This window comes from Nodosilinea sp. P-1105 (genome assembly GCF_012911975.1).
Classification (GTDB): domain Bacteria; phylum Cyanobacteriota; class Cyanobacteriia; order Phormidesmidales; family Phormidesmidaceae; genus Nodosilinea.
In genome coordinates, this window is the sequence record NZ_SMDQ01000022.1 from 1 (window position 1) to 57,671 (window position 57,671).

A 57,671-nucleotide genomic window follows, 5' to 3' on the forward strand; every position below is an offset into this window, starting at 1 on the left:
TCTGCTGGTCGCGATCCGATGGGCAAAATGAGGGAGGCTCTTGTTCTACCGTGCAAGCTCTAAAGGGCTTTAGGGTGCATCCAGAGTCACTCCTAGGTCTATTTTGGGCCAACCCTTACATACAAGGGTGCATTAGCGGTCGGGGGCTGGGCCTTGGTGATCAACCGGGGGCCGCAATGCACCGGTCGAGGATGGGTGGATGGGTAATGGGGGTGACGTAGGGGCGGACCGAGGTGTCCGCCCTGGCAGGGGAATGGCACAGTGGGTGGGTGTTAGAAGAAATAACGTAGGGGCGGACCGAGGTGTCCGCCCTGGCAGGGGAATGGTACGGTGGGCGGGGAAGGGGCGAGGAGACCTGAATCATGACTTGAAATCATGGGTTTTCCTGAAACCATTGGCCGGGGAATGAAGTGTAATAGAAAAAGGGCATAACTAAGATAAAGACTGCCGACTCTGCCTGCCCCCGCCCTGCATCTTATCCACCATGACCGTTGCTGTGCATCTGGATTCCCAAACCTTCTTGGGCCATAACCAAGAAACCTACCAAGAGCTGAGGTTGGCCCTGCAGCTGAATTTGCGTCGCCAGTTGCTGATTGCGGTCTGTGACAATGGGGCCTTACAAGCCCAACTGGCCGAGCAGTTAGAAGCTCACTTTAGTCCCTATCCCGAGACGGTGCCCCTGGCAGATACGGTGCGATCGCGGTTGTCCCCCATCGTTACCCTACGGCTGGATGCGCAGCATCCTGACCTGGTGCGGGAGGTGCTGGTTTGGTTAAAGCAGCAGCGATTACTGCAAGCCAGTAGTCCTATCATTCCGGTGTTTCAAATTGTGGGGGTCGATCAACTTACCCGCCAGTCCCCTACCCTGCAAAACCGGTTTCTGGCCTCCCTGATTCGGGTCGATGCCTTGCTGACCCAGCTGGACTGCCGTCTACTGGTGTGGGTGCCTCGGCCCTGGCTGACCAAAATTCGCCAGTCGGTACCTACCTTTTGGCGATCGCGCAGTGGTCTGTTTGAATTTGCCGGTGAACCGATGTCCCCGGATCCTTTCCCCAGCCGTGCTCCGACGGCCCCTGGCCCTGCTACTGGCCCTGCTACTGTCTCTGCCCCACCGGAAGCCGATGAGTGCGACGATCTGGCCGATTCAGATGACCCTGTTGATCAACCAAATCTGTGGACTGTCTTGCGGCAAGACTTAGCCACCTTGGAGCCAGATACCTCTGGGAAAAGCACCGCTGCCACCTCGGCTACCGCTGAACCTGACCCTGCTGGGACTGAGCTTCAGGGGGCGACATCCACCTCATCCCTGGGGGCTGTGCCGCCGAACCAGACGGCCTCAACCGTCCCAGTCACGTTTGCAGCCACGGACCATGAGGCATTTTCGGCCATGGTCATGCCCCCGTTGGGCACGGTCCCCCAGGACGTACTGGAGGAGTTGCGCCAGGCCGAGGCAGAAGCGGCAGCGGCAACACAGCCTCCCCATCCTCCTGCGGCAGCGACTGGGGCCAATACCTCTGTTTTGCCGCCCTTGCCCTCAGAGTTGGCAGCTAGCGACGACATTAACCGTCTGTGGCAGTACATTCACACCTTGATTCGTCAGCAGGCTGGACCCTTGACCATTGCTCGGGCCTATCTGGCGTTGGGGCAAATGAGTCGCAATGTTATTGATCAGACTCCGGCGTCCCCAGCTCTGCTGGACTTTACTGTGACCGCCTATGAGCGGGCTAGCACCGGGCTGCTGGCGGGGGAGACCGACTGGTGTGACACGCTGAATGACCTGGCCAGTCTCTACTGGTTGCGATCGCAGCAGGAGACTGGATCGGCCGCCGTCCCCTGGCTACACCGCAGCATTGACACTTACCAAACGGCCTTGGACAACTGTCAGCACACCGCTCCGGCAGATACCCTGGGGCGGCTCTATAGCAACCTGGCCACGGTGTATGGTTTACTGGCTAATCACGATGACCCACTCCCTTGGTTGGAAAAGTCACTGCATGCCTATGATCAAGCGCTGGCTTGTGATCCAGGGGCGCGATCGCCCCAAGACTATGGCAACCTGCAAAACGGTCTGGGCACAGTCCACTGGGAGTTGGCCAAATACCAGAATCCCCAGCACCATCTGGCCAGCGCCATCAAGGCCTATGAAGCCGCCCTGGACCAGCAATCGCCCCAGGCGGATCCTCAGACCTACGCCATGATCCAGAATAATCTGGGGATTGCTTACTGGAGTTTGGCCCAGCATGAGCGGCCGGTTTTGCTGTTAGAGCGGGCCATTGCCGCCTATACGGCGGCCCTGTCCTACCGCACCATGGCTACAACCCCAACCGGCTGTGCCTCTACCCACAACAACCTGGGCACGGCCTGGTTTGATTTAGCCGAGCATGTACCCAACCGGCTACAGGCCCTCCAGCATGCCGCCAGGGCCTATGAGACGGCCCTCAAAGCGGCCGATAACGCTCTCCGGTCCTCTAACCCGCAGCCTCTGGGCTTTGACCTGTGGGCCACCTTCCACAGCTTTGGGGTGGTGCACGCTTACATCGCCCAGGCACTGCCCGAAGGTGAGTTACCGCAGCGCCAGAGTCACTTGCAGGTGTCTCTACAACACTGTCTGCTCGCCTACGAAGGCTGGCGTGACAGCCCTGAACAATTAGATACGTTGGTGACGGCCCTGGTCTACACCGTGCACCTTCATTTTGAAATTGTGGGCATTGCTGGGCAGCAAGCGGCCCTGTCCCAGGTGCCTGGGGAATTGTTGCCTCAGGTGCTGCGACGGTTATAGAAACATGCGTCCAGGGCTAGGTTCAGGTGATTCAAACACAACTCCTGACCACTTTCTCAGGTATGCCCCTCAGATGCCATGGTTTTCAGCATTCCCCTCCGCCTGGCCAACCGCCTTGGTCAAGGTTATGGGCAGCGCCCCAAACATTAAGAACCGTCGCGCTTACCTTTTCAAGGCCAAACCCTTGCATAACAATGAAAAGCGTACTTAACGGTTTGAAACATCCCCCAGCGTTTAACCCTCGGGATTTAAGGAAACACTATGGCGTATTACTGGTTTAAAGCGTTTCATATTATCGGCGTAGTGGTATGGTTTGCCGGCCTGTTCTACCTGGTGCGGTTGTTCATCTACCATGTGGAAGCCGAGGCTGAGCCAGAACCGGCCCAGAGTATTCTCAAAAACCAGTACGAGCTAATGGAAAAACGCTTGTACAGCATCATTACCACCCCTGGCATGGTGGTAACAGTGGCCATGGCCATTGGCTTGCTGGTACAAATGCCCGAGTACCTCAAAGATGGCTGGATGCACATTAAGCTCGGCCTGGTGGCCATACTGTTGGGCTACCACTTTTACTGCGGCCGTTTAATGCGTCAGCTCCATCGGGGAGAATGCCAGTGGTCGAGTCAGCAGTTACGAGCGTTGAATGAGGCCCCTACTCTGCTGTTGGTGGCGATCGTGATGCTGGTGATCTTTAAAAATAATTTCCCGACCGGGGCAACCACTTGGCTGATGGTTGGGCTGGTGGTGTTCATGGCGGCAACGATTCAACTCTATGCCCGCAAGCGTCGGTTGGATAAAGAGAAGGCGTTGGCCAATGCCGAGGCTCCGGAAGCTCAGGCTCTGTGATAGTTACCCGGCGGTAAGCTTGGCGACTGTGGGCTACAGCTGTGCTTTGGGCATAAATCAGTCAGGAGCCAGAAGGTGGTTTGCCCTTGGCTCCTGACTTTAGGCAGCTGATAGCTGCCTAAAGATAGTAAGCTTTCAGGTCTCAGCGGTATGGGCGCAGGTGCTCACGCAGGGGGTCTAGTCACCTTTCACTGGAGAGCCCCCTAGCTTCACCTAGTTGGCAGCACAGGGGTCAGCGGCACAAGGATCGGCCGCACAGGGGTCAGCGGCACAGGGGTCAGCGGCACAGGGATCCCCTTGCTGCTCGGTAACCCCAGCACAGGGGTTGACCCCATCACAAGCAACGGTACCAGTGGCTAACAGACCGGCGATCGCGATCGCGCCTAAGTAATGAGTTTTCATGGATGAATCCCTTTTTAGAATGACCAGTCAGCATCAGTGGTGCCAACAGTAGGACAATATTGGCGGCAATGATAGCCAGTTTCCTGAGAGTTTCCTGAGAATTTGGCCTCATTTGCGGTAGATTGCCGCAAATGAGGGCTTGGCCAGACCTCCCTGGGCTGGGTGGGCGACAAAACCAGGGCCGCTCCCAGCTGTATCTACGCCGCTTCCAGGGGGTTGGTACTCGCTCCTAACGACTGCTGTTTCACCATCGGCGCTGTCAGCGGCTAGGTGATGAAAAAGCAAATACAGTACACTGCTGATGTTGTTGGCTATGGCAAATTCATGGATGCAAGGGAGCTGTTGGCGCGCTACCGGGCGGGCGATCGCATTTTCTCCGGCCTGAGGTTGCTGGAAGTTGAGCTCCTGCAAGTGGACCTGAGTGGGGCCGACTTTAGCGGTAGTGATTTGCGCCAGTCGCGGCTGGGCCGCACCCACTTTGTCAAAAGTAACTTTACCCAGGCTGACCTCAGTGAGGCGCTGCTGTGGGGGGCCAACTTTACCGCCGCTGACTGTACCCAGGTGCAATTGCGCGATGCCGATTTGAGTGGGGCCGTGTTTGTGCAGGCCCAACTTCCCCAGGCCAACCTGATTAAAGCGATCCTCTGCGGTGTTAATTTTCAAGGCGCTAACCTGGCCCAGGCCTGGTTGATAGACACTGACTGTCGCCCTACCTCTGACCAGCAAACCAACCTGCGGCGAGCCAACCTGCAAGGGGCTAACCTTAGCTATGCCGACCTCAGCGGCGCTCAACTGGCCCAGGCTGACCTCAGGGGAGCCAAGTTCTGCCGTGCTCACCTGGGTCAAAGTTTTCGCCCCGACTCCCTTAAAACCGACTTGACCGAGGCTAACCTAGAGGGGGCTGATCTCAGCTATGCCGATCTCACAGGGGCTATTTTGCGAGGGGCCAATTTAAAGGGGGCTGACCTCACAGGGTCCACCCTCCGCAATACTGATTTTACAGGGGCGATACTGCCCGATGGTAGCCACCCCTAGTCCGGGAGGCGGTGCATTACGGCTCAACGGCTGAGTCTGTGATAGTAGGCTCTAGGCTAAGGAGCCGCCAATGCACGACCTCTAGTGCTGCAAGCTTAACCCAGCAAAATTTGCCCCGCAGCGCTGACCCCAGCCCCAGGGGTGAACTGGCTATAGCCCAACTTGGTCAGGGTGGCTTCGAGAGCACTTACCGCCGTCAGGATATCGCGATCGCCCACAAAGCCCAGGTGACCAATCCGAAAGATCTTGCCCTTCAGGTGGTCTTGACCGCCGGCTAAAGCAATATCAAACTGCTTTTTCATCACCGAGCGAATTTGCTCCGCCTCCACCTGTTGGGGCATGACGGCAGTAATCGCTGGGCTAGCACAGTCGTCTGCCCCAAACAGCGGCAGGTTGAGGGCCTGCATGGCGGCTCGGGTAGCGCGTCGCTGGCGATCGTGACGGGCAAAAATAGCCGCTAGCCCTTCTCTTTGCATCATTTGCAGGGCGGCGTGCAGGCCAAAGAAAAGATTCACCGGTGGGGTAAACGGCGTCGTGTTTTTAGCCGCCCCCTGGCTATAGGGCTTTAGATCCAGATAGAACTTGGGCAAGGTGGCCGTTTCATAGGCATCCCAGGCTTTAGGGCTGACGCTGACGAAGGCAAGCCCTGGGGGAAGCATATAGCCTTTTTGGGAGCCAGAGGCCACCACATCTAAGCCCCACTCGTCCACAGGCACGGAGCAGGCTCCCAGGCTGGTGACGGCATCTACCATGATCAGGGCCCCATGGGCTTTAACATGGCGGTTAATAGTCTCGAGATCGTTGAGTACCCCAGTGGAGGTTTCGCTATGGGTAACAATCACCGCCTTAATCGCTTTGGCGGTATCAGCTTCCAGGGCCGCTTTAAAGTCATCGGGGTTCAGCGGCTTACCCCATTCAGCGGTAATTTCCTGGGTGTCCAGGCCATAGGCGCGGGCCACTTTGCCCCAGCGCTCACCAAATTTGCCGTTATTGCCCACCAGCACTTTATCGCCTGCACTCAAAAAGTTGATCATGCCTGCTTCCATCGCCCCGGTGCCGCTAGCCGCCAGCACCAGTACATCATTCGTGGTTTGGTGCAGCCACTTTAGACCTGCGGTCACCTCGCCCATCAGGGCGCTAAACTCACCACTGCGATGTCCCATAGGGTGCTTGGCCATGGCCAGCAACACCGGTTCGGGAACCGGGGTTGGCCCCGGAATCATTAGCATTAATTTGTTTTCCATGCCTTGCCACCCAACTCTGCAATCAAAGAACAAACCTTCAGCTTACCAAGCAAAATTCCACTTCTGGACTTGGATAAGGTTTAATACAAAGACAGAACGATGTAGTCCTATAGGCAATGTCTGGCTATGATGCTCAAGTCTACAACCCGTCATGTTCATATCTATACCGCTACGGTGGAGAACAACGAGTTGGTCCCCAGTGACGATCTGCTGACCCTTGATGTAGACCCTGACAACGAGTTTAACTGGTCCGATCAGGCTCTCCAAGAGGTTTACGGCGAATTTGACCGGCTCGTGGATGCCGCTGAAGGGGAAGATCTAACCGACTACAATCTGCGGCGCATTGGCTCTGATTTAGAGCACTTCATCAGGCAACAGTTACAGGCCGGGAAAATTAGCTATAACCTCAAAACCCGGGCTCTGAACTACAGTATGGGTTTGCCCCAAGTGGTAACGGCTGAGTCCTCAGACGCCGCTGACAGCGAGTAATCTATCCCCAGTCCAGAGCCAGAGCTTTCCCATAGGCAGAACTCCATGGCTGGTCGTGGGTTGGATTTATGACTTATTTAGACAACAGTGCCAGGTGTTAGGCCAACCCAAAACCCAAAATCTGCATCTGCCACGTTGCACATACGTTAGATAGACTTGTATCTCTAGCCCTTTAGTCATGCCTGAGGGATTGTGATTCAGTGCTTTAACCCGACCTGCCAGGCGGTGGCCACTGGTTTGACCAGTCGTTGTCACGTCTGTGGAACTCCGCTGCTATACCGGTTTTTGCTGGCGGTGGGGGCCGATGTGACGCGGGCGAAACTCGGTAGCCTGATAGCTGGTCGCTACCAAGTTTTATCTGACCAGATTTGGCTCGATATCCAACCCTATGGGTCAGTCCCTACTCTCGATCAAATTCCGCCATTTCTACTGCCCTATTTGCGGCTTTCGGAATTAGCTCAGCACATGCCTCGGCCTTATGCTTATCTCGCCTCTGACGAGAGTGGCATGCCCAATCCAGTGTTGCTGCTGGATGCGGCACCCCTGGGGGTAGCGGTAGACGATCGCGACCAGATCAAGCCTTACCTGCTGCCTTCCCTGGCGGAGCGGTGGTCTCAAGGGACCGCCCTGCAACAACTGCATTGGCTGCGCCAAGTGGCGGCCCTATGGACGCCCCTCAACCAGGAACAGGTGGCGGCGACGCTGCTGGATCTAGACCAACTACGGGTGGATCAGGCGGTGTTGCGATTAACCACGCTCACCGCTGACAGCGATCGCCCCAAGGCCGCAACCCTAACCCAACTAGGGCAACGGTGGCAGGCCTTGGTCCCCACTGCCCAACCCGAATCGAGGGCTTATTTAGACTGGGTCACCCAGGCCTTGATCCAGGGGGCTATTTCCGCTGGCACCGAACTAGCAGCTGAGGTCGATCAAGCGATTCAAACCTTGGGGCAGGGGTTGAAGGTGGCCATAGACTGGGTGGCCTACACTGACCAAGGCCCAGCCCGCGATCGCAACGAAGATGCCTGTTACCCCGAGGCCCAAGTCCAGCAGCAGGTGCTCGCGGGCACGTCCGGCTCCCATGCCCTACCCCTGTTACTCGTCTGTGATGGCATTGGCGGCCATGAGCAGGGCAAGGTAGCCTCAGAAATGGCCATTCAACGCCTGAGGGAAGAGCTCCTGCCCCTAGGGGAACAGCCCAACCTCAGTCCAGATATGGTCAGCCAACGGTTCAAGCAGGCGTTGGCCTCAGTCAATGATGCGATCGTCAACCGCAACAATCATGAGCAGCGATCGGCCCGGGCTCGCATGGGGACAACCGTCGTTGCGGCTCTGGTGCATTTTCCCTATGTCTCCATTGCCCATTTGGGCGATAGTCGAGCTTATCGCATCAGCCCTGATACCTGTACCCAAATCACCCTGGATGATGATGTGGCCTCCCGAGAAGCCCATCTTGGTTATGCCCTTTACTCTGAAGCGGTACACATGCCTGGGGGCGGTGCATTGATCCAGGCTCTGGGGATTAGCGACTCAGGCTATCTTTACCCCACCGTGCAACACTTGCTGATTGACGATCCCAGCGTCCTGCTACTGTGCTCAGACGGGCTATGCGATTACGATCGCGTCGACGCGCTATGGCGCCATACCATCCAGCCTTTGACCAGGGGCCATGGTCCGATTCAGTCCGTCGCCCAAACCTTAATTCATGACGCTAACCGACTGAATGGCCACGATAATGTCACCGTCGGGCTGATGCGTTTTATCCCCCAATCTGCCCCACTGCCCACCTTGCCAGGGGCCAGATTGCGAGCTGCTGGGGCAGGCCGAACCGCCAACTCAGCGATCGCAGTAACGGCCCAGCCCACCGCTGTGCCCACCGCAATTGGAGACCCTACGCCCCCCCCTCCTAAGCGCTTGCCCTGGGTTACCCTGGGACTAGTCAGCCTTGCCGCTTTACTGACCGCCGGAAGTGCGGCCTGGTTCTACCACCAGCGACAACCCGCACCAGCCGCTCTCCGACCTGTAACCCTGTCTTGGCCGTTGGCCAGCCTTGCCGGGGATGAGCTACCGGCAAACGCTATGGCCATCACCGCTGACGTGGCAGTGGGCTCATTTTGGCAGATTGGATCAGGCCTTGCCCCAGCGGATACCAGCAACCCTCTGCGGTTGACAGCAGCGGTGAATCAGGCCGAAATGGATAACGGGCGGGTGGTAGCTACCGGCAGTATTGTCAACGTTACCAGTCGGCAAACCACCGCTGACGGCCGCCGCTGGGTGCGGCTACAGGTGTGTTCCATTCCATCTGGGGCATCTTTAGACCGAGTCCCTACCGAATCTGGTTTACCTCCGGCGGCGGATCTATCTCCGGCTGCTACAGACTTGGAACAGCAGTTGGCGTCACCAGGGCAACAGGGCTGGGCTAGGGTTAGCCACCTCTACCGCACCGCTTCTGCCCTGGAATCCGTTACTCTGGCCCAGGGGGAAGCCTGTAGGTTTTAGCCAATCTGCCTCCCTTGCTAGGCTTAGTCTTGATCACTGTCTTATGTTTTCGTCTAACTCCCTGACCTTATGCCTAGCTGTGGAACGCCTTTCGGGGTCGAGTGCTAATCACTACGCCATTTGGGTATTAGACAGCCCTTTTCCCGGTGGGGCGGCCCACCACGATCGCCTCTGGGACGAGACAATGGCCCAGCTTTGGAGTAGTTGGCAGCAGTTTTTCTCCCTGCGGGAACTGCCCTGCGTCCCCCATGTACCTTCCGCCTTTGTGCCCCAGTTTCACCTAGATGATCTGCTGAACCAGGTGTCTCCGCCCTCCTCTCAAGCGGGGGGCTACACGGGGCGGTTGATGCAGGGACTGGGCATTAGCCTATGGGAATGGCTATTTGATGGCCCGATTCGTCACACCCTCGATCGCAGTCAAGGGATTGCCATTGGTCAAAATCGGCCGTTGAAGCTGCGGTTAGACATTCGCGCCCCAGAGCTGATTAGCTTGCCCTGGGAAATTATGCAGCCCCAGCCTGGACGCCCGGCCCTGGCCCTGGGACCGCAGATTTTGTTAAGTCGCACCACTGATGCTGTGGATCCTCTACCCCTGAGCGAATTGGATACATCCCTACGGATTTTGCTGGTGTTGGGGCAAGATAGCAGTAGCACCGGGCCTGGGGGTGAGCTCCAGTTAGCCCAAGAGGCGGCAGTACTCAAAGACTTACTAGAACTGAGTGCCTCTCGCCTGACCCCTCGGCTGGGTAGCCCAGCCCCCTGCCAAGTGCAAACCTTAGTGGAACCAGATCCCAAAACCCTGGTCACCACCTTGGAAACGGGGGGATTTAACGTCTTTTTTTACAGCGGGCACGGGGTGCCAGCCCCCGATGGCGGTCTACTGTTTTTGCAATCAGGGGTAACCCTCAGCGGCATTGAACTGGCCCAGGCACTCTCCCGTAATGGCATTCGTTTAGCTGTTTTTAACACGTGCTGGGGGGCTCAACCTGACCAACAGGGACAAGGGGTGATTCCTCGCAGTAGCTTAGCTGAGGTGTTGCTCCACCACGGGGTGCCAGCGGTACTCGCCATGCGTGACTCGATTGCTGACGAAGAGGCCCTGAGCTTCATTCAGGTCTTGGCCCAGGGATTAGCCGAACGGCAGCCCATCGACCAAGCAATGGCTCGGACCCGGCAGCACCTGCTGACAGTGTATCGGTTTAACCATGCCGCCTGGACGTTGCCCGTGCTTTATCTGCATCCTCAGTTTAATGGGCACTTGTTGCGTCTACCGGCCCAGGAGGTGACCCAGATTCCAGGGCATGACCTGCCCCCAGCGGAAGTGGCGGTGTTGCGATCGGTAGAGCCCCCCCACCGATTAGGCCGCTTGTGTGGTGGCCTAATGCGGGTCGGGCGGCTGCCCGACAATGACTTGGTTATTTTGGAACCTTGGGTCTCGGGGCAGCATGCCGAAATCTTTTGCCGAAATCTGACTGGCCCTGATGGTCACGAGCCCTGCTATTACCTGCGGGATATTTCCCGCAATGGGTCCCATTATTTTGATGGCCACACGTGGCAGCATATCCATCGTCAGGAGGTGCCCCTGGCCCTGGGGACTTTGGTACGATTCGGAAGTCTGGAAGGTCAGTTGATGGAATTTACCCTGGAGGGTAATGCTTAGTTGCCAAGGCTGTGCTACGTAATTGTACTGAATCGTGCCTGGCTTACGGAATTGTAGCAAGTTATGCTGTAGCGTCTATTATCAACCTGATTACCATCCAGTGCATCGTTCATAGATAATCCCATGACTCAGCCATCCTCGCCTTCTAACCTCCCCTCTACCCCTGCGAATCGTCCTATGGCCGCTGATCACGATTTTGTCTCCCATCTGTTCACCCCTGATGCGCCTTACCCTTGGGATCACGATAGTCCCGAGGCCGAGGCGTATCTCGCATCCCTCGATACCGCCGCCGATGAGTTGCTGAATCATCCCACCATTGATGCCACCCTCCGGGCTGGATGGTCCACCTGGTCTGAGCAGGTCGAAGCTCAATGGCATGCTGATGCAACCTCGTCATCTACGCCACTGCTGGCTCGCCTTAACCAGCAGTTCCAAGAGCGGGTGCCCGCCACCCTGCTGCAAACGATCGCCACAACAGCCAGTCACCTCGCCCGCAGTGGTCGTCCCTTGATTGAGCAATTGGTTGGCTGTGTGAACGAGGCCTTACCGGGGTGGGAAAGCGATGACCTGGCGGTGTTAGCCCGTCCGCTGGCCTATTCTTTGCGGGATGGTCGCAGTGAAATTCTGGCCCTCAACCTCCGCTCCATTTCCCAGGCCGACTGGAATGCCCTTTCCGACATTGAGCAAGCCCGATTAAGCTTAGCGATCGCCTCTGTTGCCCTGAAGGCGGCTGAACAGGAGAATTAACCAAGATCGGCATGTTTAACCATAATCAATCTATTCTAGCCAAGGTCTTGAGTAGGGGTCTAGCTGGTCTGGCCATGGCTCTTTTCTAACCCCCCTGACTCAGTCTGTTGCCAGCGCAAACCTCTACAATTCGCTGTGTCGTTGGCTACACAGAACCAGCTTTTCTATAAAGATCTGATCATGCCCCCCTGACATCCCCTGGATGGCACAGCAATGATGGATAGTAATGTCCCTTTTTGATCACGCCTATGGCCTCTTCTATGCCCGTTTGGTTTTATCGGCAGCAGGCTCGCTACGACTATCGGCGGGCCTTGGTCCAACTGAGAAAAGGTAACTTGGATCAGGCCCTAGACTCCTTGTCCAGAGCCCTGGACCACTATCCCTACCCGGCTCAGATTCATGTTGAATTAGGGATTGTCCATTGGCAGAGAGGACAGATTGAAGCGGCGATCGCGGCCTTTAGTGAGGCGATCGCCCTTGACCCCACCCAGGTTAGAGCCTACGGTAACCGAGGGCTGCTGCACTCACTGCAGGGGCAAGTGGCCGCCGCCCTAGCCGATTGGCAGCAAGCCCTAGAGCATCAACCGGGTCACGCCCTGATTCACTATAATCGAGGGCTGTTATATCTCCAGCAGCAAGACTATGCTGCAGCCCTGGCTGATTTCGATCAGGCCATTGCCACTGACCCCAACCAGGCCGAAGCTTACCTGCATCGGGGCAATGTCTATGACCAGTTAGGACGCCAGACGGAAGCTGTCCGAGATTGGGAACTGGCCCTGTGCAACGACCTTAACCTAGAGCAGGCCAGGCTGAAGTTGAACCAGATACTGCAAGCAAGCGGCGATCGCGCCTTGGCCGAAAAGCTGCAAGTCGCTTTGGATCTAGACCAAATTACGGTGGTGGCCCGGCAGCAAGCCAGTGAACTCACCGTCGAACTCTCCCGCCCTGTAGGGGTAGGGATCAACTATTTTGCGCTGCCCGATCAGATCCGACAGGTATTGATCAGCTGGCAGCCCCTGAACTTGAGAACATTTCAGCTCATCGCTCGGGTTAGTGGCGCTGATCAACGCCCTGGGGTGGTGGAATGGCAAGGGCGATACCCTGTGTTTCAGGGACAGTCCTGCCCTTCAGCCCAGTGGTATCGGGTGCTGCTCACGGCCTTTGTGATCTTTCCACCCCTGGGAATTCCGGCCTTGGTTTACGCCATCAACCTGAAGCAAGCCTACCAACGGGGGGACTACCTGACGGCTGTGCAAGCCTCGAAAACCATCAAGGCCCTATGCCGTGCCGGTGGGGCCATTTCCCTAACCTTAGTTACCCTGGTGGCAGGCTACTGGGGATACCAGCAGCTCCATGACTCCAGGGTTAAAGACTTGCCCTCCCAGGCTCAACTCAACCCTTCCCCTACAGGCCCTGCTGCTAAACAACCGCCTCTGAGTGAGCCTGATGATTAGCTACCAGGGTTGGTAAGTCCATGGTTTCGTACTTTTCAAAGGGTTGATGAATCCAGGGATTGTCGGGCAAATACACCACATGGTAGTCAGGCTTGATAATGGAATCAGCCTTGTACCACAGCACTGCGGTGCGGATCTCGTCGATACTAAAACCATACTTATGCTTGAGCCAGCCAATCGAGCGTTCCAGGCTGTGGCCTGAATCGACCAAATCATCCACCAGTAAGACTTGGCTGCCTAAACCCAAAGCCGTCATACTGAGGTCACGGGAAAAGGTAATGGTCCCCCGGGTGCGCCCATCGGCCCCCCCATAGGAGGCGGTGGACAAAATGGCCAACGGCACGTCAAATAGACGGCATAAAACATCCCCAACTCGCAACCCCCCTTTGGCCAGACAAACAATCTGGTTAAACTCCCAACCCGATTCGTAAATCTGGATGGCAAGCTTTTCAATATCTTGGTGGTATTCGTCCCAGCTTACATAAAAATCAGCCATAGTCCCGCCCTATGCAACCAACTAAACTATAAAACCTACCCGTAGAATGCCAGATATGGTTGATGGGGAAATCATACACTGAGCCCGTCCTTTGAGTTGTTGACCACCGAACCCTTAATTTATGGCCGCAAACTTTTCTGATTCAGTCACGGCTGCCGACCGTCCTAAGCCGTTTTCCCTGTTGGGCAAGCTGGCTTTTGGGGCCGGGGATATTGGCCCAGGTATGACCGCTAACCTGCTGGCCTTTTCCTTCCTGATTTTCTTAACCACGGCGGCTGGCCTTAGCCCAGCCATTGCAGGGTCAGTACTGGCGATTGGCCGAATTTGGGATGCGATCAATGACCCGTTTATTGGTTATCTGAGCGATCGCACCCAAACCCGCTGGGGTCGTCGCTACCCCTGGATGGTGCTGGGGGCCATACCGTTTGGCATTAGTTTTTTCTTGATGTGGGTGGTACCCGCCTGGGATAGCGAAATGGCCCGGTTTGCATACTATGTGGTGATCTCGCTGCTGTTCCAGGTGTTTTATACCGTCATTAACCTACCCTATGCGACGTTGACCGCTGAACTGAGCAAAGATTATGACGAACGGACTGAACTCACCGCCTTCCGTCTGGCATCATCCTTGTTTGGGGCAATTTCGGCCCTGGCATTGGGGCTGCTGATTACCCAGGTGATTGATGATGTGCAGCGACAGTATTGGATCCTGGGGGGCGTTGTCAGCCTTTTAGCGGTGATCCCCTTGTTGCTATGTGTGGCCGGGACATACCCCTATGCGGTGCAGCGGGAGGCTTTACAACCTACTACCAGTAGTAGCGACACAGACTTAACCCTGTTTCAGCAGATCAAAATTGTGTTTAGCAATCGGGCCTTCCTGTTTGTGGTTGGCCTTTATCTGTTTGCCTGGCTGGCCCTGCAAATGACCGCCAGTATTATTCCCTTTTATGCCACCTTTTGGATGGGGTTAGACAACTACTTTCTAGCGGCACTGCTGGTGCAGGGAACAGCGATCATCATGATGTATTTTGTCAACCGCCTCAGCCGCCGCCTGGGCAAGCAAGAAATTTTTTATATCGGTATTGGCACCTGGGTAATTGCTCAGATTGCCCTATTCTTTATTCAGCCAGGGCAGGTGGCCGCCCTGTACTTACTATGTGCAGTGGTCAGTTTTGGGGTGGCCACCGCCTACGTGGTGCCCTGGGCCATGTTGCCCGATGTGATCGAACTGGATGAACTGCAAACTGGCCAGCGGCGAGAAGGGGTGTTTTATGCCTTTATGACCCTGTTGCAAAAGGTGGGCCTGGGCCTGGGGTTGCTCCTGGTGAGTTTGGCGCTGCAGTTTTCTGGGTTTGAGTCTGGGGCCACTGAGCAACCAGATTCGGCCCTATTGACGATTCGGATTTTTATTAGTCTTGTGCCTATGGTGCTGCTGCTGTTGGCGATGCTTCTGGCTAAGTATTACCCGATTGATCGCCAGGCTCACGAAGCCATGCTGCTGCAACTGGCAGAGCGCCACCGCATAGAGGACCAGGAACGTTCGGACTAGTTGGACTTGACCCCCAAAGCAGCCCCCTGGGATCTTGGCATGCTGCATCGGAGAGCTAGGACTTAGGGACCCCGTTCACTCCCGCCATTGTCGGCCGCGAACGGGGTCGGTATGCACTGAACCGCAATAATGCGACTACCCTTAGAGACTGTTGGTTTTGCCGGTTTCAGCCTGGGAAGGCGGGTTGCTGACCTGGCTATAGCCCATTTGGGTGGCGGCTTCCCGCAGCAGAGTAATCTGTTCTTGGAACTCGATCCCTTCGATTAACGACAACATGGTTTTGACATCGGCAGACGCCTTATAGCCCTTGGGTAGATCGACGACGCGATCGCCCATGGCTTCGGCCCACACGTACCACACCAACAGCTGATTGTTAGGGCTAAGACCGCCATAGCGCTTTGACAAAGGCGCATCTTTGCGAGCCACAATGGCGCGCATCGCTTCCAACTGGTCATCCTTGGACAGGGCAAACAGTTCCTCCGCCAAAGGTCGCGCCAGGTCGGGATCCGCAGCACTGGGCGCAGCTGGGGTAATTGAATCGCCCATGTCCTCATAAACGTAGTACAACAGCGCCAACTTGTCATCTACGCTGAGGGCGTTATAGCGCTCAAATAGCTGCTGGGTCGATTGATTGGTAATTTGGGTTGTGCTGATTGTAGAAGCAGCCATAACACCTCGTTTTTGTAACAATACTTTACCTATCAAAACAGTTAATAGCGCAATCATCGTCCATCGGCGGAAGGAGATGCTCTCAGCCTTTATGGGGAGAAACTGACTTAGAGCAGGCCGATAAGGGTGGCGATCGCGGGCAGCACCCGATTCATCTCATCTAATGTGGTGTTCGACAAGTCTGCTGCTGGTAACCGCAGAGCTCCGAACTATTGACAGTAGATGACGCTACCTCTAAGGGTACAGGTATTAATTCGGCTCCAAGGCGATCGCGATTACCGCTTGAAATCTTTTCTCTTCAATAAAGAAATACCTTGCACTGCCTAGAGACTTGATAGGCTGAGAGTAGTATTGTCGCCCCTCCACATTTCCAAGGGTTTCGTTGTCTATGCCGGTACTATCGTCCCAGCCCCAGTCTTCTGTGGTCAGTCCTGCCCCGTTACCCACGGGGCAGACCATCGTGCTCAACGTCAGCGGCATGAAATGTGCCGGCTGTGTGCGGGCAGTGGAAAATCATCTGGCCGGGGTGGAGGGGGTACGATCCGCAACGGTCAACCTGATCACCGAAGTGGCGGTGGTAGAAGCGGAAGCGGGCCAGGTCACCGCCGATGAGCTGGCGGCCCAGGTGGCCCAGGCTGGGTTTACAGCCACCCCCAGACCTGGGGATGGGACCGACTCGGCCGACCTGACAGACTGGGTAGAGCGCAAGCGTCAGGAGCAACAGCAACAGGGGCGGCGGCTGGCGATCGCGATCGCCCTGCTCATACTTTCCACTATTGGCCACCTGAAGCATTTCGGCTGGCTGACGGTACCGATACTCAGCGACCTGTGGTTCCACGCCCTGCTGGCCACCGTCACCCTGGTTGGTCCGGCCCGGCAAATTTTAGTGGACGGCTGGCAGGGGATGCAGCGACTGGCCCCCAACATGAATACCCTGGTAGCCCTGGGCAGTGGCAGTGCCTACCTGGCCAGTGTGGTCGCCCTGGGCTTTCCCCAGCTGGGGTGGGAATGCTTCTTTGACGAGCCGGTGATGCTGCTGAGCTTTATTTTGCTGGGGCGCACCCTAGAACAACGGGCTCGGTTTCAGGCGGCGGATGCCCTGCGATCGCTGGTGGAATTACAGCCCGCTGTGGCTCGGTTGATTGGGGATCCGACCAGTGCTGAGACGGCCCAAGCCGGGGTTGAGGTGCCCGCCCACTCGGTGCAGAAGGGGGAATGGGTCCAGGTGCTGCCCGGCGAGAAGATCCCCGCCGACGGTACGGTGGTGGCCGGACAGGGGACTGTGGATGAGTCCATGCTGACCGGCGAGTCCATGCCGGTGCTCAAGCAGCCGGGGGACACGGTGGTCGCTGGGACCTTAAACCAGTCAGGGGCGATCGCCCTACAGGTGACCGGCACCGGTCAAGACACTGTGCTGGCTCAGATGATTCGCCTGGTGGAAACGGCCCAGGGCCGCAAAGCGCCGATCCAGCGACTGGCGGATGTGATTTCTGGCTACTTTACCTACGGGGTAATTACCCTGGCGACCCTCACGTTTCTATTTTGGTATTTTGTCGGGCTGCCTGCCTGGCCCCAGGTGATGGATGCGGCTCTGGGCATGGCCCATGCAGGGCACCAGATGACGATGACATCATCCACCCTGTTAGTCAGTCTGAAACTGGCGATCGCGGTGATGGTGGTAGCCTGCCCCTGTGCGTTGGGGTTAGCCACCCCCACGGCGATTTTGGTGGGGTCTGGCCTTGGGGCTGAACGGGGCCTGCTAATTCGTGGGGGTGATAGCTTAGAGACCATTCACCACCTGGATAGGGTGGTGTTTGACAAGACTGGCACCCTCACCTCAGGTTCACCTGAGGTAACGGCCATTCACTGTGTTGATCGAGGGCTGACCGAGGCGGACCTGCTACAATTGGCCGCCACTGTAGAAAGCGGTACCCGCCATCCCCTGGCCCTGGCAATTCAGCAGGCGGCCACCAGCCGAGATTTATCCCTTTTACCGGCTGATGATTTTCAGACCCAACCGGGGCTAGGGGTTATGGCCCAGGTCACTTGGCAAGGGCAGGGGGTTGCCTGTGTCCTAGGCAATCAGGCCTGGATGACAGAACAGAGCCTTGATCTGTCTGCGGCGGTGCAAACCCAGGTCACTGACTTAGCCAATGCCGGGCAAACAGTGGTGTATGTGGCACTGGGGGACCAGGTGGTGGGGCTATTGGCGATCGCCGATCAGCTGCGACCAGATGCGGCCCAGGTGGTGCAAGGGTTGCAGCAGCAGGGGCTACAGGTGCAGGTGCTAACGGGCGATCGTCCCGAAGTGGCTAGGGCGATCGCGGCCCAACTGAACTTGGATCCCAACCAAGTGCAGGCCGATGTGTCGCCCCAGGACAAGGTCGATGCCATTCGCCAACTCCAAGCCGCCCAGCACACTGTCGCCCTGGTGGGGGATGGCATCAACGATGCCCCGGCCCTGGCCCAGGCCGATGTGGGAATCAGCCTCCATTCCGGCACCGACATCGCCATGGAAACGGCTGACGTCATTCTCATGGGGGATCATTTGTCCGGGGTGCTGGATATCCTGGTCCTCAGCCGAGCCACTTTCAATAAAATCCGTCAGAACCTCGCCTGGGCCTTCGCCTACAACCTGGTGGCGATTCCCCTGGCGGCAGGGGTACTGTTGCCCACCGTCGGCATTAGCCTCAGCCCAGCCGCAGCCGGGGGTATGATGGCCTTCAGTTCGGTGGCGGTGGTGGTCAATTCGCTGCTGCTGCGGCGGCACGCTGCCCTGACGTAGCGGACACCTGGGTTCGCCCCTACGTCGCCTCCCTCACGTTGCCATTTCCTGGGGTTATCATTCCCCTGGCAGGGCGGACACCTGGGTCCGCCCCTACGGCATTCCCCCCTCCCCGACCGGTGCATTGCGCCCCAGGTTGACCACCAATATCTAGACCCCGACCGCTAATGCACCCTACAATTTCAATTCAAAATTCAAAATTCAAAATTCAAAATTCACCCCCCCCACCTTCCCCATCACCCCATCACCCCACTTCCCCATCACCCCACTTCCCCATCACCCCACTTCCCCATCACCCCACCATGCCCACCCCAACCAACCCCATCCCCCCCGGTCCCGGTCAAGAATCCGTTTGGGACTATCCCCGTCCTCCCCGAGTAGAGGAGTCATCTCGTCATATTCAGGTGCTCTTTAATGGCGTGGTAATCGCCGACTCTCGACAGACGAAGCGGGTTCTAGAAACCAGCCATCCGCCGGTTTACTACATGCCGCCAGTGGACGTACAAATGTCCTATCTGCACCCCAGTCCTCGCCGGACCTACTGCGAATGGAAAGGCAGCGCCCAATACTTTACGGTGGTTGTGGGCGATCGCCAGGTGGCCAATGGGGCCTGGTGTTACCCGCAGCCCACGGCAGAGCGATTTCTGGGTATCGCTAACTTTATAGCGGTTTACCCTGGCTTAATGGACGCCTGCTATGTGGATGGAGAGCAGGTTCAGGCCCAGCCAGGGGATTTCTATGGCGGTTGGATTACCCAGAATATCGTGGGGCCTTTCAAAGGGGGGCAGGGTACCTGGGGGTGGTAACTAAACCCCTAAGGCGAATTATGTCTGTCTAGATCCCAGGGTTCTGCCCTGGGACCTCCCAAAATTTATGATCTATAAACCTAAGAACCCTGGGATCTGGAGCGGCGTTTTAGTGGGGGTCTCAGTCGAGGGGGGAGTCTGGCACGGAACTACAGGTGGGGGCAATGCCCAGGGTATCGCGGCTGTTGGTGAGGACGTCTACGGCTCGCTTTAGCTTGGCCTCTAGGAAGCGTTTTTGATCCAGCAGTTGCCTGAGCTTTTGGTGTCGAGCAATGGCCAAGCTAATGGTGGATAGCTGTTCAGGCGGGCAGGGGAAATAGTGGACCCGGCCGTCTGAATCGAGACTACACAACCGGTAGGAGGGCGCATTGATCTCTGCGTTGGGGGCTAGGGCAGGGGGAGATCCACCAGCTTGCTCCACGGACTCGCACAGCTGATCGACATAACCTGATAGGGCCTGGGGATCACCATGACGTAGTAAAGCGGCATCAACCCCAGCCAGTCCCGCGTTGCTGTCGATAGTTTCTAGCCAGCCATCCACGATGGGGCCTTCCAAATAGAGGTCTTGAATCTGCTGCATCGTTTGCTTCAGGTCGTGGTGCCAGGTGTTAACCGCCATCTGAATATCTTGTAACACCTTGATCGCCAGCGCTGGGTTGGCATCGTGGCGATGGCGACTAAAGCTAGGTCGCTTGCGCCGGGGTAGGGCGGGCAGTTGGGAGGATGGGGGTTGGGTTGGGAAAGCAGTGACTGGGGTTTTGCTGGTCGTCTTGGCTGGGCCATGGCTGGCAATGTTGAAGGAGACAGTTCGCCGTGGTTCTGCCGCCACCGAGGGGGGCTGACCTGGGGCAGTAACGGGGGCCAGGGAGGGTAATTCAATCGATTCTGACGGATAAGCCATGGTGGTTGGACCCAGTAACGCCAGGGCGAAGGTTGGAAACCCATTGACGCGATCGCCCTCGATTCAATTTATACCTAAAATCGCTGGGTTTGAGCCACTCCCTATACATCTTCACCTAACCGCCAATTTGGGACATGGTACGGCTGTAGGCCCCCGTCACCCCCGAGTCTCGCATTTTGAAGTTAATGTCGGGCTTAGCCGCCAGCAGGTCTCCCACCTGGCGACGCAATTGCACCAAGTCTCCCCCCTGGCGCAAAGGTGTCTTGAGATCAAGTTGGCCGGTTTCGTTCAGCAGGCAGGGACGTAGCCACCCATCGGCCGAGAGGCGCATCCGGTTGCAGCGATCGCAAAAACATTCCGACATTTGACTAATGAACCCTACGGTGCCCATGGCCCCGGGAATTTGAAAGACATCGGCAGGACCGTTGCCAGTGACGGTACCGGCTTGTAGGCCCCAACGCTGACGAATGCGATCGCGAATCTGTTCCGAATCCACCCAGCCGCGGTGCTTAAATAAACTATCGTTACCAATCGGCATGAACTCAATAAACCGCACGTGCCACTGGCGATCCAGCGTTAACGCCGCCAGATCCAAAATCTCGTGATCATTCACCCCAGGGATCACCACCACATTCAGCTTTAGGGGGGAAAACCCAACCCGGTGCGCCGCCTGAATCCCTTGCCAGACGTCATACCAGCGCGATCGCCCCCGGCCACCGACAATCTGCTGAAACACCTCAGGCTCTAACGAATCTAAGCTGATATTAATCCGTCGCAGTCCTGCCTCCCAAAGGTCCTGGGCCAGCTTGCTGAGGAGAAAAGCATTAGTCGTCATAGCCAAATCCTGGGTCCCCGGCAACTGGGAAATGTCTCGCACAATCTCCACCACATCTGGTCGAATCAAGGGCTCTCCCCCGGTCAGCCGAAAGCGGCAAAATCCCAGGGGTAGAAATACCTGCTGCAGCAGAGTATTTAACTCGTCCCGAGTCAGCCAATCCCGCTGCTGCACATACTGCAAATCAACCCCCTCCGGCATGCAGTACTGACACTGAAAATTACAGCGATCAATCAGGCTAATGCGTAGGTAGTCAATGGTAGGCATTGGGTTAGCGGGGGGGATGGTTCAGGGAGTGCAGGATCAGTTTAGCAACAGATAGATTGTTAAAGCAGGCTGTGGCACTCTCATCCAGTGAAGACAATGGGGAAAGCTGCCTTTTGCCTTTGCCGCCGCCGAGGGTCGGTTATCGCGACTTACCGAACGGTTCTGGCAACGATAATCTAGCGAAGTTAGCACTCAACTAGAACGAGTGCTAAGTTGGTCACTGGAGAGCTGAAAGAGCAGGACATGGCAAAAAAAGTTTCCTTTGATGAGGCATCTCGGAAGTCTCTCGAAAAGGGCGTTAACGCCCTGGCGGACGCCGTTAAGATTACCCTCGGCCCCCGGGGACGGAACGTTGTGCTGGAGAAGAAGTACGGCGCACCGCAAATCGTCAATGATGGCATTACTATCGCCAAAGAAGTTGATCTGTCTGATCCCTTTGAAAATCTTGGGGCCCGCCTGATGCAAGAGGTGGCCTCTAAGACGAAGGACCTGGCTGGAGACGGGACCACGACGGCCACCGTGTTAGCCCAGGCCATGGTTAAAGAAGGGCTAAAGAATGTGGCAGCTGGCACTAACCCGGTCAGCCTGCGACGCGGTATTGAAAAGGCTGTGAATCTGTTGGTTAAAGAAATCGCGGCCATCGCCAAACCTGTCGAAGGGAATGCCACCATTGCCCAGGTGGCTACCGTGTCTGCTGGCAGCGATGAAGAAATCGGCAAAATGATTGCCGAAGCGATGGACAAGGTGACCAAAGACGGTGTGATCACGGTGGAAGAGTCCAAGTCTCTGTATACCGAGTTAGACGTCGTGGAGGGGATGCAGTTCGACCGCGGTTACATGTCTCCCTACTTTGTCACCGACCAGGAGCGGATGGTGACCGAGTTAGAAAACACCCGGGTTTTGATCACCGACAAGAAAATCAGTGCTATCCAGGATCTGGTCAGTGTACTTGAGCGCATTGCTCGGGATGGGGCTCCCCTGCTGATCATCGCTGAAGATATTGAAGGGGAAGCCCTGGCCACCTTAGTGGTGAACAAGGCTCGCGGGGTACTGAATGTGGCAGCGGTCAAAGCCCCCAGTTTTGGCGATCGCCGTAAAGCCATGTTGCAAGACATTGCTGTTCTGACTGGCGGTCAGGTGATTTCTGAGGAGGTTGGCCTCAACCTAGAAACCGTTGACCTATCAATGCTAGGGGTGGCCCACAAGGTGACAATCACCAAAGACACCACCACCTTAGTGTCTGACAGCGGCAACAAGGCCGACATCGATAAACGGGTAGCTCAAATTCGTAAAGAGTTAGAACTGACTGACTCTGAGTACGACAAAGAGAAGCTGTCCGAGCGGTTAGCGAAGCTGGCTGGCGGAGTGGCTGTGATTAAGGTAGGGGCGGCGACCGAAACCGAACTGAAAGACCGCAAGTTGCGCATCGAAGATGCTCTCAGCGCTACTAAGGCGGCTGTAGAGGAAGGGATCGTACCTGGTGGTGGAGCCACCCTACTGCATTTAGCCAGTAAGCTCGAGGGGTTCAAGGGTTCCCTGGATAATCCTGAAGAGGCGGTCGGGGTGGATATCGTCATGCGAGCGATTGAATCTCCCCTGCGGCAAATTGCCGACAACGCCGGCCAAGAAGGGTCTGTGGTGGTTGAAAAGGTGAAAAGTCAGAGTTTCCCCATCGGCTACAACGCCCTTACCGGTGCCTTCGAAGATTTGATTCAGGCTGGAATTATTGACCCTGCCAAGGTCGTTCGTTCTGCGCTGCAGGATGCGGCCTCGATTGCTGGCATGGTGCTGACCACTGAAGCCCTGGTGGCTGAAATCCCTGAACCTGAGCCCCCCGCTGGCGATCCCGGCATGGGTGGTATGGGCGGCATGGGCGGCATGGGCGGCATGGGCGGCATGGGCGACATGGGTATGATGTAGTCCCAGGCGCTAGCTATTCTGCCACAGGCGTCAGCCAGAACCATGGCTAGGGAGGCAGGAGGTTGCGATCGCAACCTCCTGCTTTCTGCTATGGGTATCAGCTATAGATTCAGTAGCAACTGTTGGGGATAAAGCTCTTGATACAACGTCTCAAGGTCGCCACGGCGATATAGATAACGGTTGCTGCGGCGGGAGGCGCGATACTCGCAACCCCGTTGATCCAGCTGCTGTTGTAGCTCTCGTTTTGTGCAGGTAAACGCCTTAGCAGCCTCCCGCAGGGGAATCCACTGCTGGGCAAATTGCTGACGCAGGGCACTATCGCTCAACTCCCCCAGTTGGGTGAGGAGTACATTGGCCAATAGCCAGCAAGCTTTCGTGTCTGCTAGGGCGCGATGCGATCGCCCTACATCAAAGCCAAAATGTTGAACCAGTTGGGGTAAGCTGCGAGATGGCAAATCTGCCAGCAGTAGCCGAGACAACAGGACCGTACAAAATTGCTGGCGATCGGGGCGTTGGAACGTTTTTCCTAAGCGATGATACTCCGACTGAATAAAGCTGTAGTCAAAAGTCAAATTATGAGCGGTCAAAGTTCCCTGGTTAAGCCGTGGCTGCAGCCCTGACCACACCGCCTCCGCCGTTTGCCCTTGACGCACCATCGCCGTTGTGATTCCGGTTAGTCGAGTAATCATGGCAGGCACAGACACATTGGCATTGACCATGACGCTAGTCTCATAGGTGATTCCCGCTTGCAGAGAGCCCTGAATCACCGCGATTTCAATCACCCGCCCATCTCTTGCACGGGAACCAGTCGTTTCCACGTCCACAACCGTCAACTGAGCTTCAGTAAGCTGTCGGTAATAGGTCAATAAATGGTCCGATAACAGGGTTGACTGAGCAATGCCAGAAGCAGAAACAGGAATCATGACCGATGCCAAGGAGGATAGTCCCTCTAAGGTGCCACAAAATTCGAGACCTGAAATATCTCCCAGAATATTTGGGGAGACTCGTCCCAGCGTAGCTCAGCTAAATACTAATCCAAACTAATCCAAGGTTTTAGCTGAATCAGCGGGAAGCCCCGCACTCTAGGTGTTAGCGTAAGCTTGCCGCAAGTAGAGCCTGAATGTCGGGATGTAGGCCGTAGTGAAATCTCCTGTGGTAGCGACAAAACTAGCTAGGGGTGAAATATCCCTAGCATTAAGAAGCTGATTGAATTTGTCGGGCTTAAGCGACTGACCGCCCCCCCCACTCAAGGGAAAACCGTTATCTTCTTTGTGCTTGATTAACGGATAGAGTTGGCATCAATGACTTCGTCAGCTTCGTCACTGACCTTTGATTTACGCCATAACCTTGTCCACCGCTCTTTCACGATCAACCATAGAAATGGCAAGTCATCCAGCAGATAGCGCTTCCAAAGGCGTTTAGGCTCAGACATCAACCGGTATAACCATTCTAACCCCAACTGGCTAACCAACTCGGGTGCGCGCGGCTTATGACCAGCTTCAAAGTCAATGGCAGCCCCCACAGCTAAGAAAATATCAATGTTAGGCAGTTGATCCTTATGCTTAGCGATCCACTTTTCCTGCTTAGGAGCTCCAACCCCAACCACCAGTACATTAGCTGAGGATTGGCGAATCATGGTAAGGATTTTTTCACATTCTGCCTCATTTTTTTCAAATCCAAAGGAAGGAGAGTGGGCTTGCACGATAATCTGACGACCAATGCGTTGGTTAATCCGGGACTGAGCCTGGCGGGCCACTCCCTCTCTACCTCCTAACAGGAAGATCTTAATATGTTCGTTGTGGCGGTGGTGCTCACAAAACATGGGGAAGAGGTCGGAGCCGGAAATCTTGGCTTTGATAGGTGTGCCTAGGAATTTAGAAGCAAGCAATAACACCTGGCTGTCACAAACACGGAAGTCTGCCTGGCTGTAAGCTTTTACAAAATCAATATCCTTTTGGAGCTTCATTAAATGATCAACGTTAGGGGTAAAAACAACTCCTTTTTCTAGCTGCTCCAAGAAATCACTGACAGAAATATTATCAATCGGAATATTTAAAATCTCGACCTGATTTTGGATGCGCTCATACTGCTGCTTTCTCAATTCACGAGCAGTCGATTCTAAAGCAGCTTTACGAAACTGCTTGTAAAGTTGCTTTACATCCTGAGCTGGAACCTGCCGCGAACCGGCTGATTCTAGTTCAGGTGGTGAGATTGACTCGGTGGACAGTGGCTCCATAGGGCTATCTGTATTCAGGACTCTGTGCAAATATAGATTTAGATTTCTTTTAATAGCTATCCAGGGCAAATTGTTGGTCAGCGATCATAGGAGCTGACTAAACGCTACCCAACAGAACTTTGAATGTGTTTAGAAAGCCCCGATTAATCTAATGTCCAGCTCTTCCAGAAAGACAGGGCATATAACCTAAGCCAGATAAGAGGGGCGACATCACATGTCGAACGGTATCATAATTGTCAGTGAGGTAACACTATCGGTAAAGAAACTGTGTGTTGATCCTAAACGAGGGACTAACCCATGCCCTGTCTTTCACATCGGGTTCATAAAAGCTGAATAAGTGTGTAAAGTCTAAATAACTTGAGATTTAAAATCGGTGCATGTTCCCTAAAGGGACATGGGCTGCGGGATAGGCCGTCAAACGGGTATGTCTAGGGCGACCTGGGTCGACGGTCTACCTGACGTTAGCTCTGTACTCACTGTGTGGCTTTCCCATGACAGCTCAACCTCGCGATGTGCAAATCTATCAAATTGCGGCTGGCACGACGGTAATGCGGTGCCGCAGTTGGAACCGGCTGCGTTTTGAGATTGAATACGCCCTGGAACGGGGCACAACGGCCAATAGTTATTTGATCCAGGCAGATCGCACAGCCCTGGTTGATCCGCCGGGGGAGTCTTTCTGTGAGATGTTTGTGACCGCCCTGGAACGTCATATCGATCTCTATCAGTTGAATTTTGTGATTCTTGGGCATATCAACCCTAACCGGGCTGCAACTTTAAAGATTTTGTTAGGACGGTTGCCAGATATTACCGTTATCTGCTCTAACCCTGTGGCCTTGGCCCTTAAGGATTTATTGCCCGAAGCATCTCCTCGGGTGCGAGTAATTCGCAGCAGCGATGATCGATTGGATCTGGGGCAGGGCCATGAGTTACAGTTTGTTCCTATTCCCACCCCCCGTTATCCAGGCGGGCTAGCCACCTTTGATCCCTATGCTCAGGTGCTGTATTCCGATAAGCTTTTTGGCGCCCATCGCTGTGATGATGCCGTGTTTGATTTGGGCTGGGAGGCTCTGCTTGATGATCGTCGCTATTATTTTGACTGTTTGTTTGCCTCGGGTACGCGCCAGGTGCTGGCTGCCCTTGACCGATTAGAGGCGATTCCGTTTCAGGTGTTAGCCCCTGGTCATGGGCCAGTGGTGCGCTACAGTGCCCGAGAACTTTTCCACAGCTATCGTCAGTGGAGTCAGGCCCAAACAGCCCAGGACTTATCTGTAGCTTTAATCTACGCTTCCGCCTATGGCAACACGGCGACGATTGCTCAAGCCCTGGCCCGGGGGATAACCAAGTCAGGGGTCGCTGTGGAGGCGATCAATGCTGAACATGCGGATCCAGAAGAGATCAAAGCGGCTGTGGAGCAGTCTGCTGGTTTTTTGATGGGGTCGCCTACCCTGGGAGGCCATGCGCCAACTCAGATGCAAACGGCCCTGGGCATTGTGCTCTCGACCGCCTCTAAATCTCAGCCAGCCGGGGTCTTTGGCTCTTTTGGGTGGAGTGGGGAGGCGATTGACCTGCTGGAACGCAAGTTGAAAGATGGGGGTTACTCCCTGGCGTTTGAACCGATTCGGGTTAAGTTTAAGCCTACAGATGTCACCCTGAAATACTGTGAAGAGGTGGGGACGGACTTTGCCCAAGGACTGAAAAAAGCCAAGCGAGCAAAGCAGCCTCGCACCCCTGCTTCGGGGGTGGAACAGGCGATTGGGCGGATTGTCGGGTCTCTGGGGGTGGTCACAGCCCACCAGGGGGAGGTATCCAGCGCGATGTTAGCGTCTTGGATTTCCCAGGCTTCGTTTACGCCTCCTGGCTTTACAGTGGCTGTGGCCAAGGACCGGGCCATTGAGTCTTTGATGTATCCAGGTAGCTCGTTTGTGTTAAATATTTTGGCTGAAGGAAAACACCTGGGGCCAATGAAGCATTTTCTTAAGCCGTTTTCCCCAGGGGAAGATCGGTTTCAAGAGATTGATATTGACGTGGCTGACCATGGAGCACCAATTCTAAAAGATGCGATCGCCTACCTTGACTGCACTGTAGCCCAGCGCATGGAGTGCGGTGACCACTGGCTAGTGTATGCCACCGTCAACGCTGGGCAGGTGCTGGATAGCGACGCTAAGACTGCGGTGCATTTCCGTCAAACCGGTACCCACTACTAAACCGGTAGTCACGATTAATCTGTTATCTAGGGATCCAGCCTATCTCAGACTATTAAGCTGCATGAACGACTGGCCCCGAAATGGCTACGCCCCAGCCGAATATGCTACCAGTAGGAATACTGGCTGAATGCCCGAGGTCATTGCCTGGACTACTTTTCAGCCAATTGTTACTAAAACGTGAATTTCAACCGCTTTAATACCTCTGAATTCATGCCAGTTGCTCCCTACTGCCCATCCTCCAGCCAGGATCTTCAGGCCGTTCATCAGTTTATAACTACCTGCTTACCTCAAGTTGCGCCATCCCAACCTACTCAACTGGTTAGCATTACCCTGGCTGTACCTACCGTTGATCCATTGTTGGTGCTAACCCACCTAGCCCATAGCCCAGACGTGCATCTCTATGTGGAGAATGCTGCGACTCAGACCGCTGCTGTAGCGTTAGGGAGCGTCCTTAACCACCAGGTTTTTGGGGCAGATCGCTTTGCCCAGGCCCGTCAGTTTATTGATCATTGGGGGCGTCGCACTCAGCATTATCAAGCCCCAGAGGTACCGATCGTAGCCCTGGGCTGCACCAGCTTGCCCAGGTTCTTCTGTACGTTCACCTTCTTTGCCCAGAGTAGCCACAGTCGAATCGGCTTCCCTGGGGCCACCGTGGTCTTACCCCAGTGGCAACTGCTACGTCAGGGGAACCGCTGCACCTTGACCTTGAATGTGCATCTCACCCCTAGCACAACTCCCGCTGCTGTTCTCTCAGATCTAGAAACCAGCATTCAGGCTATCGATCGCCTCAGCCAACAGCAGTGGCACAATCCCTTACCCTTGCAACCCCAACCCATAGAACCAACGGGCCAGGCGGAAAGCCAGTTTAAGGCGGCCGTGGCTACAGCTTTAGGGCATATTGCGCACCACAGACTCCAGAAAATTGTCTTAGCCCATGCTTTTGACTGGATCCGGCCAGAACCGTTCCAACCTTTACCGTCCCTAGGGCAGCTCCGCCAGCGCTACCCTGACTGCTATGTCTTTTCGGTGGGAAATGGCCAGGGGAAGCGATTTATGGGGGCTAGCCCTGAACGGTTACTAAGTGTACGTCAAGGGAATCTGATCACCGATGCGTTAGCTGGTTCGGCCCCTAGGGGACATAGCCCCCATGCCGATCGTCAGTTGGCCCTGCAGCTGTTGCGGAGTCCTAAAGAACAGGGGGAACATCGCCTGGTAGTTGAATTTTTAGCCCAAAAGCTGATGGATCTAGGTCTGCATCCCATTTATCCTAAGACCCCCACCCTACGACGACTATCGAATATTCAGCACCTGCATACTCCCATTCAGGCCCAACTATCCGTGGGTACCCACCCCCTACAGTTGGTAGAGGCGCTCCACCCCACCCCAGCTGTAGCTGGCGTCCCCACCTACGATGCCTGCGAACAAATTCACCGGTTTGAGTCCTTTGATCGGGGACTGTATGCGGCTCCCCTCGGGTGGATTGGTGCGAATGGTGATAGTGAGTTTATTGTGGGCATCCGCTCGGCGCTGATTGATCACAACTGGGCTCGACTCTACGCAGGAGCTGGTATTGTGGCAGGGTCGAACCCAACTCGCGAATGGGCCGAGATTCAGCTGAAATTTCGGGCCCTGGGCGAGGCGTTATTGTAGTCGTCCATGACCCTTGACTTTCGCAATACAAATACGCTGTGGGCCTCAGTGTTAGCAGAGACCCTGGCGCGTTTGGGTATGCAGACTGTGGTGATTTCGCCAGGGTCCCGTTCGACACCGCTGACAGTGGCTTTAGCCAGTCATCCCCGTCTGGAGTCGTTGCCCATCTTAGACGAGCGATCGGCGGCATTTTTTGCCCTAGGCCAGGCCAAGGCCACGGGGCGACCGGTGGGGTTGGTCTGTACATCGGGCACGGCTGGGGCTAACTATTACTCGGCTGTGATTGAAGCGAAAGAAAGTCGAGTCCCCTTGCTGGTGATGACGGCCGATCGCCCGCCGGAACTGCGAGACTGTGCCTCCGGCCAAACCATTGACCAGCAGAGGCTGTTTGGTCAGTTTGCCCAGTGGTATGCCGAACTGGCCTCCCCCACTGCTGATCTAGCGATGTTACGTTACCTGCGTCAGGTTCTGGTGCAGGCCTGGCAGCGATCGCAGTGGCCTGTACCGGGGCCAGTCCACCTCAACTGTCCTTTCCGTGATCCCTTGGCCCCAGTGGCTGATGGCTCGGTGGCGGGGCTAGAGGCTACATGGGCTAGGGACTTTTTTGAGCACTTGAGGACGGTTGATCAATCCAGTTTTCCCCAGCCAGTTGGGCCTATCCCTGGGTTAGATACCTGGCTGAGCTGCGATCGCGGTCTGATCATTGCCGGCCCAGCCCAGCCCCCTAACCCTAGGTCATACAATACGGCTGTAGCCCGTCTGAGCCAGTATTTGGGTTGGCCGGTGTTGGCTGATGCCCTATCGCCTCTACGCCATGCGGCTTCCCAGCATCCCTACTTGGTGACCACCTATGACCCGATTCTCCGGCAGGCTTTCTGGACCCAACCCCTCGACGCTACTCAGGTGATTCAACTGGGTTCCCTGCCCACCAGTAAAGTCCTGCGCCAATGGCTGGACCAGACCCAGCCCTACCGCTGGGTGTTGGATTCTCTGGGGGCTAACCTGGATCCCCTCCATGGTTCGGTAACCCCGGTGCCACTCGGGATCGAGGCCATCACCGCAGTCCTGCCAATGACGACATCTGTGCCCCCCCTGTCGGTCTACGGTGAGCAGTGGTTGCGGCTAGAGGGCAAAGTTAGGCGACAGTTAGATACGGCCCTGGCTGATTTAACCCATTTATTTGAGGGCAAAGTACCTTGGCTTATGGCCCACTGTCTTCCCCCAGGCACCCCTGTTGTAATCGCCAATAGCCTGGCAATTCGCCAGATGGAATGGTTTTGTCCGCCCAGCGATCGCGGTCTACGGCCCTGGTGTAATCGCGGTGCCAACGGTATTGATGGCACCCTCTCTACCGCCCTGGGAATTGCCCACCAGGGGCCACCAACGGTGCTGCTAACGGGGGATCTGGCTCTGCTCCACGACACCAATGGTTGGCTTACCCTGCCCCAGTTTCAGGGACATTTGACGGTGGTGTTAATCAATAACCAGGGGGGCGGTATTTTTGAAATGCTGCCCATTTCCCAGTTTGAGCCACCGTTTGAGGATTTCTTCGCCACCCCCCAGCAGGTGAACTGGAGCCATCTCTGTGCCACCTATGGGGTGAATTATGAACAGATCAAAACCTGGGCTCAGTTGCAGGCCACCCTGGAGTTTTTGCCAACCCGGGGAGTGCGCTTGCTGGAAATTCGCTGCGATCGCCACCAGTCCCTGACCCTTACTCAGCAGTTGCTGAATCTGGAGTAGTCACCCGCTGCCAACCAGAGCATCGGTCTCCCTGCCCTTGTCATGGGGATCGTGCCGGTCGCTGACGCAAGAAATCCCGAATGTGCCGGGGGGTGCGGTGCTGCGCCCGAGTATTATCTGAGTAATAGGGCGTTAGAGCTAAATATCCTCCGGCGGCTAATTCTAAAATGATGCAGCTACTATTGACGCCACTCGGGTTAACCACAACCTGCCTGGTTCCCGTCGCTGGTCGCAGGCTAACAGCCTTGATATGCACCAAGGGGCAGTGGGTCGTTTGAATCTGCCACAGCCGTTGCCGACGAATGGTGACCTGTCCTTGTCTGGTGACCTGTCCTTGTCGCCGATCGAAGATGCAGCGTACCGTTGGGCGATCGCCCAACACCAGCATTCCTGTCAGTGCCAGTAGACCACTCAGCCAGGCTAAGGCCCATGCCGCATTGGCATCGCCCCAGTTTCTCAGCAATCCCAGCCCCAAAACTGCCATCGCACTGACCAAAAGGCCGAAGCCGACCCACCATAGCAGCCAGGGGCGATCGCCAATCACCAGATGGGTATCACTATGGTTGAAAACATGCATCAATCATCCACTCCAGGCAGAGTAACAGCGCCCTATTAGTCAACCTGGGGCAACCAAAAGATAAATTCACTCCCTTCGCCCACCTGGCTTTTAACCTCAATTTGCCCCCCTTGTACCTCCACCAGACGGCGGCAGATGGTCAGCCCTAACCCGGTACCGCCCGATCCACGATTACGGGAGCGGTCCGCCCGCCAAAATCGCTCAAATACATAGGGTAAGTCCGCCTCAGCAATGCCAATCCCCGTGTCAGCGATACTGATATAGACCCGCCGATTATCTGGCCAGGCGGTGACTGTAACTCGCCCCTTTTCGGTATAGCGCAGGGCATTACTCAGCAAGTTGATCATAATTTGTTCAACTCGAATCGGGTCAGCACAGACGGCCGGTAAATCCTCAGGACAGTCTAAGGTCAAGATCACCCGATCATCACTGGCGAACTGGTCCGCAAAGGCCCGTACTAGCCCCGTCAATAGGGCAGATAACTCTACAGTTTGAGTCTGAATCGGTAAATACCCCGCCTCCAGCTTAGAGAGCTCTTGCAGGTCATTGACCAATCGTTGCAGCCGGGTTGTTTCATCGGCCAGCCGCTGATACAGGTCAGTTTCAGCCGGGACGGCCCCATCGGCCAACCCTTCTAGATAGCCATGCAAAATGGTCAGGGGTGTGCGCAGCTCGTGGGTCAGATCGCCAATCAGTTCACGGCGACGCTGCTCCACATTTTCTAGATCAGTGGCCATCCGGTTAAAGCTATTGGCTAATCGCTGGATTTCCATAATTTCTGAGGGAGGAACTCGCTCAGACAGCTGTCCCGAAGCAAATAGCCGGGTGACGTCTTCCATCTGATCTAGGGGCCGAATAATCCAGCGGGAAACCCAATAACTGAGTCCAGCCGCTGTACTACCCCCCATCAAAATCGCCCATAACATGCCCCGGCTCCAAGCGGCCTCAAACCCTTTGACTAACTGCGTACGATGACGCTGAACGCTAAGCACACCGTTCTCGTAGCGCTCTAGGGAAATGACAAAAAGACGAGGGGAATACAGTCGGCCAATAATCACCAGGGTAATGATGCCCACCGCCATTACCGCCAGGTGAGATAAGAAGAGGCGACTGCGTAGGGTAATCTTGGCCATAATAGACGTGTTCTAAGGAGTGTGCAGCTGTCTCCACCGAGCCCTTAGGCCGGGGTATTCTGCAACTCTGGCTGTTCTTCTGGCACAATCGCCCCCTCTACAGGGCAGACCTGTAAACAAATGCCACAGTCAATGCAGGTGGAAAAGTCAATCCAATACCAATCCGTACCCTTGGTATTCTTTCCAGGCCCCTCATGGATACAAGCGACTGGGCAGGCATCGACGCAGTCTGCCACCCCTTCACAAACATTGGTCACAATTGTGTGAGCCACAGTGTCTCCTCACCGATGATCAATTGGCAGTAGGGTAGGGACTGGCAGCCAGGAACCCACCCCACATTAGGTATCGTAACCGTTCAACCGATGGATGTGTCCCCGCGCCCCACGGTTGATGTGGCCGGTGGCTTGATCGCGCGATCGCTCAAGCCACTGGTATTGGGCTGTAACTCAAGGCTTCGACCGTGGGCTGGCCGGTTGTACTAATCCAAGCAATATGGCTAATTTGTCGCTGTCGGGCTAAGGTGCGAATACTGGCCTGAGAATCCACCGGAGCCAGGTGCACTTCGGCTCGGACTAAATTGGCAGAGGTGCGTAGGGTTTGGGCATAGGTAAAGGCGGCTGCCGCTGCTTGGGGGGCCATGGGTACCACCAGCCAGTCACTGGGGGGAGTGTTTTGGGGTAAACAGCCCATCGGTAACAGGGCCTGGTGTAAGGCCTCGGTTTTAAGCACAAAGCCCACCCCTGGGAAGCCTTGCCCTTGGGGGTGAAACACCCCCAGTAGGTGATCGTAGCGCCCTCCTTGGCCTAGCACCTGGCAGCCGGTTTCTGGACTAGTGACCACTTCAAACACCAGTCCAGTGTAGTAATCAAAGGTTTGAATCAAGCTCAAGTCTAAGATTAATCGAGGCTTTGGGGTACCTCGGTGGATACTTTGCTCGTCGGTGACGCCGCGCACCAAATCAATTAGCCCTTTTAGGCGCTCGACTTCAGCGGCGGTATCAGTGGCTAAGTCCATCTGCTGAACGGCTGCCAAGACAGCATCCGGGTCACCCCGTAGATCCAACAGCGCCAGAGCTTGTTGGTAAAGGTGATCGGGTAGGTCCAAGCGATCTAAGGCGACTCGATCTAACTGGGCGATCGCCCGTCGTACAGCCTCCCGCACCGCGATAGGAAACGGCTCAAGTAAGGCCCGGGTAAGTTGAGCGTCTCCTAACACCAGTGACCAGGCAGTTAGGTTCAAACTGGCCAGGCAATCGATCAACAGCAGTAGCACCTCCCCGTCGGCGACGGATGATCCCGCCCCCAGCAGTTCTACCCCAGATTGATAAAATTCCCGTTGCCCGTCTAGACTGCCCTGGGTGTTGTGGCGAAAGACGTTGGCGTTGTAGTACAACCGCTGGGGATAGGTCACTCGCGCTAGTCGGGTGGCTGCAGCCCGAGCAATGGAAGCTGTTAACTCTGGCCGCAGGCCCAAGCGTTGCCCCGCCGCCTGATTTAGCTCAATCACCGCACTTTGGTCGATCGCCCCCCCGGCCATCAACGTATCCATACGTTCCACCGTGGAGGTAATAATCCGGTGATAGCCCCAGCGCTGAAAAACTTGTTCCAGACGGTCCTCAATCCAGTGTTTTTGAGCCACATCCAGGGGTAATAAATCCCGGGCTCCGGTGGGTGGTTGGTAGATCATGACTTCTTCTTACCCCCAAACAGACCAAAAAAGCCCCCACTGCTTTTGTCCGATCCCTTGGCAGTTGTGCCAGATTTACCGGACGCTCCCCCCGCTCGATCAAGGCGAGTCTGAATGGTTTTAGCTAATTCATTGTCAGGGGTAATTTCTAAGGCTCGCTTGGCATGGACCCGGGCCATCGTGACCTGGCCAGTCTTCAAATACAGGCTGGCTAGGTAACTATGGCATCGGGCGCTTTGGGGATAAGTCTTAATGGCTTCCCGCATCTCTAAAACGGCCTGACCATAATCTTGGGACTGCTCATGCTCCTGGGCTCGGTTAATGTAGCTATCTAAAATAGTGGACTGGGAGCGGCGGGGCGGGGGCGGTGCTGTCCCTGATTTAGGGGGTGGGGCCGCGGGTGTGGCGGTCGGGGAAGTAGGTGACGCTTGGGCTTTAGGCGTTACGCCCGATCGCTGGCTGGCAGCAGCAGAGCTAGCGGTTCGGTATAGATACATCATATTCAGTTCGCTAAGCTGGCCGATTATCTGTAACACCGAATCGAGTTTGTCGTACTGTTCGCTAGCCAAGGCATTGACCGCTTGCCGGTAGGCAGCATCCACATGGGGAGCTTTGATCAACTGTTTGGCCGGCTCAGAGTCAACCTCTGGTGGTTTGGTGGCCCGGCCTAGGGTCTGCCCCTTTAGCTTGAGCACCAGCTGATGCTCAGTGCTGGGCTTGTCTTGGCTGAGGACCTCATAGGCTGGATTCACCCATTTAGACAAAAGTTCGCTAGCCCTTTGTTTATCAGCAGTTGAGGCCGTTGATAAACTATCGGGATGCAATTTTCGAGCAATGGTCAAGTATCGTTTGCGAACGACTTTGGCATCTGCGGAAACCGGGATCCCTAGCACAGCGTGATAATCACTAAAATCCAGCTTAAACAGCCCTTGCTCCAGTTGCATGCTTACCTACCCGTAAACCCCCATAGCTGGGGGTAGAAATACGTTTTACGCGACTTAACCACCCCCAGTTTAACCAGCCCTTGCCCGATTATGCCCAGCTTTTATCCCCTCACTGGCGAATTTCAGGGACAGGGGCAAACTCGGGCAAGGGAGTAACCTGCTGCAAAACCTGGCCCATGGCCTGATGAATTTTGCCATTGGTCGCGAGCAAGCGCCCAGTGGTAACCAAGACAGGACTGCCATCATAAGCCGTTACGGTACCCCCTGCTTCCCGTACGATCGCAATTCCCGCTGTAATATCCCAAGGGGATAGTCCCCGTTCCCAGTAGCCGTCTAAACGGCCACAGGCCACATAGGCCAGATCCAGAGAAGCTGCCCCGCCCCGGCGTACCCCCTGGGTAAGATGGGTAAAGGTACAAAACTCAGCATAGTTGTTGTCTAGGGTTTCGCGGCGATCGTAGGCAAAGCCCGTGACCAGCAGACTGTTAGCTAAGTCTGTGGTGGTCGATACGGCGATCGGTTGACGGTTAAGGGTTGCGCCTAACCCTAGCCCTGCCCGAAAAAGGTCTCGGTGGATGGGGTCATACACCACCCCAAGCACTGGGTCACCATCCAGCAGTAAGCCAATGGAAACGGCACAGAAGGGGTACTGGTGGGTGTAATTGGTGGTGCCATCTAGGGGGTCAATGGCCCAAAGCAGTCGACTTTGCTGGTTTCCCCTGGCCCCAGACTCTTCTGCCAGAAACCCGTGGTCCTGGGGCAAATGGCGTAGCATTACCGCCATCACTGCCGCCTCAGCGGCCTGGTCGGCTTCGGTAACTAGATCCCCAGATCGTCCTTTTTCTTGAATCGAGGTTAGGTTGCCCCAGTAATGCTCCAGAATGACGCCGCCAGCTAAAGCCGCCTCTGTAGCAATGTCGAGCCAAGTTTGTAAATCTGTCGATGTCGGAAACGACATGAAGTATTCCTCATGCAAGTTGGTGGATGGGGTTGCCTGGCGCAAAAAGGCAACAGGCAGAAGGCAGAAAATGACTTTCCTGTCTCTAAGAGGTTTTAGCGTCGGCAGGTGGGTGGGTTATGCCTGCCATCCGGTATGACTACCCTGCAGCATAAACCGGCCAACCACTCCTGATACCTGATACCTAAAACCTGACACCCTTAGCAACGGTGGTCATATTTCTGCCAGGCAGCCCTAGTCATCTTCTATGGGCAGGCCAAATCGTACTTTACCCTTGCCAAAATATCGACCAAATTGCAGTTCGTAGACTTCATCTTCATCCTGGGTTTCGACCCGTAGATCGCTACGGGGGTAGCTAACGCATAACAGGGCATACCCTTGACGCCGCAGATCGGGGGAAAGGCCCATGGCCTCTGGCTGGTCAACCTCCCCTTCCAGAATGCGCACGGCACAAGTGGTGCAGGCCCCGTTGCGACAAGAAAAGGGTAGACTAGCACCCTGGTTTTCAGCGGCTTGCAGGATGTAGCGGTCTTCGGGTACCTCTACGGTGTAAGTCTGGTGTAGATCGCGGTGATAAATGGTAACAGTGTGGGTGCAGGCCATAAAACCTTAGAACGTGTCGGCATGTCCCCATAGTCGCACGAATCCAGTGGTCATAGCTGTAGGATCCAGGGGCCCAACTTATTTCTTTGGAATTCGCCTTTGGGGCTGTCCGAGCATCGTTGACTGCGTTACTAATCAATCTCCAGGTAAAGGTGGTGTCAGGGAACATTGTTTGCTACGATAGCTTTTCGGTAGAGTAATTCTGCCCCCTGGAGAGATGGCCGAGTGGTTGAAGGCGCAGCACTGGAAATGCTGTTTAGGGGAAACTCTAACGAGGGTTCGAATCCCTCTCTCTCCGTTTGATGAAACCTGCGTCGGCTACCGAGTACGAGTGCTCGACAGCAGCAATAATCTACCTACTTGCTCAAGCGGAACTCTGCCCAACCCCTACTATTGCCTGCTGAAGCCTGACCACCTTGGCTAAGGGTGTCAGGTGTCAGGTTCTAGGTGTCAGGAAGGATTGACGGACTAATGTTGACATACTGTACCGGTGCGCTAGGGCAACTCTCCCGGAACGGCCGTTGGTGGCATCGATGGCGGCCCCTGGCGTCGCTGGGTAGACAGGCGTTCTAGGCTGAGGCAGATCACCCCTAGGGTGACTAAAATCACCCCCATCCACTGAATAAAGAGTAGGGAGGACTTTTCCCCAGGAACAATAATGTAGGCCAAAATAGCAGTTACCACTGGGCCGCTGGCCGCCACAATCGAGGCCTGGGCCGCTCCCATCAGCTTCACCCCGTAGTTGTTAAACAGGTAACCCAATAACGTCAGCAAGCCTAGTAGGCCAGCTCCGCCATAGAGACCCAGGCGGCTACTGGGCTCGCCTACGTCTAGCCCCACCAACGATCCCACAATTAAAATCACACTAGTGAGGGCAAAAATTGTACAAAACTGGGTCAGGCTGACGGGGACAGGATGGAACCGTCGAAAACAAAGCTGCATCGAAACTAAAAACAGGGCAAACGCTACACTGGCCAGTAAAGCTGACCCTATGCCCCACAGGGAAATGGAGGCTCCACTGAGGTCGCTATATATTCGGGGTAAAGCCGTAAACACAATACCCATACTGATGGCAAACATGACAACCAGGCGCAATGGCGTTGGCCGATCGCCAAATAAAGCCCAGGCTAGGGGCACTGTAATCAGGGGATACATAAACAGCAGGGTGACGGCAACCCCGGGTCCGACATCAGAGATGGCTTTGTAGATTAAAACTTGGGATAAGAATAAAAAGCTGCCACTGGCTATAGCCTGGGCCAGGGGGCGCTTATCGCGACTGTGAAACATTTGGCGCATATCAACCCAGACCCGAGGATAAAGTTGGGCGGCTACCAATGCCAGCAAGGGCAGGACAACCACCATCCGCAGCCATAGCAGCATGAGCGAATTCGGAATGGTTAGGGGTAAGGTGGGGCTGATGGGGATCCGCCCGAACAATTCGCCCCCGTAGCCGATAATGCCTACCAGGACGTTGTGGAAAGAGAGGGCCAGGGTTGATAGCCCTACCAGCAGGAGTCCCAACTGAACTTGGCCATTGCTTTTAGAACGCTGGGGCGGTTGGGTCGAGCGCCCCTGGGGGGGCATGCTAGCCGACTGGACGGATGGAGTGGGCTGATACTGCAATGAACTTGACAGCGGCAATTGAATGCCACGGTCGGTTGTTGGGTAGCCAGCAGGTGGGGCATTCGGGTTAGGGCGATCGCCGCTCCCCCCGCTGCCTGCATCAGTGCTAACAGGCAGCCCGTTAGCACGCTGGTCATAACCAACGCTCGGGGGCATGAGTGATGGCTGCACCATCTGCTGCTGGAGCTGTTGGCTCAGCCGAGTTACTAGCGCGTCTAAAATCGCCTCCCCCTGCTGCTCGATGGTTTGCATACGGTTTACCTGCGTGGACAGGGTGCTGTAGTAGCTGTTGAGATCTTGCTGTAGCGATCGCAGGGTAGTGTGCAGGGTGGCATCTAGGGCGGCTAGGCTTTGGTTGGCTTCCGCAATGGTCGATAGGGCGTTACTATCGCTAGTCGTCGTTGTTAATCTTAATGAGGCGGTCAAGTGGGCCTGCAAGTGGGTGGCCAGAGCCTGGGCCAAACGCTTCGCCCACAACTGTTGTTGAGCCAGTTGCTGCTGACTTAATGCCTGGGCATGATCAGCCTGAAGTTGCCGATGCTGTCCCTTGAGACTGTCAAAATCTTGTTCCAACGCCTCAATATCAGCCATAAGGCGCTGTTTGTGGGCCTGTAAGTAGGCAATATCCCCAGTCAGCTGAGTTGACACGTTGTGTCGCAGGCTTTCTAAGTCCTGGCTCAATACCCGTAGAGCATCTTCAGCCTGCTGAGGCCGCCACCGGGGTTGGGAATCATCGGAGGAATGGTCAATCGGCCCCATGGTTATCTGGCTCTAAACTGATGTAGATGGACTGATACAGATGAAGTCATGCCTGGCCGTGGCCAAACCTGTCAGCTAAAGGTGAATGTTAGTATTGTGCTCAAAAAACTCAAAAAGATCTCATCAAAAACTAGACCAACACCCATAGCGCCCCTAGATTTTAGCGCCTGGCTTCCATCCTTTCCCCTGATTTTGGGCATTGCAGGCCCGATGATAGACCGGTAATCGGTAGGGCAGTCTAGGGGACCCTTGCCCAGAGCAGTGCTGCTATCAACGCCTTAGGCAAAAGGCTGCCGTTAGCCTTAAACCAGGTTTAGTGTATCGAACCGGCACGATCCCGACCAGAGTCCTAACATCAGGACGATTGACCTGGGCAGATGAGGGACTCGTCCTGGTTCCGAGTTTGGCCCAGAACAGTCTGCCATGGTCAGCCTAGGCGACTAGTCCCTGTCACCACCAGTCTGGCCAACGGCCAACACCCTGCTCATACTTTGCGACGTAAGTCAGCCAACCGTTCCCGACACCTGACACCTAGGCCCTGCCCCCCTGAGCAAAGGTAGTTATTTCTGCCAGCCAATACCAAATCGATGGGGGCCGAGGCTGAGAGTTAAAATGCACAGATAGTTTTCTCTAAAGCAGTTCATGGCCAAGGTTGCCTACCAACTCCGCTCTCTCCTGGAGTTCCTGAACGCCAGGCTGTCTCGACGGATTACCTACTGGGTTTTTCTAAGTATCATTGTGATTGAAATTATTATCCTGGTGCCTTCTGTACTACGCCGGGAACGGGAACTGTTGGCTAATTTGCGCGCCCTATCAACGGCTGAAGCCAGGGGGCTACTCTATGGCCAAGCGCTTGATCAATCTGGCAGCGATGGCGTTTTGGAGGCCTTACGGGCTCTAGAAACCAGCGGTGTTGTTTTGGGCGGAGCCCTTTACGACGCTCAAGCGCAACTGGTGGGCACATTTGGAGAACCCCCCGCCCTCACCAGCGAGGGCGGCCAGGATCGTTATTATCGTTGGCAAAATCGATATGACGCGCCCTGGGACATGGACCTGCTGGAGGATCGCTATTGGTTGATTATCCGCCATGACGCCAGCGGGGTACAGCGAGAGTTTTTCGCCTTTATTGGCCGGATTACTGGGCTGGTGATCATTATTTCTGCCTTTGTCACCGGCACCACCCTCTATGTGCTGCGTTGGTTACTGATCAAGCCTGTGCTACAGCTAAGACAGGATCTCCTCACCGCTGGAACGGCCATTAGCCAAGGAACAGATTCTCTCACCTTAGACTTTAAAACCCTGGATCTGGCCAGGGATGACGAACTGGGGGATGTGATTACCGCCTTTGGGCAAATGCTGCGGCAAATTAGCCACGCCATTACCACCAGGCAGCAGAGTGAAGCCCGCTTTCGTACCCTGGTGGAACAGGCAGTAGATGCGTTTTTTGTGGTTGATCAGCAGGGGCAAATTATCGATGTCAACCAAACGGCCTGTCATAACCTGGGCTACAGTCGAGACGAGCTATTACGTCTAGCGGTACCTGATGTTCAGAAGGCTTTTACCGCTGCCGACTTTGAAAAAATTTGGCAGCAGCTGCAACCGGGGCTGCCTCAAACTCGGGAAGGCTGGCACCAACGCAAGGATGGCACAGGATTTCCAGTGGAAGTGCGGTTGGGCTTACTCGAGACCAATCAAAATCACTACATTTTGGCCTTAGCCAGGGACATCACAGAACGTAAGGCGTCGGAAAAGACCCGGGCACGGTTGGCTGAAATTGGTGAACTGGCGGCCATGATCGTCCATGAAGTACGTAGTCCGTTAACCACCATTCTGCTGGGGCTGAGCTCATTTCAAACCTTGGCGTTATCAGAGCGAGCCCAACGACGATTATCCCTAGCCTTGGCAGAGGCTCAACGGTTACAGCAATTGCTGAATGAAATTCTGATGTATTCCCATGAGCCCATCCTAGAACGCGAGCCCATCCCGCTGCAGGCGTTGATGCAAGAAGTTGTCAGCAACCTGGAAGCCCATCTGGCGGATAGCCATAAGTCTTTGCGGTTGGGGCCGAGCCAGACTGGAATTACCCTATGGGGCGATCGCAACAAGCTCAAACAAGTTTTCATTAACCTGGTTAGCAACGCCATAGAGGCCTGCCCTGCCGGGGAATCGGTAACCTGGCAAGTGGATGCCTCCACCCCTCAACAGGTTACCCTGTCCATCCATAACGGTGGCGCCCCCATTCCCCCCGATATCCTGCCCAAATTAACGGTACCGTTTTTCACCACCAAGCCCAGCGGTAATGGGTTGGGGCTCGCTATTACCAAACAGATTATCGATGCCCACGGGGGCGAATTAACCATCACCTCATCTGCCGACCAAGGAACAGTGGTGACCGTAACATTACCCCTAGCCGGGCCTGGGAAAGAGAGATTAGCAGAGGTTTGAGCCGCAGGCCTGTTTTTCCATCGTGGGGCGGGCCGGGAGTAGGGAGCCGCGATCGCCTTAATGCCGTTTTCCCTCAGCTAGAAAACATCCAGGTCCAGAGCTTTAGATCCCCCTTGTTCAATCATCACTAAAATTTTGCCCAACTGAGACCAAATCAGTAGGCCAATCAGCACGGTCATGGGCGCTCCCAAGGCGTAGGCTATTTTGCCAGAAAACCCAAATAATTGAATGCCAGACGCCAGAAAGACGCAAATCCCTGCATTAATACCGAAAAAAGGAATTTGCAACTGTGGTCCGCGCAGCTTGGCCAAAATTCTAGTGGAGCGGTTGGCGTTCCATTCACCAACGGATTGCTGCAAGACAATACTAAAGGCGTAGCCAGACGAAATGGCGGCTAAGAAACCGGCAAATAGCAGAATGTAAGGGGGTTGTGAGTACAGCATCTTAACCACGCGAAACAATTATTAATCTTTTGCAATTATAAAGGAGAGTCATCCCCAGGGTAAGACGATCAACCCAGGATTAATGACTAGCCAGGACTGATCACCTGCGGCAGGCAAGCTAGACCTTCAATACCTGACGCAAGTCCCCAACCACGGGCACCACCTGCTCAGCCCGTTCTAGGGAATATCCAGCCAGGGCACCCCAGGCGGCTTCCAGTACACGGTCAAAGGTAATGTCATCTTTGACTAAAGTCCATAGCCGCTGGACTTCTTCGGTATGTAAGCGATCGTTCTCGGTCAGGGCTAAAATCAACATCTGTCGCAGGTGTCGACCTTCCTCAGAAAACAGATAACGAATGCCAACTTCAGCCGTTGGTATAACATTAAACCCAGTTTCTCCCCGGGCAATGGTTAGCATGTTTTCTAGTCGTTGCCACTGGAGTTGTCCATCCTTAAACAGCACCTCCAGTAGTCGCTGGCGCAGGGCCGGGGTTTCCCCGAGTAGCAGTCGACGGGCCACATAAGGGTAGGCCACATCCACGATTTTGAAGTCTGAGTTCAGACTGAGGGCCAACCCTTCTTGGGTGACAAGGGAGCGAATAATCAACGCAAACTTAGCGGGTACCCGAAAGGGGTACTCATACATCAGCTCAGAAAATTGATCGGTAATAGTTTTAAAGTTGAAGTCCTTGACCTTAGCCCCCAGTGCATCCCCTAATACCCGCTGTAGGGCAGGAATGATCGGGTCTAGGTCTGTGTCAGGGGTAAGGAAGCCAAGCTTAACAAATGCTTTCCCTAGCTGCTCAAAGTCGTGATTAATTAGATGAACGACTGCATCAACCAAGGTTTCTTTGGTCAGTTGATCTAACTGATCCATCATGCCAAAGTCGATATAGGCCATACGGCCATCGGCCATGGCAAACAAGTTGCCTGGGTGGGGATCGGCATGGAAGAAACCAAACTCGAGCAACTGGCGCAGACCGGAGATGACACCCACCTCTATCAGCTGATCGGGGTCCAGGTTAGCGCCCTCTAGCTGGGCGGCATTAGTGAGCTTGTAGCCATCAATCCACTCTAGGGTTAGGACCCGATGGCTACAATAGGGCCAACAAATGGCTGGAACCTTGATGGTAGGGTCTGATTTAAAGTTTGCGGCAAAGCGTTCTGCATTGCGGCCTTCGTTTAGATAGTCGATCTCTTCAAACAGTTTGGTGCCAAACTCTTCTACGATCAGGGTTAAGTCGTGGCCAAGGTTAAGGGGTAAAAATCGAGCTAACCATCCTGAGGCCCAATGCATCAAGTAGAGATCACGGCTGAGGATAGGTCGTAGATTGGGTCGTTGAACCTTGACGGCGACTATTTCGCCACTCATGAGCTGAGCTTTATAAACCTGACCAAGACTAGCAGCGGCTACTGGGGCCGGAGAAAAGCTCTGGAAAATTTCTTCGGGAGGGTAGTCTAACTCTGCGGCAATGATGGCTCTGGCTTCAGCATTAGGAAAAGGGGGAAGTTGATCCTGGAGTTTGGTCAACTCTTCCAAAAAATCTTTACGGACCAGGTCAGGACGAGTTGAGAGCGCCTGCCCTACCTTAATGAAGGTTGGGCCTAGATTGGTCAAAATGGTGCGTAATTGAATTGCCCGCCGTTGTCGGTTAATGGTTTCCCGCTTGAACCAGCGATCGAGCTGTAACCCAAGGGCAAAACTACCCAGCCACCAAAGGATTTGAAATACTCGCCAGCCTAGGGTCCACAAGCGCCAGCGAAAATACTGGGCGATCGCCTCAGCGTCATAAGCCCTAAATGAACTTGGATCTGTAGCAGTCACAGCACCTATTACCTCGCATTGCAGCTGGCTAAGGGCAAACACCAACGTCAAGAATCAGTCGTTAGACCGTGAAAACTGAATTCTTTGATAGAACTATAAATCCTAGTTTGACCTAGGCGGATCCCCATTAGCGTTACACATAGTATAGAAAACTACAAATAACTTTAGCAGAAAAGAACCACGGCCCTGGCTAGACAACAGACCCAGTTGAGACCCAGGCGCACCCCTGGGAGCGCTACCGTAGTTGCCCAGCCCCTAACCCTAATATCCACCCATAACACTGAGCTAATAACACTGAGCCGTCTTCGGCATCACCTCAGCCAAAACTTCAGTGAAGATTTGCACCACCTGCTTTTGTCGAGCCAGGTCAAGCTCAGGGAACATGGGCAGAGAGAGCACCTGGTGGGCGGCAAGTTCAGTTTGGGGGAGGCGGCCAGGTTGGTAGCCAAGATGGCGATACACCGGCTGCAAGTGTAGTGGCAAGGGATAGTAAACCATGGCAATCACCCCGGCTTGGCGCATGAGTTGCTGGATGCGATTTCGATCTTCACCGCTAGCCGTTGCCTGGGTCAGTCTTAGGGTGTATTGGTTCCATACCGATTGGCCAAAGCCAGGGGCTTGAGGTCGCTGTATCCCATGGCAATTGGCCAGCAGGGTGTCATATCGCTGGGCTACCTGGGCCCGCTGGCGATTCCATTGGTCTAAATGCTTCAGCTTGACGGCCAAAATGGCCGCCTGCAGGGCATCGAGACGGCTATTGATGCCGATCGCTTCATGGTGATACTTAACCCGACTGCCATGTTCCCGCAGCATCCGCAGGGTATCCGCCAGGTCTGAATTGTTGGTGGTGATGGCCCCGCCGTCGCCGCAGCCCCCTAAATTTTTAGTAGGGAAGAAACTAAAGCAGCCCACATGCCCCACACTACCCACAGATTTACCTTGCCACTGAGCCCCAGTCGCCTGGGCACAGTCTTCGATCACGGTTAGCTCATGACGAGCCGCAATCTCCAATAATGGCCCCATATCCACCGGGCGGCCAAACAAATGGACAGGCATAATGGCGCGAGTGCGATCGCTAACGGCTGCTTCCACCTGGGCCACATCCAGATTAAAGCTGTCAAGCTCAATATCGACAAAAACTGGGGTGGCGCCAGTGGCACTAATGGCTTCCGCCGTCGCAATAAACGTAAACGACGATGTAATCACCTCGTCCCCAGGACCAATGTCTAAAGCCCGCAAGGCCAGATACAGGGCATCAGTGCCGGAGTTGCAAACAACACACTCTTGGGTGCCCACATACGCGCCAAACGCTTGGGCAAAGCTTTCGACCACGGGTCCATTAATGTACTGGCCAGAGGCAAGCACCTCAGCCACAGCAGCATTAACGTCGGTTTGAATCTGTTTGAATTGCTCCGTTAAATCAACGGGAGGAATGACAGTCACTCGCTCGCTCACACTCACTCACTGGATAGGCTTAGTGTAACCTACCGTTGGAAGACAAAGGTGGCCTGTCAGCTGACTAGCGATCCTAGGACAAGGGGTTGAAATAGGTTGAGAGGCTGGCAATTGCCGGTAGCCCTGAGCCCCTTGTCATTCTCAAATAGAATAAAGCATTGGTGACAATACCCCTTCAGCCGTTCCCCAAACCCTGATGCCATGATCCAGTCCCTGCCCATGGAGGTTCATACCCGGTGGATGAACCGGTGCCTAGAAATCGCCCAAAAGGCCGCTGGCCACACCGCTCCTAATCCCATGGTAGGGGCGGTGATTGTAGATCAGGGTTTGGTGGTCGGGGAAGGCTTTCACCCTGGGGCAGGACAACCTCACGCCGAGGTGTTTGCCCTCCGCCAGGCGGGAGACAAGGCCAAAGGGGCGACCCTTTACGTCAACTTAGAACCTTGTAACCATACTGGACGAACGCCCCCCTGTACCCAGGCTTTAATTCGGGCTGGAGTCGGTCGCGTGGTCGTCGGCATGATTGATCCTGACCCTAGGGTAGCCGGAACCGGAGTTCAAACCCTAAAAGCCGCCGGTATTGATGTGATCGTCGGAGTGGAGGAAGCCGCTTGTCAGGCCCTCAATCAGGCTTTTGTACAACGAATTATTCATCAGCGTCCCCTGGGCATTTTGAAATATGCCATGACCCTTGATGGCAAAATCGCCACCACCACCGGTCATAGCCATTGGGTGACTGGCCCCCAAGCCCGAGCCAAGGTGCACCAGCTACGAGCCATCTGTGATGCTGTGGTGGTGGGGGGAAACACCGTTCGCTACGATAACCCTCACTTGACTACCCATGGCCACAGTGCCCATAACCCGTTGCGGGTGGTTCTCAGTCGGCGACTGCAGTTACCCCTAGAGGCCAACCTGTGGTTAACCACCACGGCCCCAACCCTGGTGCTCACAACTCCCCAGGCTGACTCAGAGCGATCGAAAACCTTAACCGCATCTGGAGTTGAGGTGATCCCCCTACCAACCCTAACCCCCGCTACCACTACCCAGTACCTCTATGATCGAGGCTGTGCCCAGGTACTGTGGGAATGTGGCGGAACTCTTGCAGCTTTGGCCATTCAGGATGGTGTGATTGACAAGGTTTGGGCATTTGTGGCCCCAAAGCTGGTGGGCGGAACCCAGGCTCCAGGACCAGTAGGGGATTTAAACATTGCCACAATGACCAGCGCCAAACAGCTTAGTGACGTCACCTGGCACGCCCTAGGCGATGATCTCTTAATTGAGGGCTACCTGCGAGCTGTGCCCCAGTAGCCCTGGGGCTTAAGCCTGGGGATAAACCCGCACTAGCCGTGGGACATCCTGGATAAGCTGGCGGCTGCGCATGACAGCATCTAACGCCAACCGTAACTCTTCTTTGCCTCGAAAGGTATCAAAGCGCTGCTGCACTTCGCCTTGGTCAAATAGCAGTAGGGTAGGCAGGGTGGATAACCGATAGGTGTTGGCTAAGCGCAAATTTTCATCGGCGTTAACGTCTACCAGCTTCACATAACCAGCCCACTCGGTTTGAAAATGGTTAAGCACTGGGGCAATCATCCGACACAAGCCACACCAGGGAGCCCAAAAATGGACTAGTACCGGCACGTCAGATTCTAAAACGGTGGCACTAAAGGTGGTTTCAACAACAGAAATTGACATTTAGATCAGTAAAAACTTTGTTAACAGGGTAAGAAGCTGGACTCAAAAAGTTCAGTAAGGTGAATCTGACGGATCAATCATCACCTCCAGTAACTTTACTTAGAAAAATTGCAAAGGTTTTAATAGGGATCATTGTAGAACAGTTGAGATTGGAAGTTAATGGGCAAGATCGGAGATTTTTCACGATCCGTAACACAAGCTACCGATAAAGCCCCACTGGGTACCAGATCTGGGAGTAGATCTACTCATTACTGCTGGCATTGTAGGGAATATCCTAATGATGGAAAGTGGATGACCAGATGATGCCAGGAGCCTAGCGTACCGCTACAGGTCTCAGATTATGCCTTGGGATACCCTACGGGTGTCGCCTATGAGCTAAATAACTCTGGGGTCTTGGCGTACTGTACTGACGCGATCGCGGTCAGCAGAGGTGATGAATTTGGCTAGGCTGATGATTCTGTAGCAAGGCCAGGGCTTCATCGCTGGGTAGGGGCTTAGCGAAAAAATAACCCTGGCCATAGTCGCAGTGCTCTCGCTGTAACATGGCTACCTGGGCCGCTGTTTCCACCCCTTCAGCAACCACGTCCATACCTAATTGCTGCCCTAGGGTCAGGATCGTATGGATAATGGCTTGATCCTCATGGCTTTTTTCTAGGCGCCCGACGAAAGATTTATCGACTTTCAGGGTATCCATGGGAAAGCGGTGAAGATAGCTTAAAGACGAATAGCCAGTACCAAAGTCATCAATAGCTAACCGTAGATCCAGGGCCTTTAGTTTTAGCATTAGGTCAATAGCGGCATCCACATCTCCCATCACCATGCTTTCGGTAATTTCAAGCCGGATGCAGTTTCCCCTGACTTTGGTGTCCTGGAGGGCAGCTTGAATGTGGGCCACCAGATCGGGCTGACTAAACTGTCGGTTAGATAAATTAATGCTCATGGTCAAATGCTGATATTGGGGGAACATGTCGTGCCAACGGCGCAGTTGGCAGCAGGCTTCCCGAAAAATCCACTGACCTAGGGCCATAATCAATCCAGTTTCTTCAGCAGCGGGAATAAAGGCACTAGGCAATACAAACCCTCGATCTTTTTGGTGCCAGCGTACCAGCGCCTCAAATCCAGCAATCATGCCCGTTCGCAGGTTAATAATGGGTTGGTAATACAGCAGAAATTCTTGGTTATCGAGAGCGCTGATTAAATCACTCTCTAACTGTAGGCGATTAACAGCCTCAGTTAACATCCCAGCAGCAAACACCTCAAAGCGTGATTGCCCAAGGGCTTTAGCGCGATACATAGCTGTGTGGGCATCCCGCAACAGGTCAGCAGGTTTGTGCTGAAACCCCGGCTGGGTGATCGCCACGCCCAAGCTAATTGTGCTTGGTAGTTTTTGTGTCCCCAGCATCAGGGGCGCCGACAGGTTATCTTGCAGAGTATCCATCAGCGCTCCGGCGGCATTAGCGTCTACCCCTTTCAGTAGTAGAGCAAATTCATCGCCGCCAACCCGGGCCACCTGACTGTCGTTGGGCCGGTGCTGCTTCAACCGCTGGGCGATCATCTGCAATACCATATCCCCAGCTTGATGGCCTAAACTTTCGTTAATCACCTTAAACCGATCGATGCCCAAAAATGCCACGATTACGGGGGCGGCATCGGCCTCTTTAGTCGATTGTTTGAGGGCCTGTTGCACTCGGTTGATAAAAGACTCTCGGTTAGGTAAGCCAGTCAGGGGGTCATGGGTACTGCGGTAGAACAGTTTGTAGCCTAAGACTGTGATCAGCGTAACCACAACCCCGGTGACGGGTTCAGCCAAAGGTACCCAGATTAAATTAGCAACCCCAACCCAGCCTAAGCCCGCCAACGCAATGAACAAGAAAGCCCCAGAAATCGGTAGCAAGCTAGGCCGTTTGAGGGCAGTGGCCAGGCTAGCGGCAGTCAAACACCAGCCCCATAGCCATATTACTTCTAGCCAAAGGGGCATAAATTGGTATAAGGCTGGCTCCCCTTCAAGCACATCTAAGAGTTGGCTGACCATATGACCGTGAATAACGACTCCAGCCATAGTGAGATCGTCATCTTGATTAAAGCTAAAAGGGGTATAAAATCGGTCTTTCAAACTGGCTGCGATCGTGCCGACGAGTACCACGTTGTCAGTCAACCAGTCTGGGTCAAATTGGCCGCTGAGCACCTGACTAATGGAAAGCTCCCGGGCCGGGGAATAGCGTCCTCGATAGCGCAGCAAGATTTGATAGCCGCTGCTATCGACCCCATGGTATCCCCCTTCATTGCCAGATAGAACCCGAATGGCCGTGTCTCCGGCAAAGAGATGGTCATAGTCGTAGGTGAGAGACAGGGGGGGCGAGTCACCATAGGCTAGGGCAACTCGCAGGGCAAATGAGTAGTAGCCCCCATCAGGCCCCTGAACAAACATCAGATTTCGGCGAATAATGCCGTCTGTGTCGGTGGGAATATCATTAAACCCAACCCGTTCTGCTTCAACCGTAGGAGGGGCAGGGACCTCCCCTTGTCCTCCTGGCGCACTGCCTACGTTGTAGATGGCAATCAGGTTCTCTGCGGCCAGTTGTTCGATTAAGGCATCAGATCCTGGGGGGCGGAAACTACTGCGGTATAGATCTAGCCCTACGACCCGGGGTTGGTGCACTTGAATTTTGGCGAGTAGGTCTGCCATCACCGCATCTTCCAGCGGCCAACCATACTGTTGGACATCGGCTTCGGTAATGCCGACGATGGTAATACGCTCATCTGGAGGACGATCAGCCGTGGAGCGCACCAAGTGATCAAAGATAAATAGTTCGGCTGGTTCTAAGAGCCTTAACACTTTAACCCCGGTGACTAAAGAAGCCGCCGCCAGGCTGGACAGCAGCACGATTTTGCCACTGATGCTCAAGATTGTGGGCCACCGGTGAGTGGTCCTAAGCTGTTGAAACCCACGATAAATAGCGTTCAAAATGGCATTCACAATAGCTACAGCTGTTGACGACAGCGACAGTCAGAGGTAGCTGCATCCTGAGGAATTAAGAGACCGTTGTTATTATCTCAGCCCAACAGAATGGTTGGGGGACATTCGACTAAGAGTAATTCATGACAATAATTATCCGTCTGGCCCACCCTGCGGGAAGAGCAAGCTCTACATCCCCCAACCCCTGCCACGCACGTCCTACGGACTACTCCCAGGACGGGAGAAGGGGAGCCGGACAGCCCCAAAGTCCCTCTCCCGCTCTGGGAGGGGGATTCAGGGTGTAGACGCGTTTCGCAAGCGACATGGAACGCGAAGCGTGTGCAGAGCACGTAAGCGGCTTCTCTGGGAGTGGGCACCAATTGGATATTTTATTAGTTGAACTACTCTAAGTTGAGGCTGGACTTGATATAGCATGCCCAAATTGAGTGAGTTAAGCGTATTCGATCTAAAGAAAGATTCGCCAACAACTTTGGGGGGTATGGGCTGGATTCAGCAGGATAGACAGAGCTTGCCGATACTCTGGATAAGATAGGGGGACCTGGTGCCGTTAACCTCCGATGGATAGGTCGCGCTAATTTACGTTTATGCTGGGCAGCGGCCATAGCCACCGATAACAAGACAGCAGCCTCTTGGGTGAGACTGCTGCTAAAGAACAATACGGCATTTAAAGCCAGGCTATCGGTGTAAACCCACGCCAGTTGGACAATGAACTGTCTGCTGAATGTCGATTCAGGGCTGAGATCTTAGGCAATCTCTGGATAACAAAATACCCCCGTAGGATGGGCAAAGCTTGCTTGCCCATCAGGTATCGAGCTACATCAAGGGAAAATCTTTCCTAGAGATCGCCTTAACTAGGGCGCTGAAGAGCGACTCATTTCTCATATCGACTGGCAAAAGACCACCTTTGCTGAAGGTGCCAGGCTCTAGGTGTCAGGCACCAGGAATGGTTGACCGACTGATGCCGTATCGTCCTAGTGCTGATAGTCCACCATTGCAGGAGATGGGGTGACCCAATGGGTGCCCCCTCCCTGACGTCGCCCAGGAAATTCATCTCGACTACTAGCACTGGCCATGGATGATGTACCGAAGGCCTGGAACATGATCATCAGCAGTAGCGACAGCGTGCCGATGGCTAGCAGCCCAATGGACGGAGAGTTGGTGTAATACCTTGGCGAATTTTCCATATGACTTTCGTTATTACCCCAGACTGATCTAACTAGGGGAATCAAATCTGTCTGAGGGTAGACGCTCCCTAAACAACAGTAGCAACCGAAATGGCTTAACCCTATGTCCATTAAGGCCGAGGACGCTAACCGGATCGACAGAAGACCTACGGAATTCCGAGATGGTCATTTCTACTGCCCTGGGGACAAGGGCTGCGTAAGCTTAATGAAGCTGGCGTAAAGTCTAGTGAATTAATCGGAGGCTTGAGGGATGTTATTTACACCATTCTCGATATGGCTATCAAAACAAGAATAATTACCTAGCGGCATCCGTAGGCTTACTTAGATTTTCTTAAGATTTCATCCATCTGGAGGTAGATTAGTTAACCCTAGCTGCCTATCGGGCTACCCCTTGCAATACCGCTTCACCATTAACAAACTCAATGCCATCTAGGGTGATGCCGGTTTGGGTTAGGGTCAGGTTGATATGGGCATTAATTTGGGCCGGGCTAATGCCCGTCAACCGAGACAGATCAGCCACTGTCAAATTAATGCGGCCAATTTGTACCCGGGTGTCGTCGCTGAGCACTAGACGGCCATTATCAACTCGGGGACTGCCTTCAATACCAATATAAACAGGGCGATCGCTTAGCATAGGCACTGTCTTCAAGGCCTGCTCGACGGCTCGCTGGGCTTGGGGCGGCAAGTCTTGAATCGGCAAGTCGGCTGGGTTAACCACGACCCCGCCTGTTATTTGATTACCGTTGATACTAGCCTGGATCCCTGGAGTTTCCTGTAATAACCGAGAGGCCTGGGAATGCTGCGAGAGGCCTTCTGCAATCACCTGGGTGAGTTCTGCTTCGGTGAGAGAAATAGTAACTCGGTTGTTACCTTCATAGTTAACCCCTTCTCCGCTGGCCAGCTTGGCCTGCAACAAACTCTGGCCGCTGTGATTGAGGCTTTCTGTTAGGGTGCTTTCAGCTGTACTGCTGTTGTACCAAGTGGGTATGGCTGTGGCCCGGTTGACGTAGTAAGCCACGGCGGCGCCGGTCCCCGCAGCGGCCCCGCCAATTAATATCAACACTAGAATGGCAACTTGCTTGGCACGCATGAGTAATTCTTTCTTCCCATCAACCACTAAGGCTTTATACCGGTCATATCTGGGTAATCAGGACAGTGTTTAGGATTCTATCCCAGGATAGAGCATGTGATCGAGATCCCCTCCATCCAAATCCCCTTAGTCCGAGCATCATTAACCACCTCAACAGGGCTGAAGGATTGTCTTAAGCCCCGGCAGAGCAGGTGTTCCGATCGCAAAAGCCAGGAATCCAACGTCAGGATTCCTGGCTTTGATCTACTTAACCAGCCGAACTTGAGCAGTCAGCCTGGCTCGATTTGAACAGAACCCTAGACAGTAGCAGGGGTCTTGGCAATTTTGGCGTCTAGCTCACCCTTCGCGTACATAGCGGCATAAACCTCAATGGGTTGTTGCTTGATCTTGCTAGCGTTACCAGCGGTGCCAAAGGCCTCGTAACGTGCAGAGCACACTTCCATCATGTACTTGATGGAGGGCTTCATGAAGTGGCGAGGATCAAAGTTAGACGGATCTTTAGCGGCTGCTTCACGAATCGCGGCCGTGATGGCGAGGCGGTTATCGGTGTCAATGTTGACCTTACGCACACCGCTCTTGATGCCCTTCTGAATTTCTTCTACAGGTACGCCGTAGGTCTCAGGAATCTGACCACCGTATTCGTTAATCATATCCAACCACCGTTGGGGTACCGACGAAGAACCGTGCATCACCAGGTGGGTGTTAGGCAGGCGACGGTGAATTTCTTCAATCCGGCTGATGGCCAAAATTTCACCTGTGGGCTTACGAGTGAACTTGTAAGCACCGTGGCTGGTGCCAATAGCTACAGCTAGGGCATCCACTTGGGTCGCTTCGACAAACTGAACTGCTTCGTCAGGGTCGGTCAACAGTTGATCATGGCTGAGAGTGCCATCAAAGCCATGACCATCTTCCTTGTCACCTTTCCCAGTCTCTAGGGAACCTAGGCAACCAAGCTCACCTTCAACGCTGCAGCCGATGGAGTGGGCTACTTTCACCACTTCACTGGTAACTGCCACGTTGTATTCAAAGCTAGCTGGAGTTTTAGCATCAGCCTCCAGGGAGCCATCCATCATGACGCTGGTGAACCCGTTCCGCAGCGCTGAATAGCAGGTGGAGGGAGCATTCCCATGATCTTGGTGCATGACCACAGGAATATGGGGATAGGTTTCAACCGCTGCTAGAACTAGATGCCGTAGAAAGTTTTCGCCAGCGTAGGAACGAGCCCCACGGGATGCCTGCAGAATCACAGGACTATCAGTTTCGTTGGCGGCCTTCATGATGGCCAAAATTTGTTCCAGATTATTTACGTTATAGGCCGGAATGCCATAACCGTTCTCAGCGGCATGATCCAGCAGCAGCCTCATTGGGACAAGCGCCATAAAATCCTCCTAGGGTGTTCTCGCCGTTAGGCCATCAAGACGTTCAAGAGCATTCAACCTAAGCTACGTCCTTTTTAGAATGGATAAGCTAAACCAAGAAACGGTTGCGTCACCATCCTGGTTGGACTATGAGTTGCATACTCTAAGTAGGTAGCCTTACTCACTCAATCTTAGGACAGATTGATGATGTATGACGAAATGTTTTGACAATCTAAAGCTAAGCTTAAAAGATTTGACTACCCGTTCCAGATAAATAGATAACATCTTAGGAACCATCATAAAACACTTTGGCAGGTCTGCTATGGCATAAACATGTATCTAAAGAGATACCTGGAGGTTAAAGTCAGTCAAAATTTTTATGTTGAGCTTAGATCTGAGTCTATCTCTATGAGCCCGTCTCTATGAAGACGCGCCTTTGTGACGATGACCAAAATGGGTCGCCTGGGATTCGAACCCAGGACCAATCGGTTAAAAGCCGAGTGCTCTACCGCTGAGCTAGCGACCCGTATATTGAGGCCAGACCGACGTTGCACTTAACGTTTGTCAGACACGGTTAATGATAGTAGCACATGTAATGGCGCTGTTTGTCGATCGCGGCCAAACAAAATTGGTAAAGGGGCAAATTTAAGCATTGGGATTGGGATCTGAGCAATCTGAGCTGACTGGCTGGGCATGCTGAAGCTAGATGAGGCTCCCTGTTCAGATAGGTGGTCTGAAATAACTGTTTCTGGCTGTGATAATGATGACCCCTGACGATCACCCCCAGGCTGCGTCTGCCAAGGCTGAGTTAGCCCTTAATCGTTTATTGCAAATGATGCCCCCTGCGGTCGCCGCGTCCTTCACCCCTATACAGCGTGAGGCTCTGCAGCAGGCTCTGGTGGCCAACGCTTGGCGACGTCATCCCTTGGATATTCGTTTGACGCTGCCCCTCCTGGTGAAGCGACTTTATGTGGTGTTACTGGTGGGAGAGGAGCGGCGATCGCGAAAGCGGTCCTAGGGCCTATTGCTACCCCGGCGATCGGTCTACTGTCGCGACGTAACGGAACGTTACTAACGCTTGTTTTCGGCCTTAAATAAAGGTTTAGTCTTAGATAAGCTTCTTCATCTAGAACTATGTTTCCGACCCATCGTCCTCGCCGCTTGCGCCAGCACCCTCAGATTCGCCGCATGGTGCAAGAAAACCTGGTCACCCAGGCTGATTTGATCTACCCCTTGTTTGCGGTGCCGGGCGATCAGGTGGCCCAGGAGGTGACCTCGATGCCGGGGGTCTACCAACTGTCCATTGACAAAATTGTGGAAGAAGCCAAGGAAGTTTATGACCTGGGCATTCCAGCTATTATTTTGTTTGGCATTCCAGAAGATAAAGACATCGAGGCGACCGGGGCCTGGCATGACTGTGGCATTGTGCAAAAGGCCACAACCGCCGTTAAAGAAGCGGTGCCTGATCTGGTGGTGATCGTAGACACCTGTTTATGTGAATACACCTCCCATGGTCACTGCGGCTACTTAGAAACCGGGGATCTGAGCGGTCGGGTGCTGAACGACCCCACCCTAGATCTGCTCAAGAAGACCGCTGTATCCCAGGCCCAAGCGGGGGCTGACATCATTGCCCCCTCTGGCATGATGGATGGGTTTGTCCAGGCGATCCGTACAGGCCTGGATGACCAAGGTTTTGAGGAGATCCCCATTTTGTCCTACGCCGCTAAATATGCGTCGGCCTACTATGGACCCTTTAGGGATGCGGCGGATTCGGCCCCGCAGTTTGGCGATCGCCGCACCTATCAAATGGATCCATCCAATGGCACTGAAGCTCTGAAAGAAATAGAGTTGGATGTGGCCGAAGGGGCTGACATGCTGATGGTGAAGCCAGCCCTGGCTTACATGGATGTGATTTGGCGGGTGAAGCAGGCCACTAACCTGCCCGTGGCCGCTTACAACGTCTCTGGGGAATATTCCATGGTCAAAGCAGCCGCCCTCAATGGTTGGGTCGATGAGCAAAAGCTGGTGATGGAGACCATGACAGGCTTCAAGCGAGCCGGGGCCGATTTGATTTTGACCTACCATGCCAAGGATGTAGCCCGCTGGTTGGCATAGGGTTTTACCCACCCATTAAGGGGCCGCTACAGTTTCTAATAGCCACCCATACCAGTGATCCAGTCCCTCGCCACTGGTGGCTGACACCAAAAACACCTCAATGTCGGGGTTAACCTGCCGGGCATAGGCAATACAGCGATCCACATCAAAGTTGACGTAGGGCAATAGATCGACTTTGTTCAGGAGCATCAGGGAACTGGCTCGGAACATATGGGGATACTTGATCGGCTTATCGTCCCCCTCGGTGACAGACAAAATGGCCACCTTGGCCCGCTCTCCCAGGTCGAACAGGGCAGGACAAACTAGGTTGCCTACATTTTCAATCATCAGCACCGAGTTAGCAGCAGGATTCAGACTGTGAATCCCCCGTTGAATCATGGCGGCTTCTAGATGACAGCCGGTGCCTGTGTTGACTTGCACGACGCCGCAGCCCGTGGCCCGGATGCGTTCAGCGTCATGGGCTGTGGCCTGGTCCCCTTCGATGACACTGAATTGTAAGCGATCTTGCAGGTCACTAATGGTGCGGGTTAACAGGGTGGTCTTCCCTGCCCCTGGGGAACTGACTAGGTTCAGGGCCAGTACGTTGCACCCCTCGAACCAGCCCCGGTTTTGGGCGGCAATCAGGTCATTTTTGGCCAACACATTGATTTCTAGGGCCGTCGATTGTAAGGATTGCTTCCTTTCGGGGTGGCGGGGCGGGGGGGCTGTCTCCAGGGCGGCATGGCTGGATGGGTGATGGTGCTCGTGGGTCTGCTGCCTAGTCTCTTGGGGATGGCTGTGGGTGATCACCTGGCCATCGGCTAAGACATGGCTATGGGTGAGGGCAGCGGCCGCAGTATGAGCCGCCAGATGGGTAAAGGTGGGGTTGGCATCGTCAGAGCAGCCGCAGGTTACACACATAGGGCGGTCTCCATGGTTTTAATCACAAGGTCTTGGCCGGCAATGATGTCGATGGCTAAGCTGTCGCAGCGGTCACAGATACCGTAGGGTATCTCTAGGGACATTTCGTGGCCACAGTGGCGACAGCGTCCTCGCCCAGGGATTTCGATAATCTCTAGGATTGCCCCTTCTAGGGGGGTGTCTTGGGCACAAACATCAAAGCAAAACTGGATTGAGTCGGGCAGGATAGCAGCAAGCTGACCGATCTCTAGAACGACTCGCCGCACTGGGACACCGTTGGCCTGTTGAGCGACGGTGTCGATGATGGTTTGGGTGATGGCCAGTTCGTGCATGAGGATAGGTTAGCTAACAGATGCGAGGGAGTTGATCGCCAATTAGTTGGTCGAGGACGCGATCGCAACCAAAACCAGTGTGCAGGGTCACCAGACCGGGGGATTCGACCTGGGCTGTGCCAATAATTTGGCTGTGGTGGCCTGCCGGGTGCGATCGCATTGCCACTAGTACGGCTTCAGCCTGATCCGGTGGCACCACCACCACCAATGTCCCCTCATTGGCCAGATACAGCGGATCCAGGCCCAGCAGCTCACACAGACCATTCACCGCTGGGCGAATCGGAATTTGGGTTTCATCGAGGCTAATGGAGACCTGGGATGCGATCGCGAACTCATTGATCACCGTGGCCAGACCACCC

General features: G+C 54.6%; 46 protein-coding genes and 2 tRNA genes (1 of these 48 running past the window's edge). 20 read left to right on the forward strand and 28 right to left on the reverse strand.

Annotation, left to right across the window (positions count from 1 at the left end; genetic code table 11):
* The first annotated feature begins 484 nt into the window (after window positions 1–484).
* Both E1H13_RS11530 and hemJ read left to right on the forward strand, forming a co-directional pair.
* Window positions 485–2,779: a tetratricopeptide repeat protein gene (locus E1H13_RS11530; RefSeq protein ID WP_169613567.1), complete on the forward strand. Its 2,295-nt coding sequence runs from the start codon at window positions 485–487 to the stop codon at window positions 2,777–2,779.
* Between the two features lie 261 nt (window positions 2,780–3,040).
* Entirely contained in the window at window positions 3,041–3,625 is a 585-nt protein-coding gene (gene hemJ / locus E1H13_RS11535) for a protoporphyrinogen oxidase HemJ (protein ID WP_169613568.1), read from the forward strand.
* A 213-nt stretch (window positions 3,626–3,838) separates the two neighbouring features.
* Here hemJ and E1H13_RS11540 read toward each other — a convergent pair whose 3' ends face one another.
* On the reverse strand, window positions 3,839–4,027 hold the full coding sequence (locus E1H13_RS11540) for a hypothetical protein (RefSeq protein WP_169613569.1): 189 nt from the start codon (window positions 4,025–4,027) through the stop codon (window positions 3,839–3,841).
* Between the two features lie 273 nt (window positions 4,028–4,300).
* On the opposite strand from E1H13_RS11540, the gene E1H13_RS11545 reads away from it, so the two are divergent.
* Entirely contained in the window at window positions 4,301–5,062 is a 762-nt protein-coding gene (locus E1H13_RS11545) for a pentapeptide repeat-containing protein (protein ID WP_240966596.1), read from the forward strand.
* 95 nt (window positions 5,063–5,157) lie between these two features.
* On the opposite strand, the gene E1H13_RS11550 is transcribed toward E1H13_RS11545, so the two are convergent.
* Window positions 5,158–6,306, reverse strand: coding sequence for an alanine--glyoxylate aminotransferase family protein (locus E1H13_RS11550; protein WP_169613570.1), 1,149 nt, complete (start codon window positions 6,304–6,306; stop codon window positions 5,158–5,160).
* 126 nt (window positions 6,307–6,432) lie between these two features.
* Here E1H13_RS11550 and E1H13_RS11555 point away from each other — a divergent pair, with 126 nt between their 5' ends.
* From E1H13_RS11555 to E1H13_RS11575, 5 genes are all read left to right on the forward strand, one after another.
* A complete protein-coding gene (locus tag E1H13_RS11555; protein ID WP_169613571.1) occupies window positions 6,433–6,795 on the forward strand; it encodes an NAD(P)H-quinone oxidoreductase subunit M in 363 nt (120 codons plus the stop codon).
* Window positions 6,796–6,987: 192 nt separating this feature from the next.
* Window positions 6,988–9,294 (forward strand): protein phosphatase 2C domain-containing protein, encoded by a 2,307-nt coding sequence (locus E1H13_RS11560; protein WP_169613572.1) that lies wholly within the window; start codon window positions 6,988–6,990, stop codon window positions 9,292–9,294.
* A gap of 79 nt (window positions 9,295–9,373) precedes the next feature.
* Entirely contained in the window at window positions 9,374–10,954 is a 1,581-nt protein-coding gene (locus E1H13_RS11565) for a CHAT domain-containing protein (RefSeq protein ID WP_347404149.1), read from the forward strand.
* A 123-nt stretch (window positions 10,955–11,077) separates the two neighbouring features.
* Window positions 11,078–11,701 (forward strand): hypothetical protein, encoded by a 624-nt coding sequence (locus E1H13_RS11570; protein WP_169613574.1) that lies wholly within the window; start codon window positions 11,078–11,080, stop codon window positions 11,699–11,701.
* A gap of 248 nt (window positions 11,702–11,949) precedes the next feature.
* Window positions 11,950–13,155, forward strand: coding sequence for a CD225/dispanin family protein (locus E1H13_RS11575; RefSeq protein ID WP_169613575.1), 1,206 nt, complete (start codon window positions 11,950–11,952; stop codon window positions 13,153–13,155).
* Here the strand turns inward: E1H13_RS11575 and E1H13_RS11580 are convergent.
* Complete coding sequence (locus E1H13_RS11580) at window positions 13,121–13,651, reverse strand: phosphoribosyltransferase family protein (protein WP_169613576.1); 531 nt, start codon at window positions 13,649–13,651, stop codon at window positions 13,121–13,123. The two genes, E1H13_RS11575 and E1H13_RS11580, sit on opposite strands and share 35 nt — an antisense overlap.
* A gap of 121 nt (window positions 13,652–13,772) precedes the next feature.
* Between E1H13_RS11580 and E1H13_RS11585 the strand changes: the two genes are divergently transcribed.
* Entirely contained in the window at window positions 13,773–15,197 is a 1,425-nt protein-coding gene (locus tag E1H13_RS11585; RefSeq protein WP_169613577.1) for an MFS transporter, read from the forward strand.
* A gap of 141 nt (window positions 15,198–15,338) precedes the next feature.
* On the opposite strand, the gene E1H13_RS11590 is transcribed toward E1H13_RS11585, so the two are convergent.
* Window positions 15,339–15,866, reverse strand: a complete 528-nt coding sequence (locus tag E1H13_RS11590; protein WP_169613578.1) for an orange carotenoid protein N-terminal domain-containing protein — start codon at window positions 15,864–15,866, stop codon at window positions 15,339–15,341.
* 388 nt (window positions 15,867–16,254) lie between these two features.
* On the opposite strand from E1H13_RS11590, the gene E1H13_RS11595 reads away from it, so the two are divergent.
* Window positions 16,255–18,651: a heavy metal translocating P-type ATPase gene (locus E1H13_RS11595; RefSeq protein ID WP_169613579.1), complete on the forward strand. Its 2,397-nt coding sequence runs from the start codon at window positions 16,255–16,257 to the stop codon at window positions 18,649–18,651.
* A gap of 302 nt (window positions 18,652–18,953) precedes the next feature.
* Entirely contained in the window at window positions 18,954–19,457 is a 504-nt protein-coding gene (locus tag E1H13_RS11600; RefSeq protein ID WP_169613580.1) for a DUF427 domain-containing protein, read from the forward strand.
* A gap of 121 nt (window positions 19,458–19,578) precedes the next feature.
* Here the strand turns inward: E1H13_RS11600 and E1H13_RS11605 are convergent, their stop codons facing one another.
* The gene (locus E1H13_RS11605; RefSeq protein WP_169613581.1) at window positions 19,579–20,358 is read right to left on the reverse strand and encodes a hypothetical protein; all 780 of its coding nucleotides are present in this window, start codon (window positions 20,356–20,358) and stop codon (window positions 19,579–19,581) included.
* Window positions 20,359–20,473: 115 nt separating this feature from the next.
* Complete coding sequence (moaA, locus tag E1H13_RS11610) at window positions 20,474–21,460, reverse strand: GTP 3',8-cyclase MoaA (protein WP_169613582.1); 987 nt, start codon at window positions 21,458–21,460, stop codon at window positions 20,474–20,476.
* A gap of 243 nt (window positions 21,461–21,703) precedes the next feature.
* Between moaA and groL the strand changes: the two genes are divergently transcribed.
* The gene (groL, locus tag E1H13_RS11615) at window positions 21,704–23,380 is read left to right on the forward strand and encodes a chaperonin GroEL (protein WP_169613583.1); all 1,677 of its coding nucleotides are present in this window, start codon (window positions 21,704–21,706) and stop codon (window positions 23,378–23,380) included.
* A gap of 101 nt (window positions 23,381–23,481) precedes the next feature.
* On the opposite strand, the gene E1H13_RS11620 is transcribed toward groL, so the two are convergent.
* A complete protein-coding gene (locus E1H13_RS11620) occupies window positions 23,482–24,303 on the reverse strand; it encodes a 3'-5' exonuclease (protein WP_169613584.1) in 822 nt (273 codons plus the stop codon).
* Between the two features lie 356 nt (window positions 24,304–24,659).
* On the reverse strand, window positions 24,660–25,616 hold the full coding sequence (locus tag E1H13_RS11625) for a WecB/TagA/CpsF family glycosyltransferase (RefSeq protein WP_169613585.1): 957 nt from the start codon (window positions 25,614–25,616) through the stop codon (window positions 24,660–24,662).
* Between the two features lie 491 nt (window positions 25,617–26,107).
* On the opposite strand from E1H13_RS11625, the gene E1H13_RS11630 reads away from it, so the two are divergent.
* The 3 genes from E1H13_RS11630 to menD all read left to right on the forward strand — a co-directional run bounded on the left by E1H13_RS11630 (window position 26,108) and on the right by menD (window position 31,213).
* Window positions 26,108–27,820 carry a diflavin flavoprotein gene (locus E1H13_RS11630; RefSeq protein ID WP_169613586.1) on the forward strand — a complete coding sequence of 571 codons (1,713 nt, stop codon included), beginning with the start codon at window positions 26,108–26,110 and terminating at the stop codon, window positions 27,818–27,820.
* Window positions 27,821–28,030: 210 nt separating this feature from the next.
* A complete protein-coding gene (locus tag E1H13_RS11635; RefSeq protein ID WP_169613587.1) occupies window positions 28,031–29,470 on the forward strand; it encodes an isochorismate synthase in 1,440 nt (479 codons plus the stop codon).
* Window positions 29,471–29,476: 6 nt separating this feature from the next.
* A complete protein-coding gene (gene menD, locus E1H13_RS11640; protein WP_169613588.1) occupies window positions 29,477–31,213 on the forward strand; it encodes a 2-succinyl-5-enolpyruvyl-6-hydroxy-3-cyclohexene-1-carboxylic-acid synthase in 1,737 nt (578 codons plus the stop codon).
* A 40-nt stretch (window positions 31,214–31,253) separates the two neighbouring features.
* Here the strand turns inward: menD and E1H13_RS11645 are convergent, their stop codons facing one another.
* The 7 genes from E1H13_RS11645 to E1H13_RS11675 form a co-directional block, all read right to left on the reverse strand.
* Window positions 31,254–31,790 (reverse strand): hypothetical protein, encoded by a 537-nt coding sequence (locus tag E1H13_RS11645; RefSeq protein WP_169613589.1) that lies wholly within the window; start codon window positions 31,788–31,790, stop codon window positions 31,254–31,256.
* 35 nt (window positions 31,791–31,825) lie between these two features.
* The gene (locus E1H13_RS11650) at window positions 31,826–32,923 is read right to left on the reverse strand and encodes a HAMP domain-containing sensor histidine kinase (RefSeq protein WP_169613590.1); all 1,098 of its coding nucleotides are present in this window, start codon (window positions 32,921–32,923) and stop codon (window positions 31,826–31,828) included.
* A 44-nt stretch (window positions 32,924–32,967) separates the two neighbouring features.
* On the reverse strand, window positions 32,968–33,195 hold the full coding sequence (locus tag E1H13_RS11655) for a ferredoxin family protein (RefSeq protein WP_169613591.1): 228 nt from the start codon (window positions 33,193–33,195) through the stop codon (window positions 32,968–32,970).
* A gap of 148 nt (window positions 33,196–33,343) precedes the next feature.
* Entirely contained in the window at window positions 33,344–34,609 is a 1,266-nt protein-coding gene (locus E1H13_RS11660) for an ATP phosphoribosyltransferase regulatory subunit (protein ID WP_169613592.1), read from the reverse strand.
* The gene (locus E1H13_RS11665; protein WP_169613593.1) at window positions 34,606–35,553 is read right to left on the reverse strand and encodes a DnaJ domain-containing protein; all 948 of its coding nucleotides are present in this window, start codon (window positions 35,551–35,553) and stop codon (window positions 34,606–34,608) included. The genes E1H13_RS11660 and E1H13_RS11665 overlap by 4 nt, the downstream gene beginning before the upstream one ends.
* Before the next feature lie 109 nt (window positions 35,554–35,662).
* Window positions 35,663–36,511, reverse strand: coding sequence for an inositol monophosphatase family protein (locus E1H13_RS11670; protein WP_169613594.1), 849 nt, complete (start codon window positions 36,509–36,511; stop codon window positions 35,663–35,665).
* A gap of 234 nt (window positions 36,512–36,745) precedes the next feature.
* A complete protein-coding gene (locus tag E1H13_RS11675) occupies window positions 36,746–37,114 on the reverse strand; it encodes a 2Fe-2S iron-sulfur cluster-binding protein (RefSeq protein WP_169613595.1) in 369 nt (122 codons plus the stop codon).
* Between the two features lie 211 nt (window positions 37,115–37,325).
* Here E1H13_RS11675 and E1H13_RS11680 point away from each other — a divergent pair.
* Window positions 37,326–37,412 (forward strand) — tRNA-Ser (locus E1H13_RS11680).
* A 197-nt stretch (window positions 37,413–37,609) separates the two neighbouring features.
* Here E1H13_RS11680 and E1H13_RS11685 read toward each other — a convergent pair.
* Entirely contained in the window at window positions 37,610–39,496 is a 1,887-nt protein-coding gene (locus E1H13_RS11685) for a DMT family transporter (RefSeq protein ID WP_169613596.1), read from the reverse strand.
* A gap of 642 nt (window positions 39,497–40,138) precedes the next feature.
* Between E1H13_RS11685 and E1H13_RS11690 the strand changes: the two genes are divergently transcribed.
* Window positions 40,139–41,941: an ATP-binding protein gene (locus E1H13_RS11690; RefSeq protein ID WP_169613597.1), complete on the forward strand. Its 1,803-nt coding sequence runs from the start codon at window positions 40,139–40,141 to the stop codon at window positions 41,939–41,941.
* A 77-nt stretch (window positions 41,942–42,018) separates the two neighbouring features.
* On the opposite strand, the gene E1H13_RS11695 is transcribed toward E1H13_RS11690, so the two are convergent.
* The 3 genes from E1H13_RS11695 to E1H13_RS11705 form a co-directional block, all read right to left on the reverse strand.
* Window positions 42,019–42,384, reverse strand: coding sequence for a hypothetical protein (locus E1H13_RS11695; protein ID WP_169613598.1), 366 nt, complete (start codon window positions 42,382–42,384; stop codon window positions 42,019–42,021).
* 118 nt (window positions 42,385–42,502) lie between these two features.
* Window positions 42,503–44,209: an AarF/ABC1/UbiB kinase family protein gene (locus tag E1H13_RS11700; RefSeq protein ID WP_169613599.1), complete on the reverse strand. Its 1,707-nt coding sequence runs from the start codon at window positions 44,207–44,209 to the stop codon at window positions 42,503–42,505.
* 285 nt (window positions 44,210–44,494) lie between these two features.
* Window positions 44,495–45,652, reverse strand: coding sequence for a DegT/DnrJ/EryC1/StrS family aminotransferase (locus E1H13_RS11705; protein WP_169613600.1), 1,158 nt, complete (start codon window positions 45,650–45,652; stop codon window positions 44,495–44,497).
* Between the two features lie 213 nt (window positions 45,653–45,865).
* On the opposite strand from E1H13_RS11705, the gene ribD reads away from it, so the two are divergent.
* Window positions 45,866–46,972: a bifunctional diaminohydroxyphosphoribosylaminopyrimidine deaminase/5-amino-6-(5-phosphoribosylamino)uracil reductase RibD gene (gene ribD, locus E1H13_RS11710; protein ID WP_169613601.1), complete on the forward strand. Its 1,107-nt coding sequence runs from the start codon at window positions 45,866–45,868 to the stop codon at window positions 46,970–46,972.
* 9 nt (window positions 46,973–46,981) lie between these two features.
* Here ribD and E1H13_RS11715 read toward each other — a convergent pair whose 3' ends face one another.
* The 6 genes from E1H13_RS11715 to E1H13_RS11740 all read right to left on the reverse strand — a co-directional run bounded on the left by E1H13_RS11715 (window position 46,982) and on the right by E1H13_RS11740 (window position 54,491).
* Window positions 46,982–47,356: a thioredoxin domain-containing protein gene (locus tag E1H13_RS11715; RefSeq protein ID WP_169613602.1), complete on the reverse strand. Its 375-nt coding sequence runs from the start codon at window positions 47,354–47,356 to the stop codon at window positions 46,982–46,984.
* 421 nt (window positions 47,357–47,777) lie between these two features.
* Entirely contained in the window at window positions 47,778–50,261 is a 2,484-nt protein-coding gene (locus E1H13_RS11720) for an EAL domain-containing protein (protein ID WP_169613603.1), read from the reverse strand.
* 1,043 nt (window positions 50,262–51,304) lie between these two features.
* Window positions 51,305–51,517, reverse strand: a complete 213-nt coding sequence (locus tag E1H13_RS11725; RefSeq protein WP_169613604.1) for a hypothetical protein — start codon at window positions 51,515–51,517, stop codon at window positions 51,305–51,307.
* 376 nt (window positions 51,518–51,893) lie between these two features.
* On the reverse strand, window positions 51,894–52,607 hold the full coding sequence (locus E1H13_RS11730) for a hypothetical protein (protein WP_169613605.1): 714 nt from the start codon (window positions 52,605–52,607) through the stop codon (window positions 51,894–51,896).
* Window positions 52,608–52,903: 296 nt separating this feature from the next.
* A complete protein-coding gene (gene fba / locus E1H13_RS11735; protein WP_169613606.1) occupies window positions 52,904–53,986 on the reverse strand; it encodes a class II fructose-bisphosphate aldolase in 1,083 nt (360 codons plus the stop codon).
* A gap of 433 nt (window positions 53,987–54,419) precedes the next feature.
* Window positions 54,420–54,491 (reverse strand) — tRNA-Lys (locus tag E1H13_RS11740).
* Window positions 54,492–54,725: 234 nt separating this feature from the next.
* On the opposite strand from E1H13_RS11740, the gene E1H13_RS11745 reads away from it, so the two are divergent.
* Window positions 54,726–54,983: a hypothetical protein gene (locus E1H13_RS11745; protein ID WP_169613607.1), complete on the forward strand. Its 258-nt coding sequence runs from the start codon at window positions 54,726–54,728 to the stop codon at window positions 54,981–54,983.
* A gap of 116 nt (window positions 54,984–55,099) precedes the next feature.
* Window positions 55,100–56,080: a porphobilinogen synthase gene (gene hemB, locus E1H13_RS11750; RefSeq protein WP_169613608.1), complete on the forward strand. Its 981-nt coding sequence runs from the start codon at window positions 55,100–55,102 to the stop codon at window positions 56,078–56,080.
* A gap of 15 nt (window positions 56,081–56,095) precedes the next feature.
* Here hemB and hypB read toward each other — a convergent pair whose 3' ends face one another.
* The 3 genes in view from hypB to hypE are tightly spaced (at most 13 nt apart) and all read right to left on the reverse strand, a layout consistent with a single transcriptional unit that may run on beyond the window.
* On the reverse strand, window positions 56,096–56,980 hold the full coding sequence (gene hypB / locus E1H13_RS11755; protein ID WP_169613609.1) for a hydrogenase nickel incorporation protein HypB: 885 nt from the start codon (window positions 56,978–56,980) through the stop codon (window positions 56,096–56,098).
* Window positions 56,971–57,312 (reverse strand): hydrogenase maturation nickel metallochaperone HypA, encoded by a 342-nt coding sequence (locus E1H13_RS11760; protein ID WP_169613610.1) that lies wholly within the window; start codon window positions 57,310–57,312, stop codon window positions 56,971–56,973. The genes hypB and E1H13_RS11760 overlap by 10 nt, the downstream gene beginning before the upstream one ends.
* Before the next feature lie 13 nt (window positions 57,313–57,325).
* Window positions 57,326–57,671: the 3' end of a hydrogenase expression/formation protein HypE gene (hypE, locus tag E1H13_RS11765; RefSeq protein ID WP_206070372.1), read on the reverse strand. 734 nt of this gene lie beyond the right edge of the window; only the last 346 of its 1,080 coding nucleotides appear in the window; the start codon falls outside the window, past its right edge; its stop codon occupies window positions 57,326–57,328.

Coding starts and splice junctions, on each gene's coding strand:
- E1H13_RS11530 (WP_169613567.1), top strand. CDS start 485: ATGACCGTTGCTGTGCATCTGGATTCCCAAACCTTCTTGGGCCATAAC.
- hemJ (WP_169613568.1), top strand. CDS start 3,041: ATGGCGTATTACTGGTTTAAAGCGTTTCATATTATCGGCGTAGTGGTA.
- E1H13_RS11540 (WP_169613569.1), bottom strand. CDS start 4,027: ATGAAAACTCATTACTTAGGCGCGATCGCGATCGCCGGTCTGTTAGCC.
- E1H13_RS11545 (WP_240966596.1), top strand. CDS start 4,301: ATGAAAAAGCAAATACAGTACACTGCTGATGTTGTTGGCTATGGCAAA.
- E1H13_RS11550 (WP_169613570.1), bottom strand. CDS start 6,306: ATGGAAAACAAATTAATGCTAATGATTCCGGGGCCAACCCCGGTTCCC.
- E1H13_RS11555 (WP_169613571.1), top strand. CDS start 6,433: ATGATGCTCAAGTCTACAACCCGTCATGTTCATATCTATACCGCTACG.
- E1H13_RS11570 (WP_169613574.1), top strand. CDS start 11,078: ATGACTCAGCCATCCTCGCCTTCTAACCTCCCCTCTACCCCTGCGAAT.
- E1H13_RS11575 (WP_169613575.1), top strand. CDS start 11,950: ATGGCCTCTTCTATGCCCGTTTGGTTTTATCGGCAGCAGGCTCGCTAC.
- E1H13_RS11580 (WP_169613576.1), bottom strand. CDS start 13,651: ATGGCTGATTTTTATGTAAGCTGGGACGAATACCACCAAGATATTGAA.
- E1H13_RS11585 (WP_169613577.1), top strand. CDS start 13,773: ATGGCCGCAAACTTTTCTGATTCAGTCACGGCTGCCGACCGTCCTAAG.
- E1H13_RS11590 (WP_169613578.1), bottom strand. CDS start 15,866: ATGGCTGCTTCTACAATCAGCACAACCCAAATTACCAATCAATCGACC.
- E1H13_RS11595 (WP_169613579.1), top strand. CDS start 16,255: ATGCCGGTACTATCGTCCCAGCCCCAGTCTTCTGTGGTCAGTCCTGCC.
- E1H13_RS11600 (WP_169613580.1), top strand. CDS start 18,954: ATGCCCACCCCAACCAACCCCATCCCCCCCGGTCCCGGTCAAGAATCC.
- E1H13_RS11605 (WP_169613581.1), bottom strand. CDS start 20,358: ATGGCTTATCCGTCAGAATCGATTGAATTACCCTCCCTGGCCCCCGTT.
- moaA (WP_169613582.1), bottom strand. CDS start 21,460: ATGCCTACCATTGACTACCTACGCATTAGCCTGATTGATCGCTGTAAT.
- groL (WP_169613583.1), top strand. CDS start 21,704: ATGGCAAAAAAAGTTTCCTTTGATGAGGCATCTCGGAAGTCTCTCGAA.
- E1H13_RS11620 (WP_169613584.1), bottom strand. CDS start 24,303: ATGATTCCTGTTTCTGCTTCTGGCATTGCTCAGTCAACCCTGTTATCG.
- E1H13_RS11625 (WP_169613585.1), bottom strand. CDS start 25,616: ATGGAGCCACTGTCCACCGAGTCAATCTCACCACCTGAACTAGAATCA.
- E1H13_RS11630 (WP_169613586.1), top strand. CDS start 26,108: ATGACAGCTCAACCTCGCGATGTGCAAATCTATCAAATTGCGGCTGGC.
- E1H13_RS11635 (WP_169613587.1), top strand. CDS start 28,031: ATGCCAGTTGCTCCCTACTGCCCATCCTCCAGCCAGGATCTTCAGGCC.
- menD (WP_169613588.1), top strand. CDS start 29,477: ATGACCCTTGACTTTCGCAATACAAATACGCTGTGGGCCTCAGTGTTA.
- E1H13_RS11645 (WP_169613589.1), bottom strand. CDS start 31,790: ATGCATGTTTTCAACCATAGTGATACCCATCTGGTGATTGGCGATCGC.
- E1H13_RS11650 (WP_169613590.1), bottom strand. CDS start 32,923: ATGGCCAAGATTACCCTACGCAGTCGCCTCTTCTTATCTCACCTGGCG.
- E1H13_RS11660 (WP_169613592.1), bottom strand. CDS start 34,609: ATGATCTACCAACCACCCACCGGAGCCCGGGATTTATTACCCCTGGAT.
- E1H13_RS11665 (WP_169613593.1), bottom strand. CDS start 35,553: ATGCAACTGGAGCAAGGGCTGTTTAAGCTGGATTTTAGTGATTATCAC.
- E1H13_RS11670 (WP_169613594.1), bottom strand. CDS start 36,511: ATGTCGTTTCCGACATCGACAGATTTACAAACTTGGCTCGACATTGCT.
- E1H13_RS11675 (WP_169613595.1), bottom strand. CDS start 37,114: ATGGCCTGCACCCACACTGTTACCATTTATCACCGCGATCTACACCAG.
- E1H13_RS11685 (WP_169613596.1), bottom strand. CDS start 39,496: ATGGGGCCGATTGACCATTCCTCCGATGATTCCCAACCCCGGTGGCGG.
- E1H13_RS11690 (WP_169613597.1), top strand. CDS start 40,139: ATGGCCAAGGTTGCCTACCAACTCCGCTCTCTCCTGGAGTTCCTGAAC.
- E1H13_RS11695 (WP_169613598.1), bottom strand. CDS start 42,384: ATGCTGTACTCACAACCCCCTTACATTCTGCTATTTGCCGGTTTCTTA.
- ribD (WP_169613601.1), top strand. CDS start 45,866: ATGATCCAGTCCCTGCCCATGGAGGTTCATACCCGGTGGATGAACCGG.
- E1H13_RS11715 (WP_169613602.1), bottom strand. CDS start 47,356: ATGTCAATTTCTGTTGTTGAAACCACCTTTAGTGCCACCGTTTTAGAA.
- E1H13_RS11725 (WP_169613604.1), bottom strand. CDS start 51,517: ATGGAAAATTCGCCAAGGTATTACACCAACTCTCCGTCCATTGGGCTG.
- E1H13_RS11730 (WP_169613605.1), bottom strand. CDS start 52,607: ATGCGTGCCAAGCAAGTTGCCATTCTAGTGTTGATATTAATTGGCGGG.
- fba (WP_169613606.1), bottom strand. CDS start 53,986: ATGGCGCTTGTCCCAATGAGGCTGCTGCTGGATCATGCCGCTGAGAAC.
- E1H13_RS11745 (WP_169613607.1), top strand. CDS start 54,726: ATGATGACCCCTGACGATCACCCCCAGGCTGCGTCTGCCAAGGCTGAG.
- hemB (WP_169613608.1), top strand. CDS start 55,100: ATGTTTCCGACCCATCGTCCTCGCCGCTTGCGCCAGCACCCTCAGATT.
- hypB (WP_169613609.1), bottom strand. CDS start 56,980: ATGTGTGTAACCTGCGGCTGCTCTGACGATGCCAACCCCACCTTTACC.
- E1H13_RS11760 (WP_169613610.1), bottom strand. CDS start 57,312: ATGCACGAACTGGCCATCACCCAAACCATCATCGACACCGTCGCTCAA.